The 57,671-nt window shown below is 38.6% G+C and carries 56 protein-coding genes (1 of these 56 running past the window's edge); 12 read left to right on the top strand and 44 right to left on the bottom strand.

The features are described 5' to 3' along the window. The 4 genes from V7124_RS12690 to V7124_RS12675 all read left to right on the top strand — a co-directional run. A protein-coding gene (locus tag V7124_RS12690) for a LytS/YhcK type 5TM receptor domain-containing protein (RefSeq protein WP_335489533.1) crosses the window boundary here: on the top strand, window positions 1-1,281 show its 3' portion. Its footprint begins 456 nt before the window's first position; only the last 1,281 of its 1,737 coding nucleotides appear in the window; its start codon lies off the left edge, out of view; its stop codon occupies window positions 1,279-1,281. Continuing rightward, a complete protein-coding gene (locus V7124_RS12685) occupies window positions 1,282-2,013 on the top strand; it encodes a LytR/AlgR family response regulator transcription factor (protein ID WP_335489529.1) in 732 nt (243 codons plus the stop codon). A 179-nt stretch (window positions 2,014-2,192) separates the two neighbouring features. Further along, window positions 2,193-3,641 (top strand): carbon starvation CstA family protein, encoded by a 1,449-nt coding sequence (locus V7124_RS12680; protein WP_335489526.1) that lies wholly within the window; start codon window positions 2,193-2,195, stop codon window positions 3,639-3,641. A gap of 304 nt (window positions 3,642-3,945) precedes the next feature. After that, a complete protein-coding gene (locus tag V7124_RS12675) occupies window positions 3,946-4,560 on the top strand; it encodes a YitT family protein (RefSeq protein WP_335418126.1) in 615 nt (204 codons plus the stop codon). Between the two features lie 9 nt (window positions 4,561-4,569). Here the strand turns inward: V7124_RS12675 and cysC are convergent, their stop codons facing one another. Genes cysC through V7124_RS12650 form a run of 5 tightly spaced genes read right to left on the bottom strand, consistent with a single transcriptional unit; the run spans window position 4,570 to window position 8,411 of the window. Continuing rightward, window positions 4,570-5,169, bottom strand: coding sequence for an adenylyl-sulfate kinase (cysC, locus tag V7124_RS12670; protein ID WP_335489524.1), 600 nt, complete (start codon window positions 5,167-5,169; stop codon window positions 4,570-4,572). Continuing rightward, complete coding sequence (sat, locus tag V7124_RS12665; protein WP_335489521.1) at window positions 5,156-6,334, bottom strand: sulfate adenylyltransferase; 1,179 nt, start codon at window positions 6,332-6,334, stop codon at window positions 5,156-5,158. The genes cysC and sat overlap by 14 nt, the downstream gene beginning before the upstream one ends. A 52-nt stretch (window positions 6,335-6,386) precedes the next feature. Next, entirely contained in the window at window positions 6,387-7,088 is a 702-nt protein-coding gene (locus V7124_RS12660) for a phosphoadenylyl-sulfate reductase (protein ID WP_420489561.1), read from the bottom strand. 31 nt (window positions 7,089-7,119) lie between these two features. Then, entirely contained in the window at window positions 7,120-7,659 is a 540-nt protein-coding gene (locus V7124_RS12655; protein WP_335418135.1) for a histidine phosphatase family protein, read from the bottom strand. Further along, window positions 7,644-8,411, bottom strand: a complete 768-nt coding sequence (locus tag V7124_RS12650) for a phosphosulfolactate synthase (RefSeq protein ID WP_335418138.1) — start codon at window positions 8,409-8,411, stop codon at window positions 7,644-7,646. Before V7124_RS12650 ends, V7124_RS12655 begins: the two co-directional genes overlap by 16 nt. Before the next feature lie 167 nt (window positions 8,412-8,578). Between V7124_RS12650 and V7124_RS12645 the strand changes: the two genes are divergently transcribed. The 4 genes from V7124_RS12645 to V7124_RS12630 all read left to right on the top strand — a co-directional run bounded on the left by V7124_RS12645 (window position 8,579) and on the right by V7124_RS12630 (window position 11,422). Then, window positions 8,579-9,829: an MFS transporter gene (locus V7124_RS12645; RefSeq protein WP_335418141.1), complete on the top strand. Its 1,251-nt coding sequence runs from the start codon at window positions 8,579-8,581 to the stop codon at window positions 9,827-9,829. Window positions 9,830-9,862: 33 nt separating this feature from the next. Then, window positions 9,863-10,150: a hypothetical protein gene (locus V7124_RS12640; protein WP_335418144.1), complete on the top strand. Its 288-nt coding sequence runs from the start codon at window positions 9,863-9,865 to the stop codon at window positions 10,148-10,150. 126 nt (window positions 10,151-10,276) lie between these two features. Then, window positions 10,277-11,041, top strand: coding sequence for a sulfite exporter TauE/SafE family protein (locus tag V7124_RS12635; protein WP_335489518.1), 765 nt, complete (start codon window positions 10,277-10,279; stop codon window positions 11,039-11,041). A gap of 105 nt (window positions 11,042-11,146) precedes the next feature. Continuing rightward, the gene (locus tag V7124_RS12630; RefSeq protein WP_335418150.1) at window positions 11,147-11,422 is read left to right on the top strand and encodes a YqhV family protein; all 276 of its coding nucleotides are present in this window, start codon (window positions 11,147-11,149) and stop codon (window positions 11,420-11,422) included. Between the two features lie 56 nt (window positions 11,423-11,478). Here the strand turns inward: V7124_RS12630 and V7124_RS12625 are convergent, their stop codons facing one another. From V7124_RS12625 to V7124_RS12575, 11 genes are all read right to left on the bottom strand, one after another. Further along, complete coding sequence (locus V7124_RS12625) at window positions 11,479-12,945, bottom strand: spore germination protein (RefSeq protein WP_335489515.1); 1,467 nt, start codon at window positions 12,943-12,945, stop codon at window positions 11,479-11,481. A gap of 117 nt (window positions 12,946-13,062) precedes the next feature. Then, window positions 13,063-13,728 (bottom strand): BsuPI-related putative proteinase inhibitor, encoded by a 666-nt coding sequence (locus V7124_RS12620; RefSeq protein WP_335418158.1) that lies wholly within the window; start codon window positions 13,726-13,728, stop codon window positions 13,063-13,065. A gap of 101 nt (window positions 13,729-13,829) precedes the next feature. Beyond that, on the bottom strand, window positions 13,830-14,537 hold the full coding sequence (locus tag V7124_RS12615) for an ABC transporter ATP-binding protein (RefSeq protein WP_335418162.1): 708 nt from the start codon (window positions 14,535-14,537) through the stop codon (window positions 13,830-13,832). Beyond that, on the bottom strand, window positions 14,530-15,312 hold the full coding sequence (locus V7124_RS12610) for an ABC transporter ATP-binding protein (RefSeq protein ID WP_420489560.1): 783 nt from the start codon (window positions 15,310-15,312) through the stop codon (window positions 14,530-14,532). Before V7124_RS12610 ends, V7124_RS12615 begins: the two co-directional genes overlap by 8 nt. Window position 15,313: 1 nt before the next feature. Further along, on the bottom strand, window positions 15,314-16,252 hold the full coding sequence (locus tag V7124_RS12605; protein ID WP_335418165.1) for a branched-chain amino acid ABC transporter permease: 939 nt from the start codon (window positions 16,250-16,252) through the stop codon (window positions 15,314-15,316). Between the two features lie 13 nt (window positions 16,253-16,265). Further along, on the bottom strand, window positions 16,266-17,144 hold the full coding sequence (locus tag V7124_RS12600; protein ID WP_335418167.1) for a branched-chain amino acid ABC transporter permease: 879 nt from the start codon (window positions 17,142-17,144) through the stop codon (window positions 16,266-16,268). 87 nt (window positions 17,145-17,231) lie between these two features. Next, complete coding sequence (locus V7124_RS12595; protein WP_335489512.1) at window positions 17,232-18,410, bottom strand: ABC transporter substrate-binding protein; 1,179 nt, start codon at window positions 18,408-18,410, stop codon at window positions 17,232-17,234. A gap of 366 nt (window positions 18,411-18,776) precedes the next feature. After that, on the bottom strand, window positions 18,777-18,929 hold the full coding sequence (locus V7124_RS12590; protein WP_090765533.1) for a YpzG family protein: 153 nt from the start codon (window positions 18,927-18,929) through the stop codon (window positions 18,777-18,779). Between the two features lie 102 nt (window positions 18,930-19,031). Continuing rightward, window positions 19,032-20,252, bottom strand: coding sequence for a DUF438 domain-containing protein (locus V7124_RS12585; protein ID WP_335419414.1), 1,221 nt, complete (start codon window positions 20,250-20,252; stop codon window positions 19,032-19,034). Between the two features lie 219 nt (window positions 20,253-20,471). Further along, window positions 20,472-21,215, bottom strand: a complete 744-nt coding sequence (gene map / locus V7124_RS12580; protein ID WP_335412959.1) for a type I methionyl aminopeptidase — start codon at window positions 21,213-21,215, stop codon at window positions 20,472-20,474. 121 nt (window positions 21,216-21,336) lie between these two features. Beyond that, window positions 21,337-22,179 carry a pentapeptide repeat-containing protein gene (locus tag V7124_RS12575; RefSeq protein ID WP_335489509.1) on the bottom strand — a complete coding sequence of 281 codons (843 nt, stop codon included), beginning with the start codon at window positions 22,177-22,179 and terminating at the stop codon, window positions 21,337-21,339. 210 nt (window positions 22,180-22,389) lie between these two features. On the opposite strand from V7124_RS12575, the gene V7124_RS12570 reads away from it, so the two are divergent. Beyond that, window positions 22,390-22,698 (top strand): hypothetical protein, encoded by a 309-nt coding sequence (locus V7124_RS12570; RefSeq protein WP_335412957.1) that lies wholly within the window; start codon window positions 22,390-22,392, stop codon window positions 22,696-22,698. 140 nt (window positions 22,699-22,838) lie between these two features. On the opposite strand, the gene V7124_RS12565 is transcribed toward V7124_RS12570, so the two are convergent. The 17 genes from V7124_RS12565 to V7124_RS12485 form a co-directional block, all read right to left on the bottom strand. Next, entirely contained in the window at window positions 22,839-23,630 is a 792-nt protein-coding gene (locus V7124_RS12565) for an SDR family oxidoreductase (RefSeq protein ID WP_335489506.1), read from the bottom strand. Between the two features lie 15 nt (window positions 23,631-23,645). Continuing rightward, a complete protein-coding gene (locus V7124_RS12560; protein WP_335489503.1) occupies window positions 23,646-24,485 on the bottom strand; it encodes a carbon-nitrogen hydrolase family protein in 840 nt (279 codons plus the stop codon). A gap of 11 nt (window positions 24,486-24,496) precedes the next feature. Continuing rightward, complete coding sequence (locus tag V7124_RS12555; protein ID WP_335489501.1) at window positions 24,497-25,549, bottom strand: leucyl aminopeptidase; 1,053 nt, start codon at window positions 25,547-25,549, stop codon at window positions 24,497-24,499. A 46-nt stretch (window positions 25,550-25,595) separates the two neighbouring features. After that, on the bottom strand, window positions 25,596-27,239 hold the full coding sequence (locus V7124_RS12550) for a purine-cytosine permease family protein (protein ID WP_335412949.1): 1,644 nt from the start codon (window positions 27,237-27,239) through the stop codon (window positions 25,596-25,598). Window positions 27,240-27,289: 50 nt separating this feature from the next. After that, on the bottom strand, window positions 27,290-28,099 hold the full coding sequence (locus V7124_RS12545) for an SDR family NAD(P)-dependent oxidoreductase (RefSeq protein ID WP_335412947.1): 810 nt from the start codon (window positions 28,097-28,099) through the stop codon (window positions 27,290-27,292). After that, window positions 28,100-28,999, bottom strand: coding sequence for a VOC family protein (locus V7124_RS12540; protein ID WP_335412945.1), 900 nt, complete (start codon window positions 28,997-28,999; stop codon window positions 28,100-28,102). A gap of 33 nt (window positions 29,000-29,032) precedes the next feature. Beyond that, on the bottom strand, window positions 29,033-29,263 hold the full coding sequence (locus V7124_RS12535; RefSeq protein ID WP_335412942.1) for a hypothetical protein: 231 nt from the start codon (window positions 29,261-29,263) through the stop codon (window positions 29,033-29,035). A 37-nt stretch (window positions 29,264-29,300) separates the two neighbouring features. Then, a complete protein-coding gene (locus tag V7124_RS12530; RefSeq protein WP_335412940.1) occupies window positions 29,301-29,810 on the bottom strand; it encodes an aromatic-ring-hydroxylating dioxygenase subunit beta in 510 nt (169 codons plus the stop codon). 14 nt (window positions 29,811-29,824) lie between these two features. Next, window positions 29,825-31,174, bottom strand: a complete 1,350-nt coding sequence (locus tag V7124_RS12525) for an aromatic ring-hydroxylating oxygenase subunit alpha (RefSeq protein WP_335489499.1) — start codon at window positions 31,172-31,174, stop codon at window positions 29,825-29,827. Between the two features lie 60 nt (window positions 31,175-31,234). After that, window positions 31,235-33,175 carry an NAD(P)/FAD-dependent oxidoreductase gene (locus V7124_RS12520; RefSeq protein WP_335489496.1) on the bottom strand — a complete coding sequence of 647 codons (1,941 nt, stop codon included), beginning with the start codon at window positions 33,173-33,175 and terminating at the stop codon, window positions 31,235-31,237. A gap of 38 nt (window positions 33,176-33,213) precedes the next feature. Beyond that, a complete protein-coding gene (locus V7124_RS12515) occupies window positions 33,214-33,963 on the bottom strand; it encodes a maleate cis-trans isomerase family protein (RefSeq protein ID WP_335412932.1) in 750 nt (249 codons plus the stop codon). 32 nt (window positions 33,964-33,995) lie between these two features. After that, on the bottom strand, window positions 33,996-34,697 hold the full coding sequence (locus V7124_RS12510) for an isochorismatase family protein (protein WP_335489493.1): 702 nt from the start codon (window positions 34,695-34,697) through the stop codon (window positions 33,996-33,998). 31 nt (window positions 34,698-34,728) lie between these two features. Continuing rightward, window positions 34,729-35,397, bottom strand: coding sequence for a GntR family transcriptional regulator (locus tag V7124_RS12505; RefSeq protein WP_335412928.1), 669 nt, complete (start codon window positions 35,395-35,397; stop codon window positions 34,729-34,731). Window positions 35,398-35,825: 428 nt separating this feature from the next. Continuing rightward, complete coding sequence (gene cls, locus V7124_RS12500; protein WP_335412927.1) at window positions 35,826-37,274, bottom strand: cardiolipin synthase; 1,449 nt, start codon at window positions 37,272-37,274, stop codon at window positions 35,826-35,828. A 36-nt stretch (window positions 37,275-37,310) separates the two neighbouring features. Further along, window positions 37,311-37,916 carry a DedA family protein gene (locus V7124_RS12495; RefSeq protein WP_335412925.1) on the bottom strand — a complete coding sequence of 202 codons (606 nt, stop codon included), beginning with the start codon at window positions 37,914-37,916 and terminating at the stop codon, window positions 37,311-37,313. A gap of 233 nt (window positions 37,917-38,149) precedes the next feature. After that, window positions 38,150-38,794, bottom strand: a complete 645-nt coding sequence (locus V7124_RS12490) for an SDR family oxidoreductase (protein WP_335412923.1) — start codon at window positions 38,792-38,794, stop codon at window positions 38,150-38,152. A 95-nt stretch (window positions 38,795-38,889) separates the two neighbouring features. Beyond that, window positions 38,890-40,071, bottom strand: a complete 1,182-nt coding sequence (locus tag V7124_RS12485) for a multidrug effflux MFS transporter (protein WP_335412962.1) — start codon at window positions 40,069-40,071, stop codon at window positions 38,890-38,892. Window positions 40,072-40,402: 331 nt separating this feature from the next. Between V7124_RS12485 and V7124_RS12480 the strand changes: the two genes are divergently transcribed. Then, entirely contained in the window at window positions 40,403-40,828 is a 426-nt protein-coding gene (locus tag V7124_RS12480) for an acyl-CoA thioesterase (RefSeq protein ID WP_335412921.1), read from the top strand. Window positions 40,829-40,959: 131 nt separating this feature from the next. Then, entirely contained in the window at window positions 40,960-41,688 is a 729-nt protein-coding gene (locus tag V7124_RS12475; RefSeq protein ID WP_335489490.1) for a hypothetical protein, read from the top strand. A 38-nt stretch (window positions 41,689-41,726) separates the two neighbouring features. Here the strand turns inward: V7124_RS12475 and V7124_RS12470 are convergent, their stop codons facing one another. Together V7124_RS12470 and V7124_RS12465 are read right to left on the bottom strand one after the other, a co-directional pair. Beyond that, window positions 41,727-42,452 (bottom strand): CBS domain-containing protein, encoded by a 726-nt coding sequence (locus V7124_RS12470; protein WP_335412918.1) that lies wholly within the window; start codon window positions 42,450-42,452, stop codon window positions 41,727-41,729. Between the two features lie 168 nt (window positions 42,453-42,620). Continuing rightward, window positions 42,621-44,054 carry a purine-cytosine permease family protein gene (locus tag V7124_RS12465; protein WP_335489487.1) on the bottom strand — a complete coding sequence of 478 codons (1,434 nt, stop codon included), beginning with the start codon at window positions 44,052-44,054 and terminating at the stop codon, window positions 42,621-42,623. Between the two features lie 383 nt (window positions 44,055-44,437). Between V7124_RS12465 and V7124_RS12460 the strand changes: the two genes are divergently transcribed. Next, window positions 44,438-44,596, top strand: a complete 159-nt coding sequence (locus V7124_RS12460) for a hypothetical protein (RefSeq protein ID WP_335412914.1) — start codon at window positions 44,438-44,440, stop codon at window positions 44,594-44,596. A 144-nt stretch (window positions 44,597-44,740) separates the two neighbouring features. Here V7124_RS12460 and V7124_RS12455 read toward each other — a convergent pair whose 3' ends face one another. The 9 genes from V7124_RS12455 to V7124_RS12415 all read right to left on the bottom strand — a co-directional run. Further along, window positions 44,741-45,775, bottom strand: a complete 1,035-nt coding sequence (locus V7124_RS12455; RefSeq protein ID WP_335412912.1) for an ADP-ribosylglycohydrolase family protein — start codon at window positions 45,773-45,775, stop codon at window positions 44,741-44,743. A 65-nt stretch (window positions 45,776-45,840) separates the two neighbouring features. Then, window positions 45,841-47,295, bottom strand: a complete 1,455-nt coding sequence (gene dacB / locus V7124_RS12450; protein ID WP_420490530.1) for a D-alanyl-D-alanine carboxypeptidase/D-alanyl-D-alanine endopeptidase — start codon at window positions 47,293-47,295, stop codon at window positions 45,841-45,843. A 130-nt stretch (window positions 47,296-47,425) separates the two neighbouring features. Then, window positions 47,426-48,691, bottom strand: a complete 1,266-nt coding sequence (locus tag V7124_RS12445; RefSeq protein ID WP_335489481.1) for a LysM peptidoglycan-binding domain-containing protein — start codon at window positions 48,689-48,691, stop codon at window positions 47,426-47,428. Window positions 48,692-48,794: 103 nt separating this feature from the next. Then, window positions 48,795-51,395 (bottom strand): polynucleotide kinase-phosphatase, encoded by a 2,601-nt coding sequence (locus tag V7124_RS12440; RefSeq protein WP_335489478.1) that lies wholly within the window; start codon window positions 51,393-51,395, stop codon window positions 48,795-48,797. Then, window positions 51,395-52,738, bottom strand: a complete 1,344-nt coding sequence (locus V7124_RS12435; RefSeq protein ID WP_335489475.1) for a 3' terminal RNA ribose 2'-O-methyltransferase Hen1 — start codon at window positions 52,736-52,738, stop codon at window positions 51,395-51,397. The genes V7124_RS12440 and V7124_RS12435 overlap by 1 nt, the downstream gene beginning before the upstream one ends. A gap of 194 nt (window positions 52,739-52,932) precedes the next feature. Continuing rightward, entirely contained in the window at window positions 52,933-53,976 is a 1,044-nt protein-coding gene (locus tag V7124_RS12430) for an ATP synthase beta subunit C-terminal domain-containing protein (protein WP_335489472.1), read from the bottom strand. Between the two features lie 394 nt (window positions 53,977-54,370). Next, window positions 54,371-54,709 carry a hypothetical protein gene (locus V7124_RS12425; RefSeq protein ID WP_335489469.1) on the bottom strand — a complete coding sequence of 113 codons (339 nt, stop codon included), beginning with the start codon at window positions 54,707-54,709 and terminating at the stop codon, window positions 54,371-54,373. Between the two features lie 128 nt (window positions 54,710-54,837). Then, the gene (locus V7124_RS12420; RefSeq protein ID WP_335489467.1) at window positions 54,838-57,411 is read right to left on the bottom strand and encodes a DEAD/DEAH box helicase; all 2,574 of its coding nucleotides are present in this window, start codon (window positions 57,409-57,411) and stop codon (window positions 54,838-54,840) included. Window positions 57,412-57,485: 74 nt separating this feature from the next. Next, window positions 57,486-57,671, bottom strand: a 186-nt coding sequence (locus tag V7124_RS12415) for a YbxH family protein (protein WP_335489465.1), incomplete at its 5' end; no start/stop codon positions are given.

The raw sequence follows: 57,671 nt of genomic DNA, 5'->3' as shown, positions 1-57,671 counted from the left end.
ATTATAGGCGCCTTAGCCGAGGCACTACAAATGATTGTCATTCTTCTCCTGTCCAAACCATTTGAAAAGGCATGGACATTAGTGGAAATTATTGGAATGCCGATGATTTTAGCAAACGGGCTGGGTTGCACTCTGTTCCTTCTTATTATAAAAACTGTCTTCAATGAAGAAGAAAAGGCAGGTGCGATGCAGGCGCAAAAAACTTTAAGAATCGCTGAAAAGACTCTTACCTTTCTCAGAAACGGACTTACCTCCGATTCTGCTAAAATTGTCTGTCATATTCTCCATAATGAAATGAATACGAGAGCGGTGGCGATGACAAATTTATCAGAGATATTAGCTCATGTCGGACTTGGGCATGATCATCATCGTCCAGAAAGCCCCATCCAAACCGAAATTACGATGAAGGCGATTGAGAAGGGTGAAATTATTTTGGCAAACCAACAATCTATCCATTGCCGTGAAAAGAACTGCCCGCTTGGAGCAGCTGTCATCGCTCCTTTGAAACAACGTGGTGCGACTATTGGCACGCTAAAGTTCTATTTCCGTTCTGAAAAAGAAATTACACCCGTCATTATTGAACTGATTTCAGGGCTTAGCTCCCTTTTAAGTAATCAGCTTGAACTTGCAAATGCTGACCATTCCTACCAATTAGCAAAAGAGGCAGAGATCAAGGCACTTCAAGCGCAAATAAGCCCTCATTTCCTGTTTAATACGCTAAATACCATCCTTTCACTTGTTCGTGTGAATCCAGGTAAAGCGCGTAGACTTTTAGTCTATCTTTCTCATTTCTTACGTCAAAACTTATCGGTTACGACTCAAAACATGACAACATTGGAACAGGAGCTAAAGCATGTAAAAGCCTATTTAGCAATTGAATCAGCTAGATTCGAAGATAAATTGAATGTCCTTTATGATATTGAAGAGAGTGCCCTATTAGAAACGATTCCTCCCCTCACCCTTCAACCCATTGTTGAAAATGCTATCAAACATGGAATGAAGGATAAGGAAAGGGATGGCTTGGTAAAAATCACAATTCAAAAACAAAATCTAGCTATCTGCGTAAAAGTGGAAGATAACGGGATTGGCATGGATACAGAACGCTCTGCTCAAATTTGCAAATCCCCCCTCGATTCTGAAACAGGTAACGGCTTTGCCCTTTACAATGTTAATCGAAGACTGACCATCATGTATGGCGAACGTTCAGGACTTCAAATTAAGAGTGAGTTAAATAAAGGAACGGAAATTGGGTTTTTTGTCCCTTGTACGGAGGTAAGTTAAATGGAAACATTTATTCGAACACTAATCGTTGATGATGAACCTTACAGCCGTGATGAACTAAAACATTTATTAGGTGGGTATCAAGCCATTAAAATTGTTGGCGAAGCTGAATCAGGGGAATCTGCCATCATGAGTGCTATTCACCTTCAGCCTGATGTCGTCTTTTTAGACGTAGAAATGCCTAAAATGAACGGCATGAAAGCAGCAAAAGCTTTATCGGAACTTAAAAAAGCCCCATTGGTCGTCTTTGCAACAGCCTATCCGCAATTTGCCGCTGAGGCATTCCGGTACGACGCAGTTGATTATCTACTAAAACCATACGACGAGGATCAATTACAGGAGACCATTCAACGGATTATGGGAAAGTTTTATTCTCAAAGCGAACCTGATATTGGAAAAACAACAGGAAAACTTGCTGTAGAAGAAAATGGTGAAATCCTGTATCTTGAACCGAAAGATATTTTATATATGGTTAGAGATGATAAGGTAACCAGACTCATCACAAAAGTTGGTGAATTTGAAACAAAGACACCCCTCAAGGACTTAGAATTCAGGCTGTTAACCTATGGGTTCTTCAGAATCCATAAAAGTTTTCTAGTGAATTTAGAGTATATTAGCCGGCTGACACCCTGGTTTAATGGGGCCTATCAGCTGCAAATTGAGGGAAGAAGTGAAATGTTAGCCGTAAGTAGAAATTATGTAAAAGCATTACGATCGCGTTTGGAGATTTAATTATAAGACAGTGACTTTTATTTATTAATTCTCAATTTTCTTGCATCTTACCCATTATTTTTGACATGTTATCCTGACTTTTCTACTTTTTACACTCAATTTTTTCTTTTCTTTCTATTATTCTTTTAAAATTATAGATGTAATCGCATTCATTTTTTAAAAAATAGGGGGAGAAAAATTTGTATACATTTTTAGCGGCTATTGCACTTTTAATTGTTGGCTATTTTACGTATGGGAAATTTATTGAGAAAATGTTTGGTGTAAAAGAAGACCGAGCAACGCCCGCTTATGTCAATAACGATGGCGTTGACTACGTTCCAATGAGTACTTATAAGAACTCATTAATTCAGCTATTAAATATTGCTGGAACGGGACCTGTCTTTGGTCCGATTATGGGTGCACTTTATGGACCAGTTGCTTTTATCTGGATTGTTGTTGGCTGTATTTTTGCAGGGGCCGTTCACGATTATTTAACGGGTATGATATCTATTCGTAACCGCGGTGCCCATTTACCAGAATTAGCAAGTAAGTTTCTAGGAAAAGTTATGAAGCACGTGGTTAATGCCTTTGCTGTTTTATTACTCTTACTCGTGGGTACAGTATTTGTTTCGACCCCAGCAAGTCTGCTTCACGTTTTGATGGATGGAAAAGTTGCATTATCTATTATCATCGTCGCGATTTTTATTTATTATATTGCGGCTACACTGCTTCCAGTTGATAAAATTATTGGACGTCTATATCCTTACTTTGGAGCATTGCTTTTGATCAGTGCTTTAGGCGTTGGAATTGGAATGATTGTAACGGGTGCACCGATTCCTGAATTATCTTTAACAAATTTTCACCCGGCTAATGCTCCGATATTACCTTTGTTGTTTTTCACGATTTCATGTGGTGCATTATCAGGTTTCCATGCAACTCAAACGCCGATTATTTCACGTACTACTCAAAATGAGAAACAAGGACGAAAGATTTTCTACGGCATGATGATCGCAGAAGGTATCATCGCGATGATCTGGGCGGCTGCAGGAATGAGTTTATTTAATGGTTACAATGGATTGAATGATATTTTGGCTGCAGGTGGTCCTGGAGCGGTTGTCAGCCAAGCCTCTACTACTTTACTCGGCGCCATTGGTGGAACACTTGCCGTACTTGGAGTCGTTGTCTTACCAATCACTTCTGGGGATACAGCATTCCGTAGTGCTCGGATGATTATTGCTGAATACTTAAACATTGCACAAAAGAAATTTTCTAGCCGTTTATGGATTGCTACTCCATTATTCGTCATTTCAGCTGTATTAACACAGATCGACTTTAACCTCCTTTGGAGATACTTCAGCTGGGCTAATCAAGCAACAGCTGTTATTGCCCTCTTTGTTGGTGCTATGTACTTGTATATTGCTAAGAAAAACTACTATGTGGCCCTTGTACCCGGATCCTTCATGTTAGTAATGGTGATAACCTATATATTAAACGCTCCTATTGGTTTTGGATTATCGATGAATATTTCTTGGATTGGCGGTTTTATCGGAGCTGGGGTGTTACTTGCATTATTCTTTAATGCAGCCAAAAAAGCTCGCGCAGCTAATCTGCCTCTTGAAGAGGATGTTTCAGGTTGGAAGGCTGCCTAATGGGCTGTTGTAGTCCAGAATATCGTAAGGTTATAAAGGCTCAGGAAGAGAAACTCAATCACAAGGGAAAGGATTCCCTTCCCCTACCTCTAAAAATGCTGATTATTCTGGTAATAATCGGAACGATATCTGCCTATTACTTCTTATAGAAAAAAGTGCACCCAGCGTGCACTTTTTTAATGTAAATAATTCAACATATTCTTTTTTTATTTCTCATAAAATGGACAAGTAAGGTAGTCCGAAGAGGAGGAATGAACGTGGAGGTTATGACTATACATTTGAGGGTCCATTTCAACTATATATCATGAAAAAGCTATTAACCTATTTTTGTTTACTATTTGGAGCCACCCTGCAAGGAGTATCTATGTCTTTATTTTTATTTCCACATTCTATACCATCTGGGGGGGCAGCCGGACTGGCCATCCTCATCAATCATTGGTTCCATATATCCCTTGGGTTTTCATTATGGCTGGCTAATATTGTATTTTTACTTTTCGCCCTGCCCTATTTTGGTTTTACCTGGACATTTCGCACGATTATATCCGTGGCAACCACCTCAATGACCGTCGGGTACATAACCTCACAGTTTCCTCACATTCATATAAATATATTTCTCTGCATGGCGGCAGGAAGTGTTTGTTTTGGATTGGGAGTTGGTTTACTGATTCGAGCTGGGGCTTCTAGCGGCGGGATGGTCATACCAGCATTAATGATTGCCAACTACAAACATTGGAGTCCTGGAAAAGTGATGATGGGGATTAATTTTTTCATTTTTTTATTAACAGCTCTTGTAATCGATTATAAAATTGTCCTATATGCGATTATTTGCCAGTTTATTTCAACGAATATTATTGATTATATTTATGAGTTTAAATTCCATCGAATAAGCTTTTTATCCGTAGCTTGGAGAAAAAGATAAGATGATTCGTTATAGAATCTTCTTATCTTTTAAATACGCTATAATTTTCTCCACCGATTCCTCAATCGTCATGTTATCTGTTTCTATGACAATCTCAGGGCGGCTCGGCTTTTCATATGGAGAAGATATTCCGGTAAACTCAGGAATATCTCCTTTCCTTGCTTTTTTATATAACCCTTTTGGGTCCCTATTTTCACAAACCTGGATAGGGCATTTCAAAAAGATTTCGATAAACTCCTCTGCTTCAAACATGTCACGAACAAGCTTTCTATCCTCTTGAAAAGGTGAAATAAAGGCAGATAAAACAATTTGCCCACTATCGACAAATAACTTGGCGACTTCCCCAATTCTGCGAATATTTTCTTTCCGGTCCGCAGCTGCAAAACTCAAATCGGAATTTAAACCATGACGAATATTATCACCATCTAATACATAACTTCTTAAACCAATTTGAAACAAAGCATGATCTACGGCATTGGCTATAGTGGATTTCCCCGATCCTGATAGTCCAGTAAACCAAAGGACGCAGCTCTTGTGCCCATTTAAAAGGTGGCGATTCTTTTTGGTAACACTTGAATGATGCCAAGTAAGATGATTACCTTTTTTCATTTCCTACACCCTTTGTTATTTCGTAGGTATAAACTTCTTTCATACCTTGAATAAGAATTTCCACTACTTCAGGCCGACTGAATTCTTTTGGCGGCATCTCGCCGTTTTTCAACATGCCTCTCACCTTTGTACCGGATAAAATAACATGATCTTTTGGATCGTGTGGACAGGTTTTTTTAGATGCCATATTTTCACACTTATTACAATAAAAACTATGTTCAAAGAAAAGTGGTTTAATTCCTAGTTCATCTTCTCCAAATGCACTAAAAATTTTTTGTGCATCATAAGTTCCATAATAATTTCCTACTCCTGCATGGTCTCTACCGACAATAAAATGTGTACACCCGAAATTTTTGCGAACTATCGCATGGAATATGGCTTCTCGAGGACCCGCATAACGCATAGCAGCAGGAAAAACAGATAAGAATACCCGGTCCTTTGGATAATAATTTTCAAGTAACGCTTGATAACTTTTCATTCTGATATCACTTGGGATATCATCTGGTTTGGTCTCACCTACGAGCGGATTCAAGAAAAGACCATCAACGGTTTCTAATGCCGTTTTTTGGATGTATTCATGTGCGCGATGAACAGGATTTCGCGTTTGAAAACCCACCACCGTCTTCCAGCCAAGATGATTAAATTGGTCCCTTGTTTGAATTGGATCCAAATAATAACTTTCAAACATATTCTTTTTACTTCTTGTCACCATGGTAATCGGACCAGCGATATAAAGTTCACTTCTATTGAACAGTTTTTTAACACCTGGGTGATTCATGTCAGTTGTTTTATAAACCATTTCGGCTTCTACCATTTTATCGGGTATATAGATTTCCTCCAGTTTCATTACACTATAAACAATTCCATCTTGAATCAAGTTAATCGTTTCCCCAACCCTCAGTTCCATTGCTTTGTTTTTATCTATAGCTAGCGTAATGGGAATGGACCAGGGAAGTCCATTTGAAAGACGCATATTTTGAACAACACTTTCATAATCGGCTTTCCCCATGAAGCCCTCTAGCGGGCTATACGCTCCATTTGCGATTAGCTCTAAATCACTTATTTCTAAATTATCAAGCAAGACAAAAGGACGCGATAAATCTAAGGCTTCATCTAAGTTAATTCGATTTATCAATTTGCTGCCATGTGGTACACTTTTACTCACTATATTCCCTCCTTTACCGCCTAATCAGCAATTTTGTTGCAAAAAAATAAACTTACGACTCATGAAGTCCGCATTCCGTTTTTGATTGTCCAGCCCATCGACCAGCACGTGAATCTCGATTGTCTGAAACAGCCTTGGTACAGGGGGCACATCCAATACTTGGATAACCTTTGTCATGTAGTGGGTTATAGGGCAGCTTATTTATATCAATGTAGGTCATAATATCTTCTGAGGTCCAATGAATAAGGGGGCAAATTTTTACCTTTTGGAATTTATCATCTTTATTAAGGTATTGGGCATTCCTTCTAGTGAGCGATTGCTCCCGCCTTAAACCGGAAATCCATGCCTTTACTTCACCTAAGGCTTCCTTAAGAGGTACAACCTTTCTCATATGGCAGCAAAGATTAGGATTATGCTTCCAAAGTTCTTCCCCATACCATTTCGCTTGATCCTCCAAAGAATGCTGTGGTTTAACCAATTCTATTTTTAGGGAAGGATACCGTTTTTTCACTTTTTCAATTAATTCATATGTTTTTAAAAAATGGAGCTCTGTATCGAGAAAGATAATTTTTGCACTTTTATTTACCTTAGAAATTAAATCAATTAACACTATTCCTTCTGCACCAAAGCTGCAGGCATAAACAATATCATCGTCATATTCACGATAAGCCCATTTTATGACATCCAAAAAATCTGGCTGGCTATTCATGAAAGATGCTATCTTACCTTCATCCCAATTGTCATACATTAACATTTCAGACAATCCTCAGCCCTCCGTTTCTCTACTAACCCGCGGAATTCAATACCAAGGTATGGCATGAATTGTTTAAAACCTCCACCTTATTCATGTTGTTTATATGGCCACATTGTGCGTATGAAAGCAATGCTCTTATCCATGAACCATGACCGAACACTAATATATTTGAAAACTCCTTATATTTACCTAAAAACTGTACAATTCGGTCTTCAAAATTCTTTAAACTTTCACCTAATACCAACCCTTTTGGATTTTCAAACCATGTATCTCCATACTTATCAATCATTTTTGCCTTTGGGATACCTTCAAATGGCCCGAAATCTAGTTCGTCCAACAATCCCTCTGTCTCACATTTATATCCATAAAGCTGAGCAGTTTGGTGGGTCCGTTTTAATGTACTTGCCAAAACGAGGTCAAAGGGGGACAATTCTTCAAGTATCTTCTGATTCTTGTCTATTCCCTTGATTACTTCTTCCGAAACTTGAGAAACACTTATATCCCTTCTGCCTTGAAGCAGGTTTTTTTTATTCCATTCCGTTGGAAGGTGTCTGATCAAAGTAATTTGCATTCATCTTCCTCCAAATAAAAAGTTTCACACCTTAGCCCAAAGCGCTGGGTTTCTAACACTAATACATCTTGAAGCTTCACATTTCCTAAATTAACATTCGTTCCAACTTCATTAATAAAATACATTTGCTGCTTAGGTGTAGGGGCTTCAAAAATGATTTTCTTGCTATCTAAATCCTTAAGTAACTCTTGAATTAAATTTGAGTTTATTAAGCCGCTTTGGTCGTAAATGCCAGAAGTACCTGAATCCCTTCCCTCAGTTATCACGTAGTCACAGCCTGCATTAAGTAAAAGGTTAATTTCTTCCTTCCACTCCGAAATCGGGATTTCCTTATTGGTATCTTTTGACCCCACCTCAGCTATGACATGGAAATCCTGCTGGATTTGTTTAATCAGTTGGAGGCGTTCTTGTAAAGGAATATCCAGTGTTCCATTCGATATTTCAATCAATTCTATACCTAGATTACGTAAAAACGTTAAATATTCAGGAATTTTATTTTGATAAAAACACTTTTCAAACAAGGTTCCACCACAATAAGGTTTGATTTGGTATTCCTTATATAGTTCAATTTTTTTCTCTATGTTCCGTGTTACATAGGCTGAACCGATTCCTATTTTGGCGATATCTATGAGATAGCCATAATCAGATAGTATATTTTTCAACTCACCTAAAGGGGTTCCGAAATCGATCACCGAGGTCAAGCCGTACGTTCTATTTCCTGACGTCCTTTCAGGCAGTTTTAAAAAATCCATAGAAGAAGCGCCTCCTCTTATTTTTCTAGGATAGATTATTCAATTCTTAGGTGAATGTGTAGAATTTAGAGCTATATGGTAGAAATTGGGCATTTGTCTTGCATAAACACTTACGTCATATGTAAACAATAAAAAGGCTTATTCTTAAGGTAAGGGGTGAACATTCAATGGCAAAGCAAAAACATAAAGGCTTGACGATTCTTGCAATCGGTTCTATTCCACTCATCCTTGTGTTAGGGAACTCAATGCTTATTCCCTTACTTCCGAAGATGAAATCAGAACTTGATATTTCTCAATTCCAGGTTAGTTTAGTCATATCAGCATTTTCGATTGCTGCAGCCATTTCTATACCTATATTAGGATATTTATCCGATCGGTTTTCACGAAAAGCGATTATTATCCCTTCCCTCATTCTGTATGGAACAGGCGGTCTCTTAGCAGGTGCTGCTTCCGCTTGGTTCGATAATTCATACACGTGGATCCTCGCAGGGAGAATCATGCAAGGAATGGGTGCTGCGGGAACGGCCCCCATTGCCATGGCATTAACAGGGGATTTATTTAAAGGCGGAGAACAAAGTAAAGTTTTAGGTTTAGTGGAAGCATCCAATGGTTTTGGGAAGGTTATCAGTCCCATCATTGGATCCCTGCTTGCCTTACTCTTTTGGTATGCGGCATTTTTTGCTTTTCCGGTTTTTTGCCTTATTTCTGTTTTGTTGACAATCTTTTTCATTAAAGAAAAAAAATCCAAAAAAGAACCGCCTCCGGTTGGTAAATATGTAAAAGGTCTAGTGTCTGTTTTTAAATCAGAAGGACGCTGGTTATTCGCCGCTTACCTTACTGGAGCAACCTGTTTATTTACCCTTTTTGGTATTTTATTTTACATCTCCGATATATTGGAAAAAGATTATCAAATTGATGGAGTATTAAAAGGGAGTATATTAGCTATACCACTTTTAGTTATGACCATCACATCTTATATAACCGGAAGTAAAATCGGCAAAAAGATGAAGCTAATGAAAACGCTCATCATCTTAGGATTATTATTAATGACAATTTCCTTTGCATCGTTGATTTTCTTCAAGAAATTAGTTCCATTTTTTGCGGTCCTTGCCGTTAGCAGTATTGGTACAGGACTTGTCCTTCCATGTATTAATAGTTTTATTACTGGTTCTGTTCCAACTGACCGAAGGGGATTCGTTACCTCCCTCTATGGATCAGTAAGATTTTTAGGGGTTGCGATTGGTCCCCCCGTGTTTGGTTCCCTTATGGCATGGTCACGCTCAGGAATGTTTTTAGTAACAGCTGGGTTAACCTTGTTAAGCGCTTTGATTTGCATGATTCTTATTCATGTGGCTAAACCAAAACCATCAGAAGAAAATGAAAATGACTCACTGTTTGAAAAATTGCAATTTACCTAAGAGAACTATGCTGGACTAAAGGAGTAGATCAAGTTGCAAATATATTTTTCACCCGAGGTGATAACTCCTCATTATCAGGTATTAAATGTTGTGAATTCAAACAACAAAGCTGTAGGCAACGTTGCATTTCTTTTCGACGAAAAGAAACTTTACGTTTATGGAATCTTAGAGGATGAAGAAGTGGGTGCTGATTTCAAAGATTTAATCACACCTTATGTAAAAGGAATGGCAAAAGCAAAGGAAGGATTAGATATTCTCTCTTGTTTATACGTTGGCTGTAAGAAAATTAAGCTAAAAGAAGAGGAAGAAGAGAAAGAATAGCTAAAGTGGCGGGAGGGTGCAAGAGGCACTCTCTTTTAAATTTGGGTTTGGGCAATAGTAGCAAGGCATTTAACCACTTCATAACTTACTGTTAAGCAGTTAGACAGATATGGAGTGTGTGGCATAATGAGTATTGGTATCATTCTAATGGGGCTATTTATTGGTTTTATGGTTGGTTTGACAGGTGTTGGCGGGGCAGCACTTTTAACACCGATCTTGATATTATTAGGATTTAGTCCATCAATCGCAGTTGGAACAGACCTGATTTATAACTCTATTACCAAGCTTTTTGGTTCCTTTCAACATTGGAGGCAAAAAACCATAAACCTTACATTGGTAAAATATCTTGCAATCGGTAGTATTCCAAGCGCTATTTGTGCTGTTGGAGTACTCCATCTATTTGATTCTTTTTTTCATAACCAGGAAGTGGTAATCAAACATGCTTTAGGGTACGTTTTAATTTTGGTAGCCTTGACTACCTTAATTAAAACATTCGCTAAAAATAAGTTAGAAGAGAACCATTTCCAAAAAAAGCCACTTCATGAAAAACGAATATTAACCATTTTGATTGGTGTAATTTTAGGCTTTATCGTGGGGTTGACTTCTATCGGATCGGGTTCTTTATTTGCTTTAGCCATGCTTTATCTGTTCAGAATGACACCTTCAGAGCTTGTTGGCACAGATATAGCCCATGCATTTTTATTGGTAACCGCCGCTGGATTCATGCATGCTGGAATGGGCAATGTTGATTATTTCTTGGTTTTGAACCTACTAATGGGTTCCATTCCAGGTGTCTTATTAGGTAGTACACTATCATCGAAATTTCCTGCAAAACCATTAAGAACCATTATGGCTATCATGATTTTCATTAGTGGTCTTAAACTCATTTAAAAAACAAAGTGATTACCGTGTTTTTAAATAAAAATGAAAAACCTGTCCTTCTCCTGAAAAACCAATCATACACTTATGTAAGAAATGGTAGTTCAGGAGGTCATTATGTTTATAATTATTGAAAAGGTAGTACTAGGAATGGCTTTTTTACGATTAATATCTGGAAGTATTGAAATATTTGCAGCCATCCTAATGATCAAATTTAATACCATAGAAAAGGCCCTGATGGTTAACTCTTTGCTTGCACTTATTGGTCCAATCATATTAGTTTTGACTACATCTCTTGGGTTAATAGGGCTGGTCGAAAAAATATCGGTCATGAAATTCGTCTGGATTGCGCTTGGGGTTAGTTTTATATTTATCGGTGTAAAATCATCCTAAACACTCTTTAAAGCTTACATAAAAAGCCTTTCACCCTTGGTGATAGGCTTTTTAATTTATTGCCTAGTTCTATCTTGTACCTTTAATATCCTTGCCCGCGTATTTTTTAGTGGAATTGGTGTTCTAGCAAGCATAATTCGAAAATCTTGTGGATTAAAGGGAATAAACGGGTATAAATAGGGGGTATTCATGCTCTTAGTTCTCACAAGCATAATCAGCCACAATGTTATTCCGATAGCAAGACCTGGAACCTTAAGGAGTGCGACCATAATTAAAAAGAATACGCGGAATATTCTATTGGCGAGACTTAATTCATAACTCGGTGTTGCAAAAGTTCCAATTGCCGCAACGGCAACGTAAAGAACTACTTCATGTGTAAAAATCCCTACCTGTACGGCCACTTCTCCTATAATAATCGCTGAAACGATACCAAGTGCTGTAGCGAGTGCATTCGGGGTATGAATGGCAGCCATCCGCAAAATTTCAATCCCCACTTCCGCTATAAGGAACTGCCAGATTAGACCAATCTCTCCATGATCTTTGAGCCCAATAAATTTCCAACGATCCGAAAGTAATTGTTCATTTGTGGCATATGTATACCAAAAAGGTAAAAGAAATAATGAAGCCAAAACCGCAATGAACCGAGCCCATCTTAAAAAAACCCCAACAATTGGTTTTTGGCGATATTCTTCAGCATGCTGCAGATGATGCCAATAGGTAGATGGGCAAATCATTACACTGGGTGACCCATCCACTACAATAAGCACATGACCTTCCATTAAATGAACCGCACTCGTATCGGCTCTTTCTGTGTAGCGTACTAGTGGATAGGGATTATAATTTCGCCCGAATACAAATTCCTCAATGGTTTTTTCCCCCATCGAGACACCATCAACCGATATTTTCTCAAGCTCATTTCTTAACATTTCTACATGGTCAACATTGACTAGGCTATCAATATACACTAAAGCTATATCTGTTTTTGACCGTTGACCTACCTGAATATATTCATTAACGAGAGACCGATCGCGAACACGTCTTCGAATTAATGCCAGATTAAAAACAATGGTTTCTACAAAACCATCGCGCGGACCTCGGACAACACGTTCAATATCAGGCTCTTGAGGAGAACGAATCGGATATTCCCGTGCATCAATCAGAATAACTTGCTCACAGCCTTCAACCACTACAGCAGTCTGACCTGCAAGTACTTGAGCAATAGCTTCTTCTAAATCGTCTGACGTATTAACCTCTATATGAGGAATGAAGGTTTTAAAAAGCTTGTCGATTGGATTATCTGCAAAATCTTCAGGTTTGCGCTTCTCAATTTCCTTCATGATTAACAGCAGGATATTCGCTGTAGCGAAACCATCAATTTGGAACATCCCAAACTTTAATCCACCATACTCTAGAGGACGATGGATGACATCAAAGCTTTTGCCAATCCGTAGTTCTTTTATTAAATACTCAATATTATCTTCAAAGTTTTCTTTAACTGGAATTTGCGTTCCTTTTTTCCCCAAACTTGCCAACTCCTAAAATTTTCATAATGATATTTTGCAGCAATTTTAGGTGTTATATACTAAGATTTGTTTAATCAAAGTAAAAAAGGAAGGTTTCCCCTCCTTTTTATCAAAAAACTATTCGATTAAAAACTTTTCAATTGTCTTTTGTATGTCATTTTCTGAATAAACAAATGAAATTTCACTGCCCTCTTTTAGTGATGGTAATTGCTGTATGGCCTCTTCTTTTAACTGAAATGCTATTTTTTCTCCCTTCATATCTAGCTCAATAGAATGGGGATCGATTTGACCAACGAGCACACCAGATCCTTTAGTGAGTAAAGAATTTTCCACATATAAATCAGTGACTACTTTTGCTTGTTCTTCCTTTGCTCTTAAAAAAACTTCTATTGAATAGCGCCCATTATAAAGGTCAGAAATAATAAACTCGTTTGTTATCTCTTGATTATTTTCAACTATAACATCAATGATAGCCTGCGTGGACATGACTTCATCAGAATATTGTTTGACCTTTTTTCCTTCTTCATCATAAATAATGAAGTCTGCTTGTAAACCACTTGGAAGGGTTAGCTTTTGAGAAGCTCCAGATACATTTTTAACTTTGTAGTTGATCTTTATCGAGTTGTTCTCTTCTTTTGTTTCAATGGAAGGATGAAATTTAGCAGTAATTTCAGTTTGCTTCTCATTTTTTACAGGCTCAGAACTTCCATTTGTATTATTTCCAGTACCACAAGCACTCAATAATCCAACTAATAATACAATCATCAATATTTTAATAGGCATAAATGTAAATCTCCTTTTTTACGAATTACCTTAATAGTCGTAAAAAAGGAGGTTCCCGTTACATGTGTATTTATTTTTTTATAGATATATTTTGAACGTTGTTACAGTCCACCAAGATAGGCTTTTTTAATTTCTTCACTAGCCTGTAATTCTGCTGCTGTTCCTGAAATATCAATCCGACCGGTTTCGATCACGTAGGCACGGTCCGCAACGGATAGTGCCATATTTGCGTTTTGTTCAACTAACAGGATCGTTGTTCCGTCTTGACTGACCTGCTTTATGATTTGAAAAATCGTTTTAACCATTAGTGGAGCTAAGCCCATTGAAGGCTCATCTAGTAAAAGTAGCTTAGGTTTTGCCATAATCGCTCTTCCCATTGCCAGCATTTGCTGTTCTCCACCTGAAAGTGTACCTGATAACTGCTTTCTGCGCTCATGAAGTCTCGGAAAAAGCTCATAAACACGCTGGATGTCGTTTCTAATTTCCTTTTTATCCGTCCTTATATAAGCACCTAATTCAAGATTTTCCTCTACACTCATATTGGCAAATACACGGCGTCCTTCAGGAACATGAGAAATTCCTGCCTTAACAATTGATTGTGGTGCCTTCCCGGAAATTGAACTACCTAAGTACTCGATGGTTCCTGACTTTGGTTTTAGCAGTCCAGACAAGGTTTTCAGCAGTGTACTTTTCCCTGCCCCGTTTGCACCAATCAGTGTAACAATTTCTCCTTCATTTATTTCTAATGATACCCCCTTAAGAGCATGAATATTTCCATAAAAAACATCGATTCCATTCACTTTAAGCATGATCGCTCGAAACCTCCTCTCCAAGGTATGCTTCAATTACTTTTGGATTATTACGAATAGCATTTGGAGTACCTTCTGCAATCAGTTGTCCATGGTCTAATACATAAATTCGTTCACATATTCCCATTACCAGGTTCATATCATGTTCGATTAAAAGGATTGTTAAGTTGAACTGCTTACGAATAAAAGCAATCAATTCCATGAGTTCATGCGTTTCCTGTGGATTCATACCAGCAGCGGGCTCATCGAGTAACAACAATTTTGGACTTGCAGCTAATGCCCTGGCAATTTCCAATCTACGCTGTTGACCATATGGCAAATTCTTTGCTTTTTCATCTTTAAAGCGATCTAATTGAAAAATCTTTAAAAATTCTAATGATTTTTCCTCCATCACCTTTTCTTCGGAAAAATGGGAGGGCAGGCGGAAGATGGAACTAAGAATGGAATGCTTTGCTAAAGAATGATAAGCCACCTTAACATTATCTAAAACAGACAATTCACTAAAAAGACGGATATTTTGAAATGTACGGCTAATTCCTTTCCGGGTAACTTGATATGGCGCAAGACCATTAAGTCTTTTTCCATCGAACGTAATCTCACCCTCAGTCGGTTCATATACACCCGTTAACAAATTAAAGCTTGTCGTTTTCCCTGCACCATTGGGACCGATTAAACCAACTAATTCTCCTTGATTGAGGTCCATAGAAAAGCCTGAAACAGCCTTTAAGCCTCCGAACTGGATCCCAGCATCTTTAACCTGTAATAAAGCTCCCACACTAATTTCCTCCTTTCGCCATTTTCTTTTTACCAAAGAAATCAGTTATTTCTCGAGTACCCATTAACCCCTGTGGACGGTATAACATGACAACAACTAAAACTAGACTGTAAATAATCATCCTTGTCTCAGGGTATTGCTGTAAGTAAGTTGAAATAATTGTTAAAAGAATGGCAGAAATAACGGAACCTGATAAACTTCCAAGTCCTCCTAAAACTACAAAAATTAAAATATCAAATGATTTTAAGAAACCAAAATTAGTTGGTTGGATAATATAAAAATTGTGAGCAAATAATCCCCCGGCGATTCCTGCAAAAAAGGAACCAATGGCGAAAGCAACAACTTTATAGAACGTTGTATTGATCCCCATTGCATCTGCCGCGATTTCATTTTCTCGAATCGCAATACAGGCCCTTCCATGCCGTGAGTTTGTAAAGTTCACGATTACGATAATGGTAATGACAAGACATACAAATGCGCTTGTCCATGTAGTCATATTTGAAACCATCATTCCTGCTGCGCCGCCAACATAGTCAATATTTAAAAAGACAATTCTTATGATTTCTCCGAATCCTAATGTTGCAATAGCGAGATAATCCCCTCGCAGCCTTAAAGTAGGAATACCGACAATCAGACCTGCTAATGTAGCTACAATTCCTCCGATAATAATCGCTAAAACAAAAGGAAGTTCAAATTTCATCGTAATAATCGCTGAAACGTAGGCTCCGACAGCAAGGAATCCTGCATGTCCTATTGAAAATTGACCCGTTATTCCAATTACCAAATGAAGACTGGCTGCTAAGAGAATATTAATAATCATTAGGATCAGCATATTGCTATAAAATGCATTTAATATACCTGTTTGAATTAAGATCTGGCCAACTCCATAAACAACTACAGCTAAAATGAGAAATAGCCAGAATCTAGTTAATTTTTTCATCTGTCTTTCTCACCTACACTTTCTCTCTTGTATTTTTACCAAAGATGCCTGAAGGTCTAAAAATAAGGATTAGGATTAAAATGATAAACGCCGCTGCATCTCGCCATAAGGAGAATCCCAATGCACTTACGATTGATTCCACAACACCTAGTATTAATCCACCAACCATCGCGCCAGGGATAATGCCGATTCCACCTAAAACAGCTGCAACAAACGCCTTTAATCCAGGAATAATCCCCATTAACGGCTCAATTTTTGTATAATAAACCCCGAAAATTACACCTGCTGCCCCCGCTAACGCAGAACCTATTGCAAATGTATAGGAAATGGTTCTGTCTACATTAATACCCATTAAACGAGCAGCATCCATATCGTGTGAGACAGCACGCATTGCCTTACCAATCTTTGTCCGATGAACGATGAATTGTAAAATAATCATAAGTCCAACGGATACGGATAGAATTAATAATGATTGACTGCTAATTTGTGCACCAAACAGATTAAATGTTGTGCTTGGCAAAACGCCGTCAGGATAAGCCTCTGGCTGTGCCCCTCTGGCATAGATAACACCGTATTCAATTAACAGTGACATCCCAATTGCTGTTATTAAGGCAGCAATTCTCGTCGCATTACGAAGGCGTTTATAAGCAATTCTTTCAATTAAAACTCCAAATACTGCACAAAAAGCCATTGACAAAAGTAATGCTGGAAAGAATCCAAGACCCCATCCCTTAATCGCATAAAACCCGACGAACGCACCTACCATAAAAACATCACCATGAGCGAAGTTAATTAATTTTATAATTCCATAAACCATGGTATAGCCTAACGCGATTAAGGCATAGATGCTACCGAGTGAAATTCCGTTTATTAATTGTTGTAGCCACTCCATTGTAATCACTCCTCAAACTCCAGTATTTACTCTTTAGAAAAGTAGAATGGAAGGAGTTCACCCTTCCATTCTACTAGTTTAGTACTTTTAAGGATTTACTTTTGTATTAAACACTTGTTTACCATCAACGTATTCTAAAATAGTTGCTGTTTTAATCGGGTGATGATTTTCATCAATCGATAAAACCCCAGTAATAAGGCTTAGATCTTTAGTTTTGGCTAATTCTGCCTGAATTTTACTTGAATCTGCGCTGCCAGCACGTTTAACTGCATCCGCTAAAAAGTAAACTGTGTCATAGCCAAGTGCATTAAAGGCATTAGGTGCTTCACCTTTGTTCTTGTCTTTAAATGCTGTTACAAACTTTTGCACCTTTTCGTCTGGATCTTCAGATGAGTAATGGTTAATAAGGTAAGTATTATTTAATGCTTCAGCTCCAGCTAAATCAACTAACTTTGGAGAATCCCAGCCATCAGCGCCCACTAATGGGACATCAATACCTAATTCACGGGCTTGTTTTACGATTAATCCTACTTCTTCATAATAGCCGGGGATAAAAATGAATGATGGATTTTTCGCCTTAATACGAGTTAATGTCGCACGGAAATCCGTGTCCTTTGCTACATATGCTTCTTCAGCAACAATTTTACCGCCTGCAGCTTTAAAGGTTTCTTTAAAAGCATCAGATAAACCTTTTGCATAATCACTTGAATTGTCTGCAAAAATTGCAGCATCTTTAATTTTTAATGTATCTAAGGCAAAATTTGCAGCGACCGTTCCTTGAAATGGATCAATAAATGAAGTACGGAAAACGAATGGTCTTACTTTTCCTTTATCATCTACAGTAACAGTTGGGCTTGTTCCACCAGGAGCGATTAGAACTGTTTTTGTATCATTCGCAATCTGTGCTTGAGCTACTGTATTTCCGCTTGTTGCCGCGCCAATAACAGCTGTTACCTTATCCTGACTTGTCAATTTTATGATTCCATTTGTCGCTTCAGCTGCTTCTGATTTGTTATCCACTTTCACGATATCGAACTTCTTGCCATCTACACCGCCACTTTTATTAATCTCATCAACAGCCATTTCAATTCCCTTTGCCATTGATTCACCATAAGAGGCAACATTACCTGAGAGTTCCAAATTCACTCCCAATTTAATAGTATCCGAAGTACCACCTGATGAACTTTCTTTTGCTGCTCCACATCCTGCTAACATTCCAGCAAAGATGGTTGACGCCATAAATACACTTGCTAATTTCTTTTTCATGAAATCTTCCCCCTTTAATTGAATTTTCTGATACTAATACTCGTAGTTTAGTATCTTTCGCTGACCCAAGAATTTTGTTTACTAGCTAAATTAATAACATAAGTTATTGTAGTACTTTTTTTTACATTAGTCTAGTATATTATTTTAATATTTCTGATTTTTATTTCTATTATAAATATTGAAGCGCTTTCTTTGTTTTTAATCAATAAACGATTGGGAATATAAAGATATAAATATTAAAAACTTTACTGGTATATAAAAAAGAGATTTTACTATTATTGTAAACATTCCTGCTACTACATAAAGAAAACATAAAAAAGAAAGAAGACAACTTTCGTCTTCTCTCTTTTTACTCAGAAATACCCTTTACCACTTATGCGCCTTTGCATTTGATCTCAATATAATGTTATGTTGAGATCTTTGTGTTTGTCCATTTACCTGTGTAGTTACACGCTTAGGCCGTGTCCAATTATGATGAAACTTTTGAGACTGTGGATCCAAATTATCTTGATAACTCACAATGAATCACCTCAATAGTTAGGATAGGATACTCTGAAACATGATATTACAGGAATATCAGTTATAGTATTTGATTTGCTCAATATAATAATACCCATAATATTAAGACATGATTCGCTTTTCACCATCTAACTCTTTAATTGGTGCGATATTTTGTGTAAATTCAAGCGTTCCGATGTATTTACCCTTCTCATCCCTAACAGCAAAATAACGAATATATACATATTTATCACGAAATTTAATCCAGAAGTCCTCTGTGTCCTTCCTGCCTGCTTTAAAGTCTGCTAGCAGTTCTTCCACGACGTGCACACTTCTTGGCGGATGACAATTTTGGACAGTCCGTCCAATTACCGCTTTTGTACGAGCAAAGATTCTTTCTTTTCCGTGAGAGAAGTAACGTACTACGTCATCCTGATCAATGAATGTAAGGTCTACAGGTAAATGATTTAACAGCAGTTCTAGCTGTTTTAATGATAATATCCCTGTTTCCATCTTAATGTATCCTTCAGAGATGGCCTTTTCCTCGAACGCATGCCTTTCAGGTTTCCAAACTTCTGTAGGAGCAATGAGACAATATCCAATTTCATCACTTTCACGGGCGATTTTTACCCATTCATCTTCTGTGAAATTGGTAATGGCCATTGGAAAAAGAATGTTTTCTTCTCGATAAATCATCGTAGTTACTTCTTGAATAACAAAATTTAAGACGTCTATGACTGCTTGTTTTTCCCCATTATAGGTAGTTAACTTCTGTCTTGCGTCTTTAATGGCATCACGAATAAAATCATTTATCCGCCACATGTTCGTAGTGGGCCCGTAGATGCCATACGTTTCTAAATAGGGGAAAATTAAATTTTCTTTCCGACTATAGTGCTTATCGATATCGAGAAGTAGATTGATGTCTTCTATAAGCTTAAACACATTTTCAGGATCATCAGATTGTACAAATTCCACTAAATGCCCTTTTAGTTGGACATTAACGAGCTTATCAAGCTCTTTGTTTTCTAAAATAAATGTGTGGATTGGATGACCTGGCTGCTGCTCAGGCTTATTTGTTTTTTCTATTTCTTCTATAGAGCCTTTGAATATTTCTGTGTGCTTTGCATGTAAATGATGTATTTCCTCTATTGTAAGGTCTCCGAAATCATGTTGCAGCTGTGAAATTTCGTCTATAGTAATTTTCCCAATAAAAGCATCAAAATGTGCTTTTACCTCTGCGACATTTTTTCCATCATGAAGGTCTTTAAAAATTTGTTTTAAGATTTCTTGGCGTTTCGTTGGATTATTTGTTACCTGTTCCCGATTATTAATAATTTCACTCATAGTTATTCTCCTCTTCTATCATGCTTTGGCTAATCAGTAATGATAATTAATCTCATACACATAAAATAACACCTTTTATTTAGCCTGTTTGTGATTAACATCATTGTTATAGAAATAACTTTGAAATTGTGATAAATTTAAGAACAAATATTTCTGTAAGAAGTACCATAGATTTTAAAAGGAAAAGCGGACCCCCTTGGGATCCGCTTTTAGAATATATTATAATGTTGTAATGATGGGTCCATTTTTTGTAAGGATAATTGTATGTTCATACTGGGCTACGTAACTTTCCTCGGTCACATAGGTCCAGTCATCGCCTTCAACTTGAAATACTTCCTCTTCTTTCGTTGAGATAAATGGTTCAAATGCGATAACCATACCTTCCTTAAGTAATTCGTCATCCCAGGTGTCATGGTAATTATAAATATGGTCTGGTGCTTCATGGATTCTTCGACCAATTCCATGTCCTGTTAAATTCATAATTACCGTTAAGCCATGCTGACGAGCCGTTTGGATGACAGCTTTTCCAAGTCCGCTTTTCTTTGAACCAGGTTTTGCCTTTTTAAGACCTGCTTCAAATGCTAATTTAGCAACATCACAAATTTTAGTTAAAATCTCTTCCCCTTTGCCTACAACAATAGAGATACCTGTATCCGCGAAATAGCCATTCTTAGAACCAGAGACATCGATATTGACAATGTCACCTTCTTTTATGACCCTTTTACCAGGAATGCCATGAGCTACTTCTTCATTGATACTTATGCATGTGTAACCAGGAAAATCATATTCACCCTTTGGAGCAGATATCGCCCCTGCCTTTTCAAAAAGTTCACCTGCAATATCGTCAAGTTCCTTTGTTGTGATCCCAGGTACCGTTCGTTGTACCAATTCATCTCTAATCTCGGCGCATATTTTGCCAATTTCCTTTAACGCATTAATTTCTTCTTCTGTTTTTGCTATCATGTGTTTTCCCTACTTATCATTTATTTATCGTTATAACTTTCCATTCTTATATTTTAGGCTTACTTATTATAAAATTTCAAGTATGTTTCCTTTTGGATGTACGACCCATTTACCAAAATTACTATTCTTCTTGATTCCAGTGTGCAGGCACCTCTAGCGACGGAGGCAGTTTTGTAAATTTATTCCCTTTCGATGCGTTTACTTGTGCTTGGGTAAGAAAAATACTACCAGTAAGATTAGCACCACTGATATCTGCATCTCTAAAATCTGCACCTATCAAATCACTCCAGCGAAGATCCGCATTTCTAAGGTCAGCAGCTATAAGTAAGGCGCCTCTTAGGTTTGCTCCTTTTAGATCTGCCCCTTTCAACTTTGCACCTAAATAGTCCATTCGCCGACGGGGATTTTTTTGTTTAATGCTGACTTGATCACGTACCAATTCACTTATAAGAATTAATAACCTATTTACATTTGCTCTATGACCAGAAACATCAATTGTCATGATAATTTCAGGAGTTTGGGAGGTAAGCAATTCGGTCTCTTCAATCATTAACTGTATATCTGTATGAATCGACTTTACAGCTTCTATCGTAAGTGCCTCATTTAAATACCATAGCATCTCATGAAGCTGCTGCATAATCGGGTATACGTCAAACATCTCCTGAGCAATATCTTTGTTTGAGCGCCAATCTTTTCCACTATAGGTGACTTGAGATACCTTTTGACCAGCGCCAAAGCATTCATAAGCGGAACAGCCTCGAAACCCATTATAACGAAGGTCTGTATGGATACTGCAAAGATAGTTAGATTGTAAATTTTGACATGGAGTACCTACGTCTTTATTAAATGGGAAGTCTGCCGATTTTGCATATGGTAAGGCAACGCAGCATAACCCAAAACAATTTTCACAGTCCGCACGTAAGTGACGTAATCGATTTTCGTCTAACGATTTTGAATTAGACAATTTGAAACACTTCCTTTTTAATAAGACTGTTTGGAGCAAATTCACTTATATAATATTAACATGAATATAAAAAAACGTCTTTTCTTCATTCATATATGTTCTTGTCCATTTATTCCAGGGAGTATTAGACAACAATTGCGCTATAGTAGTCGTGCATATTTTCATTAGCCACTGCATACTGTTTTAAGAATGGAAAGGAGAGTCACACCTATGCCCAAAGAGGAAGTTATAAAAAAAATAGACAGTATTACTCATCCAAAGGTCCGGAATATTGTTAGAATATGTGTGGAACAGGGCTGTCGGTTTAAACCACATCCAAGTAATCCTAATTTAGTGAACTTATTTGACCCCGCCCGACGAAAAAACATTATCGGTGATATAAATCCTTCAAGTCCTAGGGGATATTTCACACTTGAAGTAGAAAATGGACGTTTCAAGTCCTTTAGAAACGAAATCATCGGATTAGACATAGATCAAGCTGGGTTCGAAGAAAGCGTACTAAAACGATTGAAACGTTAGTTCAAATTATTAAACTTAATATAAACCTAAAAAACGCTTGGATCTACAAATCCAAGCGTTTTTTCATAATGATGGTAGGTAGAAAATCAAGCTGGCAGTAAAAAAGCTCAATCCTTGGTAATTAGGATTGAGCTTGGAATTTAAACGGTAGCTTTTATTTGCCCACCATCAACTTGCAAGGAGGCTCCAGTAATGAAGGAGGCTTTTTCCGATGCTAAAAAAGTGACAGCATTTGCAATTTCCTGCGCCGTACCATACCTGCCTAATGGAATTTCCTCTGCAATTTCTTCCTTGATTACTTCGACAGGAACACCACGCTGTACAGCTAATCGTTTAGTAATTTCCTTAGAACGATCAGTCCAAGTCGGCCCTGGCAGTACTTGATTTACGAGTATATTATCCTTTGCTAGTTCATTTGAAAGATGTTTAGATAATCCTGAAACAGCACTTCTGGCCATTGTTGAAATCACACCACTTTTTCGCGGCTGCTTTACCCATGTTGAAGTCATGAAAATGATACGTCCCCAATGATTTTCTCTCATCTTCGGAATAACTCTTTCAGTCATTTTTAGAACTGGAAAAAGCATCATATCGATACCACTTTTCCAATCCTCAAAACCAGTATCGACAAAATCAGATGTTTTTGGACCACCTGTGTTACAAATTAAAATATCCACTTGGCCAAAATGATCGAGAACCCGGTCCATCAGTTGGTCGACATCTTCTGGCTTTGATAAATCAGCAGGTACATAAAAAACATCATGTTTTCCATGTTGGGATAGTTCTTCAGCTGCCTTTTTAATACTTTCTTCACTTCTAGAACTAATCGCCACACGTGCTCCTTCTTCTAACATCGCCTCTGCCACTGCATACCCTAGCCCCTTACTAGCTGCCGTTACAAGAACTACTTTACCATCTATTCCTAAATCCATTGCAAACCTCTCCTATCAATGATCAATCTCTGTCCAGTTATATACATCAGGACGGCGCTGCGATAGGGTGGGTACCCTTTTCCTGACATCCTCCACCAAATCCAAATCAAGCTCAACGGTTACAACTCCATCTTTGTCTGAGATTTGCGCAATCATTAATCCCCATGGGTCAATGGCCATACTTCGACCGTAGCTCCATTCCTCATGCGGAGGAAATTTCCCATGTGTAGCAGGTGCGACCATATAAACTTGGTTTTCGATTGCTCTAGCTCGTAATAGCGTTTCCCAATGATCCTTTCCTGTGTGGAGCATAAATATCGCTGGCACAAAGATCACTTTAGCGCCTTTTAAAGCAAGAATGCGGAACATTTCTGGAAAACGAATATCAAAACAAACACTTAGGCCGACTGGAACTCCTTTAATGTTTGTAACGACAATCCTATCACCGGCTTCTTCTACTTGGCTGCCTGCATAGGTTCTGCCGCCAACTTGAGCGTTAAAAGTGTGTATCTTATCATAAACGTCTTGAATCTCACCATCTGAATTGATCACGCAGCAACTATTTCTTAGTTTTTCTTCATTGTTAACCCGAAGCTTAATCGTACCTGCAATAATATAAGTGCCAAGCGCACGAGCAACTTCTCTTAATTTCGTAATGGTCGGCCCATCAATGGTTTCCGCTTTTTCAAAAAACTCTTTCTTTGTCCCCATAAAATGAAAGTTTTCAGGGAGAACAATGACATCAGGATTGCTTCTAGCGGCATCTTTAATTAGTTCAATCGCTTTTTCAACATTAACATCAACATCATTGGTCACCTGCATTTGAACCATAGAGACTTTTAATCTATTCGTCATGTTATCAGCCCTTAAATAAGTTTTAGACTCGGTTCCACAATCGTTCCTTCTTTAATAATCTCTTTTCCATCTAGTTCGATGGAGCAGCTGCGCATCGGGATATCATAATGGCACTTCGTAAACCGCTTGACATGAGCATTCGGGCCAGTGGACCACATGAAATTCCCAGCAAAAGCACGCGCATCCATCCCATATGTTTCATTTCCATAAAAGCTCATTGCTTCCCATAGGGCATTTTCATCTAATCCCCAGCCAAAATGGGAAGTGCCATACACTTCTTTATCCTTCCATGACTCAAAGTATTGTTTGAATAATAAAACATCAAGACCTTCACCTTTGATATCCGTAATAAATCCATTTTTAATGGTGATATCAATTGGTGATTGAACATAGCGGTTCAGTGGTAATAAGATATCTCCTACATCTAACACGATTCGTCCATTCACGCTTTCTTCAATTGGGTAAAAAGCAGCGAATCCACCAGCAAAATGATCCCATCTTCCCGGCTTGTCGGTATAGCCATATTGGCCAATAATCGGTGTGTTACTTGCAAGTCTAACCGATATATCAGTACCTGCTGCAGAGGTAACCCTCATTGACTCCGATTGTTTCAGCATATCCATGCTTGTTTCCACACGCTTTCGCAATGATTCCCTAGGAAACATTCTTTCAAGAATTTCAGCTTTTTCCCAAACCATCAACATCCTAGCTCCATTACCCAAGGTAACAGCTCTAGCTTTTGTGTGCACAAGACCTTCAGCTGTCACATCCACTACCATGTCTGCTTTTCTTAATGTTTCCATGGCTTGAGGAACGGAATCTATAAAAATATCAATATCCTGTGTTTGTCGTCCACTATACGGAAGATGTGCATGTCGAATTCCTGGGAACTGAAGATTCATTCCATGTGCACCTAAGGATTCAATTGCAGCGAGAAAAGCATCAACATAGCCTTCACGTGATTCCGGCTGACTGGCTACGACCACAAATTCCCCTTCTTTTACATCGCAAAGAATTAATTCGTCTCTAAACAACTTTGTTAATTGTGTAAAATTTGTAAGCATTGCAAACACTCCCTCGAAAATTTTGACTCCACCTTATTACTGGAGGTTAAATAGATTGATCAATTGGAATTGTATTTTGTGCAGACTTAAATTGGCACATTTTATTGCATTTCGTCTCGGTTGCACAGGCAGTAGACGAAATCCAATTATCCCCGTGAAATGGGCATAGAACAAAATCACTTTTATGTTCCGTCTCCCCTGTAACAAAGCAAGTCATCGTCTCTGTCTCAACCATTGGAACTTCAGGAATCCGTTTAAAGTACTGCTGTATCGTTTTTTCTTTCCCAAGAACAGCAGCAAGCGTTACTGGAAAAATAAAAGCTAATAGTAAACTTACAAACACAGATGTTGCTCGTAGTACATCACCCCAAACACCCATCGTTGCCATCATTCCAATAATGATGGGAATGATTAATGAAGTAAAACCGATCCAATTGATATTCGGAAGGTATGCACGGCGGAATTCCGACCAGTTAGGTATTTTATAAAGTGGACGGACTAACAGCGACTCTCCAAATGTAGAGCCAACCCAAGACGCAAAGACTACACCTGCAAAAGTAGCAATCGTTGAAAAGTATTGTAAAAATGAACTAACAACCATGATAAAGCCTAACAGTACAAATGGAATTAAAAGCCAGGATCGCATATAGCTTTTCTTGGTGATTTGCGCCAGGACATTATCAAAGGCTAACGTTCCTAAATACATATTCATCACATTTCCACGTAACTGTGTAACAAATACTAGTAACAGCCCTAATGGTCCCAACACCCAGACAAATGTCACGCCTGGATCTGGATTCACACCGTTTGATGAGGCAAGAAAGAAAATACCCATGGCACCAATTAAAAATGAATTAATAACAGAGTTAATGACGACCTGGAGGACAGCAATTTTTTTCCGTTCACTGCGACGGGTCATCCTTGTAATATCAGTGGAAGCGAAAATATTCATAAATCCAAATGCACCCATCCAGGCACCTGTAGCACCTATAATCGTCATCCAGGACGCAGGGACATTATTTGGATTTAACTTCCACCATTCACCTGCAAATGCTGCATTGGTTAGTTCAGACCAACCACTAAAAAGCCCCATAAAAACAAGTGCAATTCCAATAACATAGAGGAAAAAGGTAACTGTTTGAAGCTTTGCAATCCATACCATTCCGTAAATACCTAATGGAATAAACACTGCAATAATGAGTAATGCAACCAGCCAATATGGTACTGATGGCAAATATTCTGCCAAAGATCCAGCAATTACTGAGGTTTCGAGTGAAAAAAGAATGACTAAATAGATTCCAACAAATAAAGTATTAAGAACTGAACCGAAATACCCATATGTGGAGCGACTCATTAGATCTTTACCGATTCCCTCATTTGCAGACTTCAACGATGTATAGTACACCCCGAAACCAACTAAAACCATTGAGATGAGAAAGCCTATCATGACAGAAAATGCTCCGAAAGCTAGAGTTAATAATGCCCCTGTTAACGGGTAGGCAATCGCTGTGGATAGACCCATCCAGCTCCAGGCGCTGCTCATCGCGCTAAATCTCCAATCACCTGGTACTCTAAGCGTGCCATAGTCATCCTTTTCACTTGAAGAATCCTGTCTTCGTTCCATATCTCTCGTATCAAAAAAAAGACTCTCTGAATGGTTTGCTAAATCCTTGATATCTCGATTTGCCATCGATTATCCTCCCATTATTTTAAATATTTTGGGTTAAACATTTCCCAATACTAGATTCCACCAGATGGTTGAACCAATCCTCTAATACTAATTCCATTATCCGCTTGGATAATTGTTCCAGTCATTGCCTTAGCCCCTTCGGAGGCTAGTAATACATAAAGCTCTACATAATCGCTAGACTCTGGGATAAACGGTAAAGGTAATGATTGTTCAACACCTGATATAATAGAAGGAATCTGGGTGCCCAAGGCCTTAGGCATTCCCATAGCTGTGGCAATAACCCCTGGTGCCACCCCATTGACACGAATTTTTGGTGCCAGCTCATAAGCCAGCTCTTTGATTAAACCTGCGATCGCATGCTTGGATGCTGTATAAATCGGACCGCCTCCAGCTGAATAAAAGCTAGCATGGGAAGCGGTAAAAATCATACACCCCTCCGATTTAAGTAGTTCTGGAAGCACCACTTTTGCCCCCAACAAGTATCCCTTCACATTTACATTTATTACTTCATCAAATGCTGCTTCAATTCGGTTTAGTGGTAAGTCATTTATTCCCACATTCCCATCGTAAATACCAGCATTTGCTACGAATATATCAATCTTTCCAAATGTTTCAACTGTAGATTCCACCATTTTGATATTACCTTCTAATGTACTTACATCTGAATGTACAGTTAAGATGGTATCCCCAAACCTATCTTTCATTTCTTCTAGTCTTCCCAGCGACACATCAACGACACAAACTTGTGCCCCTTCTTCGACAAAGCGCTCGGCGACAGCCCTGCCTAATCCAGAAGTCGCACCCGTTATCAAAGCAACCTTACCATTCAAGCGTCCTATATTTCTCACTCCCTTCTTCATTTATGATCCTTTAATAAAACTTCCTGGAGGCTTACGTAGCTTTGACCATGATTCCAGCGTATCCGCCATGCTTCTCCATATTTTAGGCGGGGAGTCAGGATCTAAATATGCCTGCTCAGAGACATATTCAAAACGATTTCCACCCGGTTCAAGGTAATAAGCATATAAATTTGGACCTATTGGATGACGACCCGGCCCCATCTCTACGTCAATTTCAAATTGTGAAAGGACATCGCAAGCTACTTTTATGTGTTCAAAATTACTCATCGTCCATGAGAGGTGATGCAAGGTATCACTCGGATTTTTCGTAATCGTAGTTGCAACATCATGATGATAGCCCCTAAAGCGCATGAAGGACATCATATATTTCCCATTCATTTCAGGGTCAACAATATCAGAGATTTTAAAATTCAGAACTTCATGAAAAAAATCTGTTTCCTTTTTTACATCAACTGTCATCAGATTAATATGATCAATGTTTAACGGTGCAGAGGCTACATTTCGCGGGTACGCCGGTCTGGCTGGGTTAACATAGCTATTATCTGCAACAAGAACGAACTCCATCGGTATGCCGCTCGGCAGAGGGAAGCGGATTCCTTTTACCTGCCCGGGTTCTGTGCCATTATGACGGTCCACTCGGACACCAAGGTTTGTAATTTTTTTGTAAAAATACTCTAATTCTTCCTCATTATCCACTCGGACTGCAAAGTGCTTTACCCCTGTGCCTCCTTCAGAAATGGCAAGATCATAGTTTTTATCATAACCACAGCCTAAATAAATGACCCCGTCCTCTTTCCCAATTTCAACCAACCCAAGGCCCTCTTTATAAAAATGGATGGCCTTAGAAAGGTCATTCACTTTTAATTCTACGTGTTCAAATCTTTGTGCTTTTGAATGCATGAGCTTTCTCCTTTCTTACAAGCGAGGTTGTATCTACTTTTTTGATAAAGAATCATCTAGCCCAAAATGTATTTCGAAAAACTTTGAAAAGTGTTCAGGAGACAAAAGTGTCAAGCTTTCAAGCTGCATAGCGTCTAGTGTAATTTTTCCGTCGTTTTTTTTCGATTCAATTTCAATCATTTCACCGTTTTTGGTGTGGATTTTTCTTACGTGGACACATGTAAATTCATTTGCAACTTGTAAGTAATCATCATTTTCATTCATATTGATTTCTCCTATTCAAGGTATAGTTGCTTACCATCTAAATGAAGATTGCCAGGTTATTCATTGGTATCGTTGCGTGATCAAGCAATATTAGCCTTTTTGATAATTTCCATTCACCATCAACGCGGCGAATAGTATCATGTTTTTCACCACTTAAAAACTGGAAAGTCGGTAAATCAAATTTCCCTCTATATAAGAGAAAGTTTGTTTTAAAATGAATTTCATTTTTAGCATTTTGATCCATTTGAGCCCTGAAATTTGTCAGGAAATGCCTTGTTCTAGAGGCAGGATCCTCCGCCCAGTTATATTCTGAATATGCGCGGAGTACACGGATTTCCATAGTGTTTTTTGTTTCATCCATATGACTGGCCAGATCACTGAATTCTGTGGGAGCTGCCTTTTCACGCGTAACCCTAACTGGGATTCGATAGGAAAAATCATCTGTCATTAACCCCAGCCAATCCTTAAATTTCCCGGTATCAATCAATTCCGCTTCATGAAGAAAAAATTCAATTCCCTCCTGATATAACTCAAATGGCACTTTCATAAAGATTCCTCCTTTTAGTCTTCAGCGAGCATTTCTTTTAAATATTGTCGATACATATGACGCTGATTTCCTTCCTCATATCGTGGATAATAGGCCGTACCTGGAAAAGGCCAATCCATTACTTGGTTCGCAACCCCCATTCCTTCCATACCCATTTGAAGGTTTAAGTTCATGTTTTTCTTTGCAAAGCTTCCTTTTGCATTTTTAGTTATTGATTCCCAGGGGATTGCATCATCGAGTTCAAAAGTGCCGGCAATTCCAAAGGTTGACATCGCTGCCCGGTAAGAGGCCCTTTTAAATTCCTCTGACGTATTTTTATACATCATGAACCAGTTCCAAACCTCAATTTCATCCTTACCTTTCGGCTGCCATACCCTCCACGTGAAAAGTGGTGTTGGCGGAATCGTCTTAGGGTCAGGACTTAACGGAAGCATCAAGAAGGAAATGTTTGGAAAAATATTCCCGACACATACACGAGAACCACGAGCAAGTTCGAGCTGTTTTTCAGTTAAATTATCTAAATTAAAGGTCTTAACAATTTCCTCGGGATAATAGAAGAAAAGCGGGTCTTTACTCTCTAGGTCAATCGAAAAGCTGACACCATGGCCATTTCCAGCTTGGATATGATAGCCCTTCATATTTTCCCGAAGAGGGATTTGCATAACGCCGATTTCATAGGTTGATTTATGAAGTGTCAATAAGTGATAATCATCCCCAGAAAAATTTTCTGCAGCAATCTTCCAATTGGCTTTAATAACAAAACGCTGAGGATCTCCAAGAACTTCCATCCCTTCGTCCTGTAACGAGAATATCATGTCCAAATACCAGCCTATTCCAGCTAAGGAATCTTTTAGATCTGGTGCATTCTCATCTAGGCACACAAACACAAATCCATGAAAAATTTCCATTCGTGGTGCCTGTGTCAGACCCCATTCCTTCCGGTCCAGTCCACTATAAGCATCCTTAAATGACGGGGTTCCCACTAAATCACCATTGTTCTTAAACGTCCAGCCATGATATGGGCATTGGAAATGGGAAGAGCTTCCCTTTTCTGCTCGGCAAATGCTAGCCCCGCGATGAGGGCAAACATCTAACATAACACGAATTTCTCCATCACTTCCCCTGCTGACAATAAATGTATCATCACCGATACAGCGAAGCACATAATCATTTTTGTTTGGAATTTCAGATTCATGTGCTAAATAGTTCCACCTTTTTCCAAAGATTCTTTCTAACTCTGTTTGATGAATCTCTTCATCATTTAATGCTCCCATTTTGGATATCCCTTGTTCGAGACTTGCTTGAAACTCTTCTAGGATGGCTTTTACCCTTGGAGAAAGCGGTGACATCGATTGCTGACTCATATTAAACACTCCTTTTCATTAATGAAATTTATGAATCTAGCAAATTCAATTCTACTTTTGCTAGATACGTAAGCCTGTTAAATAACCTTCATGAATCGCATCGTAAATCATCCCAGGACTCTTCCCATCCCCAATCTGATACACATCAAGATGTGCTAGATTCTGTAGATGATAGTATAAATTTGTATTTGCTGTGTATCCTGTTGCCAAAATAATAGTATCAGCAGAAATAGTATGTTCGTTACCGGCTTTATTCGTAAAAGCCACGGAATTCTCACTTATTTCAATTTCTTCTACGGATGTGTGAACGGTTACTTTCCTTTGGGCCAGGAACTCAAAATAAGAGATTTTGAAAGTAATTAAATCATTACCCATGATTTCAGCGGCCATATCAATGATTGTGACGTTTCGTCCTTGATCGGCTAGAAAAAGAGCTGTTTCAACTCCAGTCATCCCACCGCCAATAATCACTACATTTTGTCCAATTTCAGCCTTTTGGGATAAAACATCTATTGCTTGGATGGTTTTGGCTGTATCTATCCCCTTAATATGAACGGCGTTTGGAACCTTGCCAACAGCGATAACTGCTGCATCAAAGCCACCAGATTGAATGGAATCAAGCATTGCTTCTTCATGAACAATGTCTATTTTCAACTTTTCCATTTGGGCAGAAAAATAGTTTTCTAAATTGCGAACATCAGCTTTAAATGGTGCAACAGTTGATGAGTTCAAGGCTCCACCTAGTTTACCTTTTTCAAATAATGTAACCTTATGACCGCGAAGCGCACTGACTCTGGCAGCTTCCATTCCTGCAGGCCCGCCGCCAACAACTATAATTTTCTTAGTGGTATTAGCTGGGGTAATCATTAACTCCCCTTCTCTGCCCATATTCGGATTGACCGAACATCTTATGGAACGGTAGTTAAAAAATGATCTTTCCATACATCCGTCGTTACAGCGGATACAAGGGATAATATCTTCCGGCCTTCCTTCCTTCGCTTTCAACGGGAAGTAGGGGTCAGCAAGTAAGGGTCTACCCAGAGATATAAGGTCTGCCTTATCTTCTTGGAGAATTTTTTCAGCGAACTCCGGTGTGGTAATCGAACCTGAAGCCATAATTGGAATAGAAACAGAACGTTTTATTGCTTCCGCTGCCCAGACATTTGGCCCTTTCGGTACGGTCATTGGACTTACTTGATAATTCATCATGTGATGGTCACCGCCTGATACATGAAAGGCAAAAATACCTAGCTGTTCAGCTTGTTTACAGACTTCTATCGTTTCGTCAATGGTAATCCCATCAGGTTCATAATCAGTGCCGTTAATTCTCATCGTAATGGGGAATTTCTCACCAACTTTGGCTTTCACGTTCTTGATGACTTCCAATAAAAATCTCATTCTATTCTCTAAAGATCCACCGTATAAATCTGTTCGCTTATTTGTGTGAGGGGAAAGGAAATTTGTTATTAAATATCCGTGTGCTGCATGAATCTCTACTAAATCAAAACCAGCTGTCTGTGCTCTCTTAGCTGCATCGCCGAAGCTATCAACGATTTGTTTAATTTCTTCAATAGTAAGTTCTTCTGGCACCACCCCAGTTTGCTCGTAAAGAGTTGGCCAGGGAATTCTAGATGGTGCTTTAATCGGGGGAGTTCCTAGGAATTTTTGCCTTCCACAATGTTCAATTTGTATACCTGCCTTTGCCCCTGCATCGTGAATAGAAGATACTAGCCAGGATAATCCGGCAATATGTTCATTATCACTAATACCTAATTGGCAGTACGCTGATTTACTAGCTTCATTGTCGATATACGTGTATTCAACAATGATCAACCCAGTACCACCACGAGCAAGCTCTTTGTAATGTCGAACTAATCTTTCTGAGACTGTTCCATCTCGATTACTAAGACCTGTGGATTGCGGGGCCTTTACAATTCGATTTTTCAACTCAAGACTGCCAATTTTCAAAGGAGAAAATAACTTTGAATATTGTCCTTTCATTAAGTAACCTCCAATTTCATTGATAGATTTATTGAGATTTACAAAGAACCTGAAAGTAATTTACCAGCGTTTGGAACCTGTGCTTTTAAGTTTAAACTCTTAAGTATTTGGTAAACCGTTGCTGTACCTGCAGAAAGGACAGGTAATCCAAGTCTATCTTCCACTTTTTGAATGGCTGGCAATGATGGCATTTGAACACATGCAGATAAAACCACTGCGTCGGCTTGACTAATATCTAAATCCTTTACGATTTCTAGTAGATTGAGAGGATTTAATCTACCCACTTCTAAATTATCAGCCACTTCTAAACTAATTGAATCAGTTACCTTGATACCACTATTCTCTATATAATCAACCACCATTTGTGTAAGCGGTTTCATATAAGGCGTAATAATGGCTACTTTATTGGCACCTAAAGCCTGAATACCCTCGATAAGTGCACCGGCACTACTTATAACAGATACCTCTGCTCCATTTTCCCTTGCTATCCCAGAAAGACGTGACTCCGATAGACAATGGTAACCAGAACCTTGGGACATAATCGCTACTAGACAGGCATAAGCGATTGCATCGCATCTTGCATCTGACAGTTCTACAGCACAGCGGTCACTCTCTGAATCCATTTTTGCTAATTCTTCCTTAGTCACATGCATCATTCGCATACGACTTGAGTGAAAAGTAAATGTCTCGTTTTCAAAACCTCTTGATTGCAGCATCGCCGGTATTTCTGTTTCCATCGTTGTATTTGAACTTGGAACGATAAGGCCAATCCGATAATTTTTAGTCATAATTTACACATCCTTTGCTCTATTTTGTAATCTTATATTATTGGTGAAAGTTGTTTTAGTTTCTCTATTACTTCCTCCGTTTTTACTACATCAGCATATTTCTGCTGCATGTCAAAGAGATTAATAGCATGTGAGGTGATGCTCCGATCAAAAACACATTCTTCTGGAACAATCACTTTGTAGTTATACGAAAAGGCATCTACAACGGTGCTTCGGATACAACCGCTCGTCGTACAACCTGTTACAATAACACTATCAACCTTTTCAGCCATTAAATGAGTAACCAATGGGGTTCCAAAAAAAGCACTTGGTTTCTTCTTTGATAATACAATCTCACTAAGAGCGGGCTTAAGCTCATCCACCACCCAGGTACCTTTCTCCCCTTCCAGTAAGGATGGGTGGGAAAAAAGATCTCCCTTGACAGCAACCCGCTCATTAGAAGAATTTTTATTACCTTCAATGATGGTATAGTAAACCGGAATTCCACTATCCCGAGCAGTATTCAATAAACGCTGAATATATTTAATAGATTCCCAACTTACAGCACCACAGCTTGCAGGATACTTTTTAATTGACTCTTCAATCGGTTCCGCTTCTTCTCCCGTAAACCCATATGTAACATCGACAATAATTAATGCTGGATTTTCACCAATACCGTAGTTTTTTCCGAATCCACTACTAGAATAGTTCTTTAGATCACGTTCATCGAGATATTTTTCCCATATAGCAGTCATCCTTTTTCTCCCTTCTTTAAATGTAGAAAACCTATAGGTCATTGTCAGATTGTGCACTCAACTTCTCTTTTAACTGTTCCAGATCATTTAGGATATGCTGTCTCATTTTTTCAGATGCAGCCTCTGCATTTCCAGATTTTAATGCATGAAGCAATTCATAATGTTCATTAATAAAAACATCATCGCCATAATACTTTGCAAAAAAATTATTTCGATAGAGAAGAATCAAATTGTTTATCTTACCCATCATTTCTTGCAGTCTCCTATTTCCACTAATTTTTATTATTGAACCATGGAAAAAGGTGTTTAATTTAATAACTTCCATCGTATTTTTTTCTTTAATTGCTTTTTTTACGAGTACAAGTGATTCCTCAAGTTTTTCCAGTTCATCATTCGCTATCTTTTTTGTCGCAAGGAATATTGCCATTCCCTCCAATCCTGCTCGAACCTCAAAGAGATCAATTAAATCGTCTACATTTGGTTTATATACAAGAGTTGTGCCCTCCTGATTCACTATGAGACCATCCTGTTCAAGTTTACGAAATGCTTCTCTTACAGGACTCCTGCTTACACCTAATTGTTCTGCTATCCAGCCATCAACAATTCTTTCTCCCGATTTAAAATCGCCTTTAATGATGGATTCTTTAATATTCTCGTAGATTTGTTCATATAAAGGATTGGATTTTTTCACTTGGATCATTTCTATCTCCCCGTTTCAAAGACTGTAGTCTGACTACTGTCGACAGTAGTCTGACTACTGTCGACAGTAGTCTATAAACTAATTATACAAACATTCAGAAAAATGACAATACTTTTTTATGGAATTTCTTAAAATATTTTTTTCTATTCTTTGAATGATACTTCATGAAAAATAGCCTACCCCATTTGGGATAGGCTATTACTATTTCTTCAATGAGCATGCGGATGGTGTCTGTTAAATATGCCATGTTCAATTGTCCAATCCGTTAACAAAAATCCTATAGCCAACTCTCTGCAAGACCAACGCCAAGGAAAATCGGTTGTCCATCTTCTTCCAATTAGATTAGGAAAAAATTAGGCCGAACAAATGAAGTCGTTTTCCTACTCCTAATTTACACCTTGTTTCTAAAAAACTGAATTCTCCACTATTTATAAAATAGGCGAAAGTAATCTAGAAATTGATTCCTTTAGTCGAACCTCTAAAGACCGTTTTTGGTAGTTTTCAAACGTTAATAGCATCGACACTTTGATATCCTCTTTAAAAATCTCTGTTAGTTTTCTAGAAATTCCTTCATTATATAAAAAGGCATTTACTTCAAAATTAAGTTTAAAGCTTCGATAGTCAATGTTAGCCGTGCCCACGGATGAGATTTCTTCATCAACCACAAGTGTTTTTGCATGGATAAAACCATTACTATAAATATAAACCCTTGCACCCACCTTTAATAATTCACTAACATGGGAGAGCGTTGCCCAATAAACAAACAAATGATCAGGTTTATCTGGAATCATAATATTAACCTCAACACCTGATAGGCAGGCAATTCGAAGGGCATCTAACAAACTTGAATCCGGTATAAAGTAAGGCGTTTGGATATATATCGTTTTTTTTGCGGACATAATCATTTTAATATAGCCATTCTTAATTTGTTGAAATTCTGAATCTGGCCCGCTTGTAACAATTTGAATTCCGATATTCCCATGCGAAATATCTTCTGGATAAAGATTTGGAACATAATCAACATCTTGGTCATCGGAAGCTTGATTCCAATCAAGGATAAATCGAGTCTGAAGCTCATATACTGCCGTTCCTTGAATACGTAAATGCGTATCCCGCCAATAGCCAAACTTTTTATTCAGACCAAGATATTCATCCCCGACATTAAAACCTCCGACATAGCCAATTTTCCCATCTATGATGACTAGTTTTCGATGGTTCCGATAGTTCATCCTTAAATTAATAAAGCGGAACTTAGATGGAAAAAAGACTTCCACCTGTCCTCCAGCCTTGCGAAATTCTTTAAAAGATCTTTTCGGCAAACTTCTTGACCCTAATTCGTCATAAAGTATACGAACCTTTACCCCTTGCTTGGCTTTTACTGTTAGGGCATCTATTAGTTTTTTACCCAATTTATCATTTTTAATAATGTAGTATTGTAAATGAATATAATTCCTAGCAGCCCTAATATCTTTAAATAGCTGTTCAAATTTCTCTTTACCATCCGTAAAGATCTCAACCGCATTATCCTCTGTTAATACCGCTTGGTTGTTAATTAAATGCATATAAATTAAATCGTTGTTGTCTTTTGTTGCAGCATTTTGAAATTTAAATTGTTTTGTCCGGAGTTTGTAAAGCTGTGTTTCAAGTGTTTTTTCGAAACCTGTCTTTTTAAGATCATCCCATTGAAATAAATGTTTTCTACTCAAATTTTGCCCTAATAATAAATACAAAAAAAATCCGAGGATAGGAATGAAAAATAAAACCAACAGCCAGGCCCAGGTTGAACCAACGTCCCTTCTTTCTTGAAAAATAACAATGAGGGCCAACATGATATTCAATATAAGAAGTAAACCTAATAAAATTGAAATAATATTCATGGCAAAAACCCTCTCATCTGACATAAAAAATACATTTTAATACCTACTTCTTTTTCTCTTCCACCCGATGAAAACTATAAAGAGAATGAATAGTAGAAAATAAATATAATTAGAATACTGATCCATTCTTTCTACAACAACTTCCCAATTTCCCCCTACGCGAGCTCCGAGATTAATTAATAAGGTATTCCAAATGATGGTCCCCATCGTTGTAAAACTGATGAAAAGCCAGAATTTCATCTTCGCCATTCCCGCAGGAATTGAGATTAAACTGCGAATTAGTGGAACAAATCGGCAGAAAAAGACTGTCCATATTCCATATTTATCAAACCATGAGTCTGCTCGATAGAGGTCTTCTTTTTTTAAACGAAGGATTCGGCCATAACGTTCAATTACTACTTCTAATTTGTTTATATTTAGGATAGACCCGATTTGATAAAGTATGACAGCACCAAACACAGAACCAACCGTGGAAGCAGCGATTACTCCAAGAACTGTCAGATTTGTTTGAGACGTCATATATCCTCCAAAGGTAAGAATAACCTCTGAAGGAATAGGAGGGAAAATATTTTCAAGGGCAATAAGAAGAAAAACTCCCACATACCCAAACTGTTCAATAAACTCTTTAATCCATAAATCCATAAAATCCTCCATTTAATTAAAAGTAACTTTATAGTCTTACGTTCAGCTACTTGAAAAGTTTCAAAATTGGACATCTTCTTCTACTTACTATATTTTTCGCTTGTAAAATTAAAACCCTTTCAAACGAAAAAAAGCATTTGAATGTCCAAATACTTTTTAAGGGTTCTTAAATATGATGGGATTATCGCAGATATCTTTCGTTTAACGCAGAAATCTCAAATCAAGTGCCTGTGTTATAGTATTTTCAGTGCTTTCCCAATAGGAACTTTACCTGCAACGAGGTCAAACGACTGGTAATATGTATTTTCTTCCGTAAGAGAATGAATGATCGTTTTTGCTACATCTTCACGCGGTATTTTCCCGCTGCGAATGTCACTTGCAGCCGCTATCTTTCCAGTCCCCGGCTCACTCAATAGCCCGCCAGGACGGATGATCGTATAGGTTAGTTCACTTTTTTCAAGCATTTTGTCTGCATAGTACTTGGCAGCATAATAAGGCAGCATCTTCTCATGCCAATTTTCCCTTCTATGTGCCTGAATCGCACTAACCATGATGAAGCGCTTTATACCAACTTTTTCAGCTGCTTCGATTGTTTTAACGGCACCATCAAGGTCGATTAGCAATGTTTTATCATACCCAGTGTGGCGGCCAGAACCTGCAGTGAAAACAATAGCATTACAGCCTCTTGCTGCCTGAGCAATATCTTCGACACTTTGTTCTAAACAAGCGACAGCTACATCTATATCAAGTTTTTTTAAAGCCTCAGCTTGTTCTTCTTTCCTTACCATGGCTTTAACTGTATGTTCCTTACTCTCTCTTAGTAGGTGAACAAGAAGATTTCCAACCTGCCCATTTGCCCCAACTACTAGTACATTCATAAATGTAATCTCCTTACCTTATTTACAACTATTATTTCATTGTGAAAACAACTTATACAAACAACTCTATCTTGGTTATCATAACACTATTCCTTTTAAGAAGCAGTTTTTTTACTTTTACTTGGTTTTCTTAATACTAAAAATACATATATCAGAACTGCTCCAATAGAAGCACAGGCAATGACCAGTCCCATAGGAAGTGCCGATTGATCACCTCCAATTCCAACTAATGGAGAAGTGATTCCACCTATTGATAGGGAAAGTACACCAAGTAGTGCAGCGGCACTGCCTGCATTCTTACCTTGCGACTGCATGGCTAGAGAGAACCCTGCTGTATTTACCACACCGACACTGGAAACGACGAAAAATAAAGGCATAATGACAATCCATAGTTCTGCCTGAAGTACTAAAAGGAGTAATAACACCAGAGCACCAAAGACAGACATAGATAATCCGAAGATTAATAGCCTCGACTCTTGTACTCTGCCTGCTAACCTTCCTGTTGCTTGGCTGGCAATCATTATGCCAATACCATTGAGTGCAAAAATAAGACTGAACATTTCCGGTGAAGCACTATAAATGCTTTGCACAACAAAAGGAGAGCCTGCTATGTATGCAAACATAGATGCACTAACCAACCCTTGAGTAAGGGCATAGCCCAAAAAAATTCGATCACCAATCAATTTTTGAAAGATGAGAAGCGTATTTTTGGTACCACCTTTTACCCGATTCCCAATTGGCAATGTTTCCCTTAAGCCGAACAAAACAACAATAAACATAATAAAACCGATTAAACCTAATACAATAAAAATCCCCTGCCACGGAACAAATCCTAATAGTAGAGCACCTAATACTGGAGCAAGAATAGGTGCAGCCCCGTTCACTAATGAAAGAAGAGCGAAGAATTTAGTAAGTTCCGTTCCTGAATATAAATCACGGACAATCGCCCTGGAGATAACCATCCCGAATGATCCTGCAAGGCCTTGTATAAAACGCAACAAAATAAAGGTCCAAATCGACGGACTAAATACGCACAGGATTGAAACAATAAAATAAATAATTAATCCAATAAGTAGTGGTTTCCGTCTCCCGCGAATATCACTAATCGGACCGGCAAACAGCTGTCCTAGAGAGATCCCGAGCAGGAAAAATGTTAAACTTAACTGAACAAAAGAAGCGCTGGTGTAAAAGTAATCCGCGATAATTGGCAGTGCTGGCAGATACATATCAATCGATAATGGCGCAAAAGAAGCTAACGAACCAAGAACAACGGCCATCCATAACCGTTTGGATCGAGTAATCGTATCTGGATTGTCTAGTTGACTGTCTAATGTTGAACCCAAATTTAAATCAACCCCTTCATTTCTAAATTTATCTAATTTTCCGATTATTAAGTCAAAGATAACAACTTAAAGAGGTCTTGTAAAGTCCGCATAATTCTTTGGTGTAGTTAAAATAAAAAGGTTTTATACTTTAAAATAGAATATTAATTTTAATGTTATTTTTTCAAAAAATTTTAATAATCATATACCATGAGATGTTTCTTGATGGAACTAGCTGAATAAGAAAATGCGTTGGTGACTTTGTGCTATAAGGAAGGAGTCCCGAATGGAGGATTATCGTTTTTCACATCGATTAAAGGTACGTTATTCGGAAATTGATGGGCAAAAAATCGTTTTTAATTCGCATTATTTAACGTATATTGATGTTGCCGTTACAGAATATTTCCAGCAGTTACTTCAGCCAGATGAAGCGTTTGATTTCGTACTAGCAAAATCGACAATCGAGTATAAACGATCAGCTTACTTAAATGATTGGTTGACCATTTGGTGCAGGGTGGAAAAGGTTGGAAACAAAAGCATGACCATGAATTATATGATTACCAGAGAGGATGAAATCGATCCTGTTTTGTTGGCTGAGATTATCTACGTAAGTATTGACAATGAAAACATGGTCCCCTGTCCTGTTCCAAATTTTATTAGAGAACGAATTGAACAATTCGAACTTGACTTTCAAAAAAATTCCCCATTTTAAAAAATGAGGAATTTTTTTGTTTTTTGAATTCGTGTTGTTCATAAAACTTGTAGGAAATATAACCATGAAGATTATATTAATTGTCCTGTTGGAGATAATAACTTCGATTACCTTGAAAGGATGGGATGTTAATGTCATTAGAATGGTTTGACAGAGTTTGCAGCGAACTGCAGGAACACCTGGAATCGATTTGTGAAGAGTATGATCAGGTTGGTCAAATGTCGATTGAGAGAGCTGCCAAACACCCGAGGATCGAATTTTTTGTTGAAACAGAAGATATTCATACAGAAGATATCGATAGAGACTATTTTTGCACATTATTCTTTGATCCAGGGAACGAAGAATTTTACATCGACACCTTTGATGTTGACAGTGGGCATACTGCTAAAATCATCCTTTCGGACATAGAAGAAATAATCGATGAAGTACATGCCAGTCTTCATGATTATATGAACGATGATGATCATTTTACCGATGATGGTGTCTACCTCACCTTAGACGATGGTTATGAAGACGGCGATGATTGTTTTGGGATGGTTGATGACGGTGTTGAGTATTATGAGGCTGAGCAAGTAAACAGTGACGACATCTTTGAAGAAATCGAAGTTGATTGGAACACTCCTGAGGTTACAGCCTTCAAGCATGAGGATGAAGTTGAGGTTACCTATCAATTTGGTGTTGTCCCGGAAACAGGTGATGGTGTTCTGAAAAGAATTAACCGGATATGGACAACCGATGATGAATTAATCAAAGATGAATCCCATTTCATTTTCAGTAAAGAAGAAGCAAGCACCATTATCGCGATGATTGCTAGTCATATGGATCAATTAAGTGAATTTAATTTTGATGATCTTCCATAAAACGAGGAGCATACCATTTTGGTGTGCCCCTCATTTTTTTAATCAACCGTATAATCAATTTCAATCAAATCCCACGGAGTGACAATTCCAAGCGGAGTCTCGTCTTTCCTGCCGTTTTCGGTAATGATAACCGCTTCTAATTTCTTTTTAACTTTATGTGACTTTTCAAAAATCGTTTCAACATCGAAGATATTCGTGCTTTTTGAAACAAAGTCAATCGGATGGTCTTTTTCGTATTTCATGATATCGAAAATATGAGTATCAGCTAGATTCACAGAACTGCTCACCATATTTTGAGCCAGCCATTTTACAATCGCACCTGCTGTTAACAGCCCAACAAATTCTTTATTTTTGTAAATAGGAAATTTGGAATAGTTATATTGCCGAATCCCCTCTGTCACTTTAAGGATACTATCATTGTAATCAAAATACACCACATTTTTCGTCGCGATCGACAATGCATAATTGGGACGGTTAAACACATTTGCGATTTTCTCTATATGTTCGACCACTTTTGCATTCGGTTCGGCAATATAATAGCCGACCTCCATTTTTTCATGGACAATGGCATTTCTTAGTTTTGCATATTGCTCAAGGTCCTTTTTAAATGTTTCGATAATTTGATATTTCTTTGCTCCAACCTTAACCAATACTACAAATCTATCATCATTAATATTGACAATATCCTTCATCGCATCATGCACTTGATTAAAGGCTACCTCAAAACGTTCTGATAGTATTTGTCCTTTTTTTACTTGTTTCATCCTAATCCCTGCCAAATGTTTTTCTTTTATTATATATTTATTGTGATTATTTAACTAGTTTTTCTACTCTTTTTACTACAGCATAATTTCTTTAAACTGAAAAAGCCCAAGAATCTCATCTAACAATAAGATAGATTCTTGGGCTCTCTATTCAACGTTGGATTCTTTCTAGTAAAACTGCTCCACTGTTGTTTCTTTTACTGAAATACTCTTTTTCTTTGACTTTCTATGAATCATGTTTTTAGATTCACTTTTGCTGTAATATTTACCTTTTGTATAAACGGCAATGATTACCGTAAGAATGGAAGCTAAAATGGCTGCAAAGAAAGTGGCTGTATTTTGTAAGAACGTTCCCATATACCCTAAAGCTGCTATCGTGCCCAGAACACTTGACACAATTAATGGGACAACGCCTACTGGATTCCATTTATATAATTTTTCTTGTCTTGCTTCATATTCTATCGGTCCAATTTTCAATAATCTTTTTACAACTAAGGCGTCTGTAACTAAAATGGCTGCCCATGCCATCAATAGGACTCCTTGGAATGTCATCGCACTGCCTAAATAATCAAGAATCCCACCTAACATTAACGCAATCGAAAGGACACCTGAGACGACAACCCAAAAACGTCGACTTGGTTTGAAATGAAATACATTCTCAAAGAAATTTGATAATGAAAGGGATGCACTGTAAATATTTGTGACATTGATTCTTATTTGTGTCAACATCGTAAATACTACGCCGCCTAGTCCGATAAGTGTAACAATGTATACCCCCGGATTAGATTCAGCTAAACGGACGCCAAACCATATTCCTAGTAACCCCATGACACCAAAGCAAAAAATCTGTGGAATAAAACCGATCATAATCGAGCCAAGTTTAATGTCCTTTGGCTTTAGGAAACGTGCATAGTCTGACGCTATTAGAGCGGTTAAGCCCATAATCCCGTGCTGCATACCAATACATAAAAGTAAGGCGGTTCCACCTGTTTGTACACCCTCTGGTAAGTAAGTCCAAAAACTACCGTCAAAATTTGATGGTGTATTGTATGCAAAGATAATCGTGAGAATTAAAAAAATACCAAATATCGGCAACGACCATTTCTGCAGCTTATCCAATTGTTTAATTCCAAACCAATTCAATGGAATAACAATGGATCCGAATACAATAATTAGCAGCCATAATGGAATTGCGGGGAAATATGCATGTACTGCCGCTACGAGAATCATCCCTTCAAAAGCACAATACATGATAAAGTTAGATGCGTAAATTAATGAAGTTAAAGAGGCGCCTATATAGCCAAACCCTTGCCTAGACATGAGATTGACATTCATTCCTGTTTTTGCCGATAAATAAGCAATGACTGTACCTAATAAGCCGGCAATAATAATAGCATAAATCGCTGAAATGATAGCGTTTGTCGCACCAAACTGAAGGGCCATTACACTACCTGTTTGAAAATAAAAAATGGCTGTGGCAATCCCAAACGTAATATTGGTGACACTAAACCAACCCATATTCCGCTTTGCTTCTGGAACCTGTTCAAATGAATAATCATCTTTCTCTTTTTCTTGGAGACCTTTAGTTTGGTTTACACTCATGTAACCATCCTTTCATTTCTGTCCCCTTTTCTAAACTTAATTTTCACATTCAACTATCCCCTTTCAAGACTGAATGCTTGTTTAGAGGGCAACAGAATGTGTTTTTTATTTGGAAATAAGTCACTGTTTCTTCAGCAAATTCCCATAGCTTATATACTATTATATACACAATCAGTTGACATAATCAAGCTACCATCAAGAACGGGTACCAAAAATCCTTTAAAATTCAAGAAATTAATTCGTGTCTCTAAATTATTTTATACATTACTTTGTATAAATATCAATTTTATAATTTTGATGAAGGACTCAAAAATAAAGTCGGTTTTTTCTTCTAATCGATGCTAATAATAAAATTGTTAAACAATGAATGGAGGCGGTCTCATATGCAACTTGATCAAGAAGCAAAAGTGAATTTGGGTTCTATAATGAAACCAGAATTTGCAGGTACGGATGCACAAAAAGTAAAACAAGAAATTCAAAAGGATGTACGCGAAGGAGACGGTGCCATGACTTCCCGAGAGGCAGGAGCAATGCGCGATTAAAAACCAAAACTCGATCCTACCGTGTTCTGATTACTGTAACAAAATTCCAATTTACTCTGGGATATGTATAAAGATATGTACAACAATTGCACTGCTTTTATGCAGTGCAATTGGTTACGGACCCTTTATCAAAAAGGGCCTTTTTTACCAACCAGGATACTTTTCATTCCATTCTTTACTGTCTTCATACGTTTGTACTAAATCATCTGCTAGTTGGGTCAATTCATTAGAAAGTTCAACTTCTCTTACCCAATTTTGAGGAATGCCATTTAAACAAAGATAAGCCCCTAATATATTGCCTGTAATCGCTCCGGTACTATCGCTATCACCGTCATGATTAACGGCTGTAATAACTGCTTTTTCGAAATTCTTTTGATATTTTAAAGCGCAGTAAATGGAAACAGCGAGGGCTTCCTCCCCTACCCATCCTTCTCCAAGGCTCTCGATTGCTTGCAGGTCCGGAGTGTCTGATTTCGCTAGATTGATCGCTTTTTTGATCAACTGACTGCACTCATCACTCGAAGGGTATTTTTCGCATTCTGCTAGTGCCAATTCAATAACGGTTTCAATATCTAACCCCTCAATGATGGCCGCAATGATATAGCTTAAAGCGCCGGCAGACAGATAGCCGCTTGGATGTCCGTGAGTAATCGCAGCACACTCACAGCCAAGCCTGAATGCCTGTTCTTTCTCATAAAATAAACCGATGGGAGCGGTCCGCATCACACCACCGCACCCTTTACTATCATTAATGGGTTCCTCCACTTTCCCCATTTTTCCTGTATTTAGCGCACTTAAACATGTATTTCCTGGAGCTCTTCTTGTATGTAAACCTTTTATAGAATAAATCCACCCATCCTTTTCTACTTCACTAGTCACTCCCTGCGTTTCAAGCCAACGCAAATAGCTCCGATGAACCAGCGACGGAATATGTGCAATCCCTTTATTTCGTCCACGGTTTTCTGCTCGAAGTATTCCTTCCGCTGTAAAAATCGTCATCTGTGTATCATCGGTAATTTCTACTAGATTACTTCTTCCTCTTTCAAGGTTGGTAATCCCTTGTGGTCCGTATTTTTGTTTGATTTCATCGAGACTCAAAAATTCTACTGGCCAGCCCAACGCATCGCCAATTGCCCCGCCGACCAAACATCCCTGGTTGCGCTCATTAAGAGTTACCATATGTATGCCCCTTTCCAACTACATGTTCTTTCTATATTTTAACAGAAAAAGAGGGATACTTCTGATCAATAGCTAGCTATGATCGAAATCAATTTATCTTCAATTTTTTTTCCTTTGGCTTCATCCATTAAATTATTTAACATAATAGAAAAAATCAAGGTTTGTCCGCTTTTCGTGTTAACATATCCTGATATCGTACTTACAGTAGAGATTGTTCCGGTTTTTGCAAATACCTTTCCTTTTACGTTTTGCGTTTTCATCCGACTTCGTAAGGTGCCACCAACCATTTTTTCACTCATACCTGCTACTGGCAGTGAGTGAAGAAAAGCAGGAAACCATGGTTGCTGCTGGACGGCAACTAACAATTGCGAAAGCTGTGTTGCCGGGACTAAATTGACATGTGAAATTCCTGAACCATCCCGCAGGACCAATGTTTCCGTGTTGATCCCGAATTTGGCTAGCTCTGCTTCCATGACCTCGAGACCTTTTTCCCAACTTCCTTCTCCTGTTACCACTTTTCCCATTTCTTTAACTAAGGTTTCCGCATGCCCGTTATTGCTCAATTTCATAAATGGGACAAGTAACTCCGAAAGCTTTATTGAGCTATGGGTATACACGATCTTTGCATCAATTGGAGTGGTTCCCTTTTTTATTTTTCCAGATACTTCAATGCCATTTTCTTTGAGTGATTGTTTAAAAAGTGCTAACGCATACCGGGTCGGTTCCCAGACCCCAATCCATTCCTTTTGACCCTTTGATGTAACAGGTAAAGTTCCCGTTATCGTAATCGTGTTCTTGGCGTGCTCCCGTTCGTACGTCAGTTTCTTCTTACCATCCTTTGCAACCGTTACAGTTTGATTGATGATTTTCACAAAATCAGTAATGGGCGTGGTTGTTAATTTCGCCTTATCACCTTGGCGGTTGCCAGGTTTGACTTCAATCATCACCGAACCAGAATCATAATCATTAGTGGGCGAAGCCGTTAAGGCGGAGATTTGTGCACCGTAGTACGTTTGTTCATCACTCCAGGGTAAATCTAAAGAATAGCGGATATCATCGTACCAAGTATCGTCGCCAACTAAATTACCGTTAATTTTTTTTATGCCCAGTTTCTTAAGTTCTGCTGCCATTCGATCGAAGTCTTCCTTTAGCAGTGTAGGGTCGCCTTTGCCCTTTAAATAAAGATTCCCTAGCAGTATGTTCTTTTCCACTGAACCTTCGATGAGCACTTCTGTTTTAAACTTGTAATCTTCACCTAACACCGATAATGCTGCTGCCGCTGTTAAAAGCTTCATATTCGATGCCGGGCGCAAGCGGACATCTCCAAAATGATCATATATGACCTCGCCGTTTGTGGCATTTCGTATACTCACTCCAGCAATCGCCCCATGTAAATAGGGATCTTCGCTTAAAAACTGATTTAATTGCTGCACCAAGTTATTCTCCGCGAAGACTGGTTGAGTTTGTGGCAGTACTGTAGCTAAAAAACTAATTAAAATGATCAAATTCACTCTTTTCAGCAAAATCCATTTCCAACTTTCTCTTTTTTCATTAATTCTTCCCCAAAAAACTAACTTTCTTTCGATTATTAGATAGATTTACAATTTACTTTTTCAAAAAAAGGATATATCTGCGATGTCCCAATATCCACTATTTCACAACAGTAATATTTCGACTCAAATACGCCCAATTCTGCGGTGCAGCCAAACTAATCTGCCAATAGGTTGTTCCTGACAAGTTATAAACGTCAATCAAACGATATTTTTCTATGAAGCTTCGAATATCCTCAAACCAAACAACTTGTTCTACACCTCTACGCCAATGCCGATACCAGGGTGACTTCGCCCGCTGATCAAATTCAATCGGCGACCCAGTCGCAATCGCCTGGTTTTGGGCAGTAGCCACAGACATCGCATGGGTTACATTCGTTCCAACGACTTTATCATAACCATAAAGCGGCATTGCAATCTGTAGTTTACGAGGATTCATTTTGGTAAGGGCGTATTGAACCACTTCCTCCATCCACCAGATAGGAGCAATCGGATCAGGCGGTCCGCCAGGATATCCATAATCAATCGTCATAACGGCCATAATGTCAGCCACGCTTCCAATCGTAGCATAATCGTATGCTCCGACAATTCGATTGGTTGGGAGATCTGCCGTTTTCGCATGGACATTTACATGCAGGATTAACCCCCCCAAAGCAATCTTTAATTCTCTTAAAAATCGATTAAAATCATTGCGCTGTGGCGGCGGAATAAATTCAAAGTCAATACTGACACCGCCAAATCCTCTTTGCCTTGTTAAATTCACAATACTAAGAACTAGATTTCTTCGATAGGTTGGAGTTCCAAGCACATGCCCCGCCAACTCGGCACTAAAATCTACTCCTGTAAAATTACGAATCATCAGCAAAGGGGTGATATTCAATTGTCTACTCCGCGCTACAATCGCTGTATCCTCAATTAAGTTATATGCATACCCCTCTGACGTAAACGAATAGGCCACTACCGCTAAATAGGTTAATTGCCGAGCCAATGATTCTAATACCCCTAGAACAGAGCTATCCCCTGATGGCACCAGAAACCCCAATGTCGATATTTCTAATTTCACCGGGGATGGAATGTTAATCATTTGGCCGATGGTAAGGTTATTCGGATCAAGCCCTGGGTTTGCCCCTAAAATAGTGGAAATGTCAGTGTTGAACTGCTGAGATAACTGCCAAATTTGATCTCCAGGTTTGATTTGGTAGGAGCGGACAGGGAGCTGGTTGTCTGGAAGGTACAATGCGAGACCTGGGACAAGGGAACTGGCTGATCGCAGACCATTTAGCTCGACAATGGTTTGAATAGGCACACCATATCGATTTGAAATTGCCCACAAATTTTCTCCTTTGCCAACCACATGAACCCCCATACTCTCACACCCCTTTTTACCTACATCATATGGGGATTCTCCACAGAATATTGCTCTTTAAATAAAAAAAACGAGCTGGGATAACCCAGCTCGTTCAACTACCTTATAATCTTGGATCAATGGGTTCGGCCTCTAATGCGAGTACACCTAACACACATTCATGAACACGTTCCAATGATTCTCTTTTTACAAATCGATTAACAGCCTCTACACCGAGAGCAAATTCCTTCAACGCGTTACGCTGTTTTTTCCCTAGATTCCTTTTCTTTAACCGAGATAAGTTTTCAGGTATCTGATAGTCCATTCCATAGATGATATGCAAATACTTTCGGCCCCTTACCTTAATCGCTGGCTGCAGGAGTTTTCCTTTGTGGCGAGTAATAAATGAATCCGGTTTGACGACAAAGCCTTCATGTCCTTCCTCGGTTATTTCTTCCCACCACTCAATCGCTGCTTTCATCGAGGCTTCATCATTTACAACACGGTATTCAGTTTCTATAAACAGTCGAGAAATCCCACTGAATTCTTTGTTTTTTTCCATATGCCATATGTGTGGCCTGTCAAAAAAGGTTTCCGTGCTATGTGCCAAAGTATGGAAAGGTGCAATTTGAATACCTTCAATGCCTTCTGTTTCCCAGCAGTATTTCTGATACACCTCATTAAATACTCTGGCATTGTCGATTCCGCTTTCGATTTCCTTTAACCAGCGCTGAACATCTTTTCCACTTTCGACTGCCTGCTGAAGTGAATCTATTAATTTACTGCGGTCAAGCAGCGCCATTTCCCCAACATGTGCATACTGGTTCAAAATCAGGTCCTTTGCCTTTAAATTCCATGGCAGAATTTCCGCGTCAAGTAATACAAAATCTGTGTTGTGCGTTTCGAAATAGCCACTTTTCACAAGATCCTCATTCAAAACGCTAACCATTTGTTCTTCTAAATCCTTTTTAAAAAATGCTCTCCCTGTCCGGGTATAAATAATACCTACTGTTTCCCTACCAATGTAGTCCTTGGCAACCTCTTTATTTTTGAATAAAAATAGAATTCCCCTGCTGCCCATAAGTTTCTTTTCAACAACCATTGTCTCAACGCCATTCGATTGATAGTATTCGAATGCTTCCATTGGATGTTCAAGGTATCCTTCCAGCTGAGAGGCTTTGGGTGTTGGACTCATCGTAGGCGGGAGATAGACAATTTCCTCAAGCGGACGGGTGTAATGGGATAAATCATCCAAGGCAGGTTTCACCCCGTCATCATAAATCATAATCTCGCCGTATTGCTCGGTAAGGACCGAATATCCTCCTATGAATTTCATGATATTTGGTGGGTTTAGACGCTTCCGTTCCCATTCCTTCAATGGATTGTCAGGTACATTTGCATAGTCCTGTTTTGCTTTTACCGAAACAAACTGTTTTTCTGGGTATCGATACGCGGTTAGACTGCCCCCGAATACCACACCTTGGTCAATATTCAGTGTATGGTTTACTAATAATGGCTGTGGTTTTGGGTCATGTCCCCAAAGAATAAGTTCACTAGATTTATGATGGATCGACCAGTCTTTTCGGATTGGCTTTCCATTTTCATTAAGCCCCACATTATCTCCATACCGGCAAAAATCAGAAATGCGGCCAGACTGTTTCCCGATATAATGGTCCTTGATGCCTGCATGGACTGCGACCGCAGCATTTACCCCATTTTTCCGGATGATATAATGGGATTTTGCTTCTACTAGCAGCATTTTTAATTGTTCTTTTAACTCCTCGGTTGCTTCCGTACCATATTTACGCTCATATTCTTCAAATTCAGCGGCCACATTTTCATCCCCATGTGCCATCGTTACATTTTTCCCATCTAGCCAGCGGGCGATTTTCCAGCCATGGTTGCTGTCAATCATATAGGCATGTCCTGCTGCAACATGCTTTTGGAAAAATTGTAGCGTTTCAATTGACCTTGGCCCACGACTCATTACATCTCCAAGAGAAAGAATTTTCCGTCCTTCTGGATGGATGTAATATCCTTCTTCGTTTTCTTGATAGCCAAGTTTTGTTAGGATTTCGAGAAATTCTTCATAGCAACCGTGGATATCTCCGATAAAATCGATCCCGTTAACCAATTCAATGAATAATGGGTTTTCTAATCGGCTAATATTCAATACTTCAAGTTCATCCTCACCAAGGAGGTACACCCTTCGGTAAGGTTTCTTTTTAATGAAGCGAAGCGCATTTTTAAAATGTTGATACTGCTGTTTTATTCGGTTTCTGCCACGAGGAAAATCCCGCTCCGCATCTCGTCTTAGCAATTCAGTTTCTGAAATATTTAAGACAATGGCAATGACAGGGACATGATATTTCTTTCCCAATTGCAAGTATTTTTCATGTTCCTCCTCACGGAGATGGGTCGCGTCAATAAACGTTAATTTATTCAGTTTACAGCGTTTTGAAACGACATAATCCATGGCATCAAAGGCAGCACCAGAAATTTGCTGGTACTCATGAAAGAGTGCGTCACTTTCGTCTTTTGGTCGTCCGTTCCAGCTAATAAACTCAATATTACTGACGAGAACGCGGAACTGATCGGAGCTGACCACTTCAGAGGCAAGAATTTGATTTTCTTGGATTAATTGATTTAATAAGGTTGTTTTTCCGGTATTAGAAGGCCCAACTAATAAGACAATCCCCCCATGAGGTAAGTGCAGTGTTGTCATCATGCCTCCTCCCTTCTTAACATCGCCATTTGTGTCGGCTGGCCATATGTAGGATGTTCCTCGCCAATCCCTTGAATACTGATTTGGTAAGGATAGTTTTGCGTCCACGCTTCCACATGTTGAGCAAATTCCGCTCGCGTCCATTCAAAACGGTGATCGTTATGACGCATGGCTTCATCCATATCATAAACGACATTGTATTCTTGGTTTGGTGTGGTCACAATCAGTGTCTTGGGACGATAATCATTAAAAATTGTATTGAAAATTTTAGGGAGTCTTTCCTCGTCAATATGTTCAATTACTTCACACAAAATGATAATGTCTTTATTTTGCAGGCGGCTATCAAAATAAAATAACGATCCAATGAGTGATTGGGGGTCAACATATCCCTCTTTATCAATCACTTGTCCAAATCTTTCAATCGCCTTAAGGCGGGCTTTGCTTGAGGGCTCTATTGATAAAATTTCTTTAACACCTTCGACAAAACCCAGCTGGACTGACAATCTCCCTTCCCCTGCACCAAGATCAACAATCGTCTCCCGTTGTGGCAGTGTACTAATCACATTCAGTATTGCTTCATAACGCTGGTCATTTAGACGAATCCTCGGGCTCTCATCCTGGTTACGAATAAATGGTTTCTTTTCATAGTATTTAGATTGAGAAATTAGCGCATTAAATCGAAGGGCACGCTTGACGATCATTTGCTTTAAAGGATGAGTTTCTAGCCAGCCTTCACCATAGCGTTCGAGTTTCTCTACTTCTCTTTCATCTAAAAAATAGTGTTTATAGTTATCGATGACAGGGATGAGAATGGAAACATGCTTTAATGTGTTTTGAACGCTTTGCCTCCCAGATATCGTAACAAAACGTGCCGAGCTTTTTCCGCGGATGGCGCTTTCTCCACGCTCAATTTCCACTTTGTATCCCATAGGTTCAAACAAGTCAGCAATTTCCTGATTCCGCAAATCCGTAGCGACAGGGCCAAATTCCAATTTTATCTCAAAGATCTGGTCTACCCATTTCTCATATTCTTCGTCTGGCTTTCCATTTAAAGCTGTTCCTAATGCCTTGCGGATGGACGTGATGAATAAGCTGCTGACGGCGAACTCGCGATCATTGATGTAATGGGTAATATCAAATAAATCCGATGAATTCCGAACTAAATCAATCGGGTCTGGCTTCACAAAAATGACAAACTGGACTTCTTCTTTCGTAAAAACAGGGTAGGCGAGACGAACTTTGAATCCTTTCTCATCCCGCTCATATGGATTATTGGGGTTTTTAGCGATAAGATAAGAGACGACCTCTGCATCTGAGCCCCTTACCGTTACTGAAAGCTGCATTCTTTACACTCCATTTCTTCTGAAGTACTTTTCTCCTATCTACCATAATTACACATAAATGGAAAATTTAAAAGGACGTACCGTTTGAACGGTACGTCCTCATTAAAAGTGTAATTGTTTTGTGGTTTGAATAGCGTGCAGTGACCGAGTTGCCTATTTATTTTGGGTTTCGGTCACTGCAGCTCGCGACTCAATTAAATAGTTCCAATAAAATTTAATGACGCAATATCCTTAGAATCCAAAGCACCATCTAAAATTTTCCTCACGTCATTCAATGTATCTTTTAAATTAACTTCTTCCCCTTTAATCCCCGTAAACTCTTCCGCAACATAAAATGGCTGTGTCAAATAGGCTTCTAATCGTTCGCCTCGATGATAGGTTTCTTTTTCTGCAGCTGGTATCCCGTCAATCCCCTTCACATTTACGAGTGACCGTAATTCGCGATAGCGGCGTAACAGTTTTTGTGCTTTTTGTTGGATAGATAGATGATTTTGATCTAGATGTGCGCCTTCCAGCACCGAAGAAGTAGAATAGATTGGGTTTACCGCTGGGTAACGATGTCTAGCAGCTAGATCCATATCGAATTGCCATAGTGTTTCAAGCGGACCATATGGAAGGTCCTCATCCACCGATGCACCTTTTAAATCGAGTAAAAACGTAGTTACCGACTTGATGTCAGCATCATGTAATCTTTCCTGAAGCTCATAGATTTCTCCCGTTAATACATGAGATCGGTCGGCAACAAAAATAATATCTTTGTTTTTTCCAACAACCGACATTTTCGCAAAGGCTATATCAATCGATTCAGCTATAATTTCAGCATCATCCGTCACATCTTCAATTTCAGGTGGATTTCCTTCCGGCATTAATAATACCGTTGTATAGCCTTCTTTTTTAAATCGATAAAATAACTCGGCAAGTACAACCAGCTGACCCATTCCTGGACGAGCTACAAGCCCTATGGTTCCTCCCTTTACAACTGGCGCAAACAAATCTAATGTTTTAATTTTCGTTTCGATCATCTCAACATTCTCCCCTCTTAAAATCAGCTCATCAAGACTACACTGTGCCAATTCTGCTAATGCTACAATCGTACGAACTTCAGAGCGTCCAACCGGAATTTTCCCCGTACACAAATTTGATACGGTTGCAGGCCGTAAACCTACCTCACGTGCCGCACTTGTCAGGTTTGGCACCCTTCTTCTCAATAATGGAACATTCAATCTGATATTTTCCATTATTTTCACCTCCCTTACTTTAAATAGTAATTTATATTACTCCAAAACGCAACAGTTAATTACGCTAAAGAGTAATTATTTTTAATTTAAACGTAAAATAAGCAAAGGAAAATATCCTCTGCTTCAAATGTTTGTTTCTATTAATTAGACTGTGTTAAACATGGCTGTGGATTTGCGCTACAGGTGCTACGCTTTCCGCGGGCTCGCCCGTGAGCCTCCTCGGTCGTACCTGCGGGGTCTCACTCAGCTCGTGCATCCCGCAGGACATTGAATTTACATCCTTGAGTTTACCCACGCACGAAGAAAATGCGATAGCATTTTCGAGGAGTCGAGCGCCTTTCGCTCCAATCAACAGGTTCTAAAAATCAACAGTATCGATTAATACAGCCTTTAATTAAAGAAAGTAGTAAATTAGTGTAACAATCCCCGCAATAAGCGTGTAACCTATTGCCACATAAAAGGAAGGGGTCGCATTAAATCGCCTTTCAATCTTTTCTATTTTCGTCCAAACTTCCACTTGAAGGTCATTGTCTTCATTTCCACTTTGTAGTCTGGCATTTGCAAATTCCGATGCCATTCCGCCAGATGAATTAAAAAATTTAACTAATACCACTGAAGCAGCCCCTGTCATAAAGGACCAATCGAGGAACTGATTATTAAAAAGTTTTGCTATTCCCCAATTCGCAAAAAGAATGAGACCTAATGTAATAACAGACCAAACAAACGTCTTCATGGTCAACCTCCTCGTTTATTTCACTAATAAAATTATATCATTTAGGAGAAGCACCATGTTAAAAATTCCCATTCCTAACAGTAAAAAGGAACAAATCATTTGAGATTTGTTCCTTCAATGTGTTATTTTTAGAAATCTTCTGCAAAACGTCTTCTATATTTTGCATGGAAGCAGGCCTCACAAGTTGGAAACGGGTGATCCCATGGAAGATTCTTTCCACAGTTTTTGCATTTCTTCACGAACTTTTTAATATCAGTTTTTAACTTATCCTGTACCTTGTCACTCATTTCCTCACGCAGCCGCTCCCAATAAATCGCTTCAGTTCGCTCACCTAACCGGTATAAAAAGAGCAGATGCAATCCGAGGGCTTTGTATGCTAACTCGAGATCCTCTAAGCTTCGTTCTTTGTATGGGGGTTCCGGAAGAGGATTCCCTTGGATAATCGCATACATTGTTTCTTCCCATTGCCTTGTTAAGGTTGGTTCATTTTTCGAAAACGGAAGATGTAAGAACCCATATAGGTCCATTAATGGTAACCGGGCTTCAATCTCTGTACCAGCAATAAGCTGATAAAGTGACCGTTCTTCTGTTAGTGAAGCTTTTTTTGTACCTGGCGGGCTATTAAATTTCCCCCAAAGCTCGAAAAACGTACCTAGATCACGGTAGTACCGTTGGAAGCGCTCAAAAACCGAATTCGTTGGTGCGATCGCAAATGTATGAACAGGCTCATCCTCTTGGTTTAGCAATTGGTTCATCATTCGAATATCCTTTGTGAAGGCGACTTTCCCTACATCATATATCCCTTTCCGTCCAGCGCGTCCAGCGATTTGTTTCACTTCCTGTGAAGTTAACAGCCGCCTTCTCGTTCCATCGAATTTTTCATTTTCTAAAAATACAATCCGGCGAATCGGCAGATTTAATCCCATTCCAATCGCGTCAGTCGCAACCACTACCTTTGTTTTTCCGCTATTAAATTGTTCAATTTGCTTTTTTCTTGTTTCTGGTGGCATACTGCCGTAAATCATGCTGACAGAATGACCATCATTTTGCAGCCTTGATGCCGTTTCAAGTACCCGTCGCCTTGAAAAGCAAATCAATGCGTCCCCTTTTTTCACATGTTTAATATGAAATTCCTTGGATTCCACTTCAAGTGGGATTTCACGGCTGTACTCGTGGATACTAATATTCGATTCACCTAACAACTGCAAAAGCATGGGCTTTGAATTCCTGCTTCCGATAATATGTACTTCTCGTGCATTCGCTTTTGTGATTGCTTTATACCAGGAGAAGCCACGGTCTTTATCGGTGATCATTTGTGCCTCATCAATGACGACGATTTCATAGTTTTCTTTCTCATGAAACATTTCTACTGTGCATGAGAAGTGATTGGCACCAGGAACAAGTTTTTCTTCTTCCCCTGTTTTTAATGTGCATGGCGTTCCTTCAGCATTTAACTTATCGAACACCTCTAACGCTAATAATCTTAACGGAGCTAGATATAAGCCACTGTTTGCTTGTTTCATTTGCTCGAGGGCATGATGTGTTTTCCCCGTATTCGTTTCACCAATATGAAGAACATAGCGGACCCGTCTCCCGAAGGACGGATTGTATTCCTGACCGAAAATATCCTCCATCATCCGTTCATCTGCTTCTCTTTTTCGTTGTAATTCTGCTTCTTCCTCTGCCTTTTTTCGCTCTCTATCAGCAAAATCCTTTTCGAAAATTTTCTGTTGAACAGAGAGGTCAAAAGGAATTTCGTTAATTTTTAATAGATCTGACAAGTATTCCTCTTGAATATCTTCAATAAAATAGTCTTGCACCTCATAAAGAAGCTCCTGAATACTTCCCTTAATAAAAGAGGGGGTCAGTTTTTCTCCAAAAGTTTCTTGGAACTGCTCCTTTATCGGATGTGGCAGCTTTTCGAGAACCTTTTTGGGAATTAGCTGAGACAGGTAATCAGAGATTAAGCTTTCATATACAAAGAAATACGTTTGGTATTCATATAAGCTCCGGCCCCAATTCACCGTTTTATGAATATCACCCGTTAATTCTTCAAAAAATGTTGCAACTGTAGTGTAGGAGGCCGGATTAAACTGCCCTTCATTGACTAATTTTTCTTCAAGTGCAAAGGTATCGACTGATTGAAATTTCACATTGTTCTTGATGTCTGCTGCTAATTGTTTTGCTGTAAAATACCGAACATAAAGATAAAACTCTGAATAATCCTTTTCAAGCATTTCAGCGGCAGTCTCTTCTATTTCTTCTGTGAGAGCATGGCGAACTTCTGCCAACCGATTCATTTCCTGCCTTTTTATAAAATCAGCTTTCGCCTGTTGATATCTCTGTTCCCATTCTTCCTCTTTGCCAGTAAAGGTTTCTTTCGTCCATCCGATTATATTAAATGGCTGATATTCCCTCATTTCATCGCGAAAAAGTTTGTTAATCAGCTTTCGGTCTACCCCCTGGACTTCAAACCCTTTTTCACGCAAAAACTCTTTCTTTTCATTCTTTGGGACATCATTTGTGACTTTATTTAACCAAACATTAACCCATATTTGCTCGAGATAGTGCCCCCGTGCAGTTAAATATTCGTTAAAGGACGGCAAATTTTCTTTTGTCTCTAAAAAGTGGTCCATGTCCTCGATTACTATATTCTTTGTATGTTCAACGGCTTCAGGATATACGGCGGTTAATTTATTCATGTTCTTCCCTCCTTATCCATTATTAATTACTTTTAGTATAACAAAAAACAAGAAACCGAACAAATATTCGGTCCCTAGATTTGTCGCTGATTGCAGTACTCATTCACTAAATCCTCAATTTGATCCAGTCCAGGAAAATCCCCTGAAAACTCAAATTTGATTTCTTCAATCAAACGCTCTTTATTATTATATACATGTATGGCTCCGTTTTGGTGACTGACACTAAATTCTGGTACAAACCGAAATCCGTTTCGTTCAAT

The sequence above is a fragment of the Neobacillus niacini genome (assembly GCF_036961885.1).
Classification (GTDB): Bacteria; Bacillota; Bacilli; order Bacillales; family Cytobacillaceae; genus Neobacillus; species Neobacillus niacini_H.
The sequence above is the reverse complement of the archived record's forward strand: the minus strand, read 5'-3'. Positions and strand labels throughout refer to the sequence as shown.

Excerpts from the sequence above, each read along its gene's own strand:
- V7124_RS12685 (WP_335489529.1), top strand. The coding sequence starts at position 1,282 with ATGGAAACATTTATTCGAACACTAATCGTTGATGATGAACCTTACAGC.
- V7124_RS12675 (WP_335418126.1), top strand. The coding sequence starts at position 3,946 with ATGAAAAAGCTATTAACCTATTTTTGTTTACTATTTGGAGCCACCCTG.
- cysC (WP_335489524.1), bottom strand. The coding sequence starts at position 5,169 with ATGAAAAAAGGTAATCATCTTACTTGGCATCATTCAAGTGTTACCAAA.
- V7124_RS12660 (WP_420489561.1), bottom strand. The coding sequence starts at position 7,088 with ATGTTAATGTATGACAATTGGGATGAAGGTAAGATAGCATCTTTCATG.
- V7124_RS12655 (WP_335418135.1), bottom strand. The coding sequence starts at position 7,659 with ATGCAAATTACTTTGATCAGACACCTTCCAACGGAATGGAATAAAAAA.
- V7124_RS12650 (WP_335418138.1), bottom strand. The coding sequence starts at position 8,411 with ATGGATTTTTTAAAACTGCCTGAAAGGACGTCAGGAAATAGAACGTAC.
- V7124_RS12645 (WP_335418141.1), top strand. The coding sequence starts at position 8,579 with ATGGCAAAGCAAAAACATAAAGGCTTGACGATTCTTGCAATCGGTTCT.
- V7124_RS12635 (WP_335489518.1), top strand. The coding sequence starts at position 10,277 with ATGAGTATTGGTATCATTCTAATGGGGCTATTTATTGGTTTTATGGTT.
- V7124_RS12630 (WP_335418150.1), top strand. The coding sequence starts at position 11,147 with ATGTTTATAATTATTGAAAAGGTAGTACTAGGAATGGCTTTTTTACGA.
- V7124_RS12620 (WP_335418158.1), bottom strand. The coding sequence starts at position 13,728 with ATGCCTATTAAAATATTGATGATTGTATTATTAGTTGGATTATTGAGT.
- V7124_RS12615 (WP_335418162.1), bottom strand. The coding sequence starts at position 14,537 with ATGCTTAAAGTGAATGGAATCGATGTTTTTTATGGAAATATTCATGCT.
- V7124_RS12605 (WP_335418165.1), bottom strand. The coding sequence starts at position 16,252 with ATGAAAAAATTAACTAGATTCTGGCTATTTCTCATTTTAGCTGTAGTT.
- V7124_RS12600 (WP_335418167.1), bottom strand. The coding sequence starts at position 17,144 with ATGGAGTGGCTACAACAATTAATAAACGGAATTTCACTCGGTAGCATC.
- V7124_RS12595 (WP_335489512.1), bottom strand. The coding sequence starts at position 18,410 with ATGAAAAAGAAATTAGCAAGTGTATTTATGGCGTCAACCATCTTTGCT.
- V7124_RS12585 (WP_335419414.1), bottom strand. The coding sequence starts at position 20,252 with ATGAGTGAAATTATTAATAATCGGGAACAGGTAACAAATAATCCAACG.
- map (WP_335412959.1), bottom strand. The coding sequence starts at position 21,215 with ATGATAGCAAAAACAGAAGAAGAAATTAATGCGTTAAAGGAAATTGGC.
- V7124_RS12570 (WP_335412957.1), top strand. The coding sequence starts at position 22,390 with ATGCCCAAAGAGGAAGTTATAAAAAAAATAGACAGTATTACTCATCCA.
- V7124_RS12565 (WP_335489506.1), bottom strand. The coding sequence starts at position 23,630 with ATGGATTTAGGAATAGATGGTAAAGTAGTTCTTGTAACGGCAGCTAGT.
- V7124_RS12560 (WP_335489503.1), bottom strand. The coding sequence starts at position 24,485 with ATGACGAATAGATTAAAAGTCTCTATGGTTCAAATGCAGGTGACCAAT.
- V7124_RS12555 (WP_335489501.1), bottom strand. The coding sequence starts at position 25,549 with ATGCTTACAAATTTTACACAATTAACAAAGTTGTTTAGAGACGAATTA.
- V7124_RS12550 (WP_335412949.1), bottom strand. The coding sequence starts at position 27,239 with ATGGCAAATCGAGATATCAAGGATTTAGCAAACCATTCAGAGAGTCTT.
- V7124_RS12545 (WP_335412947.1), bottom strand. The coding sequence starts at position 28,099 with ATGAAGAAGGGAGTGAGAAATATAGGACGCTTGAATGGTAAGGTTGCT.
- V7124_RS12540 (WP_335412945.1), bottom strand. The coding sequence starts at position 28,999 with ATGCATTCAAAAGCACAAAGATTTGAACACGTAGAATTAAAAGTGAAT.
- V7124_RS12535 (WP_335412942.1), bottom strand. The coding sequence starts at position 29,263 with ATGAATGAAAATGATGATTACTTACAAGTTGCAAATGAATTTACATGT.
- V7124_RS12530 (WP_335412940.1), bottom strand. The coding sequence starts at position 29,810 with ATGAAAGTGCCATTTGAGTTATATCAGGAGGGAATTGAATTTTTTCTT.
- V7124_RS12525 (WP_335489499.1), bottom strand. The coding sequence starts at position 31,174 with ATGAGTCAGCAATCGATGTCACCGCTTTCTCCAAGGGTAAAAGCCATC.
- V7124_RS12520 (WP_335489496.1), bottom strand. The coding sequence starts at position 33,175 with ATGAAAGGACAATATTCAAAGTTATTTTCTCCTTTGAAAATTGGCAGT.
- V7124_RS12515 (WP_335412932.1), bottom strand. The coding sequence starts at position 33,963 with ATGACTAAAAATTATCGGATTGGCCTTATCGTTCCAAGTTCAAATACA.
- V7124_RS12510 (WP_335489493.1), bottom strand. The coding sequence starts at position 34,697 with ATGACTGCTATATGGGAAAAATATCTCGATGAACGTGATCTAAAGAAC.
- V7124_RS12505 (WP_335412928.1), bottom strand. The coding sequence starts at position 35,397 with ATGATCCAAGTGAAAAAATCCAATCCTTTATATGAACAAATCTACGAG.
- cls (WP_335412927.1), bottom strand. The coding sequence starts at position 37,274 with ATGAATATTATTTCAATTTTATTAGGTTTACTTCTTATATTGAATATC.
- V7124_RS12495 (WP_335412925.1), bottom strand. The coding sequence starts at position 37,916 with ATGGATTTATGGATTAAAGAGTTTATTGAACAGTTTGGGTATGTGGGA.
- V7124_RS12490 (WP_335412923.1), bottom strand. The coding sequence starts at position 38,794 with ATGAATGTACTAGTAGTTGGGGCAAATGGGCAGGTTGGAAATCTTCTT.
- V7124_RS12485 (WP_335412962.1), bottom strand. The coding sequence starts at position 40,071 with ATGGCCGTTGTTCTTGGTTCGTTAGCTTCTTTTGCGCCATTATCGATT.
- V7124_RS12480 (WP_335412921.1), top strand. The coding sequence starts at position 40,403 with ATGGAGGATTATCGTTTTTCACATCGATTAAAGGTACGTTATTCGGAA.
- V7124_RS12475 (WP_335489490.1), top strand. The coding sequence starts at position 40,960 with ATGTCATTAGAATGGTTTGACAGAGTTTGCAGCGAACTGCAGGAACAC.
- V7124_RS12470 (WP_335412918.1), bottom strand. The coding sequence starts at position 42,452 with ATGAAACAAGTAAAAAAAGGACAAATACTATCAGAACGTTTTGAGGTA.
- V7124_RS12465 (WP_335489487.1), bottom strand. The coding sequence starts at position 44,054 with ATGAGTGTAAACCAAACTAAAGGTCTCCAAGAAAAAGAGAAAGATGAT.
- V7124_RS12460 (WP_335412914.1), top strand. The coding sequence starts at position 44,438 with ATGCAACTTGATCAAGAAGCAAAAGTGAATTTGGGTTCTATAATGAAA.
- V7124_RS12455 (WP_335412912.1), bottom strand. The coding sequence starts at position 45,775 with ATGGTAACTCTTAATGAGCGCAACCAGGGATGTTTGGTCGGCGGGGCA.
- V7124_RS12445 (WP_335489481.1), bottom strand. The coding sequence starts at position 48,691 with ATGGGGGTTCATGTGGTTGGCAAAGGAGAAAATTTGTGGGCAATTTCA.
- V7124_RS12440 (WP_335489478.1), bottom strand. The coding sequence starts at position 51,395 with ATGACAACACTGCACTTACCTCATGGGGGGATTGTCTTATTAGTTGGG.
- V7124_RS12435 (WP_335489475.1), bottom strand. The coding sequence starts at position 52,738 with ATGCAGCTTTCAGTAACGGTAAGGGGCTCAGATGCAGAGGTCGTCTCT.
- V7124_RS12430 (WP_335489472.1), bottom strand. The coding sequence starts at position 53,976 with ATGGAAAATATCAGATTGAATGTTCCATTATTGAGAAGAAGGGTGCCA.
- V7124_RS12425 (WP_335489469.1), bottom strand. The coding sequence starts at position 54,709 with ATGAAGACGTTTGTTTGGTCTGTTATTACATTAGGTCTCATTCTTTTT.
- V7124_RS12420 (WP_335489467.1), bottom strand. The coding sequence starts at position 57,411 with ATGAATAAATTAACCGCCGTATATCCTGAAGCCGTTGAACATACAAAG.